The following is a 57435-nucleotide window of genomic DNA, read 5'->3' as shown; positions in this document are numbered from 1 at the left end:
CAAAGTCGTCTATTTAACCTTTGACGACGGACCTATACCGGTTGTTACAGACTTTGTTTTAAATACTTTAAAAAGTTTCAATTGCAAAGCTACTTTCTTCTGTATTGGTGACAATATAAACAAACATGCTCAAATTTTTGAACAAGTTAAAAGCGAAGGCCACGCGATAGGAAACCACACGTTTAACCACTTAAAGGGCTGGAAAACTGAGGATAATACTTATATTCAGAATTTCAAATCCTGCCAGCAACTCACCAAAACGCACTTGTTTCGTCCGCCTTACGGGAGAATAAAAAAGTCCCAGATCAAAGCACTGCGCAAAATTAACCCACAGCTTAATGTGATCATGTGGGATGTGCTGAGCGGAGACTTTGATGTGAACCTTTCTCCTGAAAAATGTTATGAAAACGTAATCAAAAACACGACAAACGGTTCTATAATCGTATTCCATGACAGCCTGAAAGCATTTGACAGACTAAAGTTCGCTTTGCCGGCCACCTTAAAATTTTTAACCGCTCAGGGTTATAAGTTCCATACGCTTTAATTTCACTGAGCTTTACGAAGTTCAGGCCAAAAGCGACAAAGGGGTAAAAAGACTTCTAAACAGCTATTTGAAGCTTAGCTGTTCTTATTGTTGTCCGTAAATGAACATTATCGTCCGTTTATGGACAGCCTTCAGCGAATTGAGTTCCAGGGAGAAGCATTCATTTTATTTAGAACATGTATAAATAATATAATGACCCTACATAGGTTAGCCTCAGCCTGTTTTTTTTTGTAAATTCGCTACAAATAATTTAAATTATATTACCTTTTAACACATATTATCAATGGCTTTTGATATAGAAATGATCAAAAAGGTGTATGCAAACTTTGGTCCCCGAGTTGAGGCGGCCCGTAAATTAGTAGGCAGACCTTTAACACTCTCAGAAAAAATCTTATATACTCACCTTTGGGATGAAAAAACAAATACTTCTTACGTAAGGGGTACTGATTATGTAGATTTTGCTCCTGACCGTGTAGCTATGCAGGATGCAACTGCCCAAATGGCATTATTGCAATTTATGCAAGCTGGCAGACCGAAAGTTGCTGTGCCTTCAACGGTACACTGTGATCACTTGATTACTGCAAAATTAGGTGCAGAGCAGGATCTTCCTGCTGCAAATACAGAAAGTAAAGAAGTATTTGATTTCCTTGCTTCGGTATCCAACAAATATGGTATTGGTTTCTGGAAACCAGGTGCAGGTATCATTCACCAGGTTGTATTGGAAAACTATGCATTTCCAGGTGGAATGATGATCGGAACAGATTCACACACTGTGAATGCTGGCGGTTTAGGTATGGTTGCAATTGGTGTTGGTGGTGCTGATGCTTGTGATGTAATGGCAGGCTTACCATGGGAGCTTAAATTCCCTAAATTAATTGGTGTAAAGTTAACCGGTAAATTAAGCGGCTGGTCTTCACCTAAAGATGTAATCTTAAAAGTGGCTGGTATCCTGACTGTAAAAGGTGGTACTGGTGCTATTGTTGAATATTTTGGCGAAGGTGCAACGAATATGAGCTGTACTGGTAAAGGTACCATTTGTAATATGGGTGCTGAAATCGGTGCAACAACTTCAACTTTCGGTTATGATGAGAGCATGGAACGTTATTTACGTGCGACCAACAGAGCTGATGTTGCTGATGCTGCCAATGCTGTTAAAGAACACTTAACTGGTGATGCTGAAGTTTATGCAGATCCTGCTAAATATTTTGACCAGGTAATTGAAATTGACTTATCTACACTTGAGCCTTATCTGAACGGGCCGTTTACTCCGGATTTAGCAACTCCTATTTCAAAAATGAAAGAGGTGGCTTTAGCTAACGGATGGCCGATGAAAATCGACGTAGGTCTGATCGGGTCTTGCACAAACTCTTCGTACGAAGATATTTCAAGAGCGGTAAGTGTAGCGAGACAAGTGGCGGAAAAAGGCTTAACAGCTAAATCTGAATATTGTATCAACCCTGGATCTGAGCAAATCCGTTTCACGATACAACGTGATGGATTTATGGATGTATTCAAACAAATAGGTGCAAAGGTATTTACAAATGCTTGTGGACCTTGTATTGGAATGTGGGACAGAGTAGGTTCGGAGAAACAAGAGAAAAACACAATCGTTCACTCTTTCAACCGTAACTTCGCTAAACGTGCGGATGGTAACCCGAATACTTTTGCTTTTGTTGGTTCTCCGGAATTGGTAACTGCTTTAGCTATTGCTGGTGACTTAAGCTTTAACCCATTGACAGATACTTTAACCAATGCAAATGGTGAGCAGGTAAAACTGGATGAGCCTACAGGATTTGAATTGCCTCCAAGAGGTTTTGCTGTTGATGACGCAGGTTATCAGGAACCAGCAGCTGATGGAAGTGGTGTTCAGATCTTAGTTTCTCCAACTTCTCACAGGTTGCAATTGCTTGATCCTTTTACTCCATGGGAAGGTACTGACCTTACAGGTTTAAGATTACTGATCAAAGCAAAAGGAAAATGTACAACTGACCATATTTCTATGGCTGGTCCATGGTTAAAATTCCGTGGTCACCTGGACAATATCTCTAATAACATGCTGATCGGTGCAGTGAATTATTTCAATGATAAAACTGACACGGTTAAAAACTTGTTAACTGGTGAATATGGTCCTGTTCCTGCAACACAACGTGCTTATAAAGCAGATCATATCGGAACTATCGTAGTTGGTGATGAAAACTACGGTGAAGGTTCTTCACGTGAGCATGCGGCCATGGAGCCTCGTCACCTTGGTGTTCGTGCTGTATTGGTTAAATCTTTTGCACGTATCCATGAAACTAACTTGAAAAAACAAGGAATGTTAGGTTTAACATTCGCGAACAAGGAAGATTATGATAAGATCCGTGAGGATGATGTAATTGATATCGTTGGTTTAACAACTTTCACTCCTGATGTACCTTTAACCATTGTGTTAAACCATGCAGATGGTACGAAAGAAGACTTCAAAGTTAACCATAGTTATAATGCACAGCAGATTGACTGGTTCAAAGCTGGTGGCGCATTGAATATTATCCGTAAGCAGGTAGCTCAATAATATATAGCTTCATAAAAAACTCCCGTCTAAAGGCGGGAGTTTTTTTATGCCTTTATTTTTTCAGGAATTCCTGCCACCAGTATCCTGATGATTTGATAGTCCTTTGCTGCGTTTTAAAATCATTATGGACTAAACCGAACCTGGCGTTAAAACCCTCTGCCCATTCAAAGTTATCGAGTAATGTCCAGGCCATATAGCCAGTAATGTTGATCCCTTCTTTTTTGGCTCTCAGTACAGCCAGCAGGTATAGCCTGAAGTATTCTATACGGTCAGCATCCTCTATTGCTCCTGCTGCAAGTTTATCATTAAAAGCAGCCCCATTTTCTGTAATGACCAGGTTTTTAACCGAAGGATAGGATGCAAACTGTCTAATGATATTATAGAAACTATCACCATTAATTTCCCAGCCCATAGCGGTATGCGGTTTCTTCCTGTTTTTAGCTTTCACCTCCCACGCTTGTACAACCGGTATAAACGCATTGTATTTAATCGTCAGCGGAAAATAGTTTTGTAATCCAATAAAATCGAAATCAAATGTGAGGCGTTCGGTATGCCGCCAGGTAGAATGTGAGATTGCAAATTTTTCCATGACTTCCCAATCTTGTCCTGGATACCCCATTCCCAATGCGGGCTCTATAAATAACCGGTTCATCAGGCAATCTACTCTGGAGGCTGCCAGAATATCGGCATCACTCTGAGTATAAGGAATAATCTCTGAACAGGAATACGTGGTTCCGATATTGGCACCAGATACTTCTGCACGTAAAATGCGCCCCCCGTCTGCCTGTGCAATTGCGGTATGGTGTACGGCAGAGAAAAAGTTAGTCAGCCCCGTTTTTCCTGGTGCATGTACCCCGAGCATATAACCCAGAGAAGTAAAGCCAAAAGGTTCATTCAGTACAATCCAGTTTTTCACTTTATCCCCATAAGTTCTTGCACAAAGTGTGACAAAAGCATTAAAGGCCGTATTAATGCTAAATGCTGTCCATCCGCCTTCTTCTTCTAAAGCTTCGGGCAGATCCCAGTGGTAAAGTGTGATGTATGGAGTAATTCCTTGTTCCAGGCATTCATCTATTACATTATGGTAGAACCTGATCCCCTCTTCATTAACAATTCCTTTCCCAAATGGAAGCACCCTTGGCCAGGAAATAGAAAACCGGAAGACTGAAAATCCAAGCAATTTAACCAATGCAATATCTTCGTTATAGCGGTGATAAAAATCACAAGCCATTGCCGGACTATGTCCTTTTTTGATTTTACCTGATCTTTTAGAAAAGGTATCCCATATAGATGGCCCTTTCCCATACATGTCTGCAGCGCCTTCAATTTGTAAAGCGGCAGTAGCCACGCCCCACGAAAAATCCTCACCGAAATCGGATGCTTTAATCATATCTGAATTCTATAACAGGCAATATGAGAATTTGATGTTAACTTCATGTTATATTTACAGTAAAGTTATCAGCTGATTAATTTACCGCCCCGGTTTTTAAGCCTCTGCCTCGTCAGGATTAAAACTCAACCCTATTTCTTTCAAGAGTAAAGCAGCGTTAAATGTTTTACAAGCGCCTTCTTTTAATTTGTAATCAAAATTCATTTCCCCTGCTGCCAGCTGAATATCAAAATGATAGTTTCTAACCAGGCCAGCATACTTTTCAATCATTTCGGATAACTGCAGATCATGTGTAGCAAATAGTGTTGGTGTTTTTTTGAGGATCATCTGCTGAATAAAAACTTTAGATCCCAGGTATTTGTCCTTACTGTTTGTTCCTCTCAGCATCTCATCGATCAGGACTAATGGATGAGCTAATGAAGTTACTCCTTCCAGAATCATTTTCAGTCTGTTCAATTCGGCTTTAAAAGTTGAGGTCTGGTCATTCAATGAATCTTTAATCCGCATATAGGTCAAAATTTCAAAGATGGATACTTTCATGTATTTAGCACACACAGGAGCTCCCGAAAATGCCAATACCATATTGATACCAGCCGTGCGCAGAAACGTACTCTTACCTGCCATATTTGATCCTGTTACGATATCAACCGTTGGCTGGCTGTCAAAACTATAAGTGTTAACTACCCGCTTACTTTCCGCAATGAGCGGATGTCCCAGTTCCCTGGCTTCGAAATGAAAAGTGTCTGAGATTACCGGAAAAGTAAGCTCTGGTTCGTTATAATTAAAAGTAGCAAAGGAAATCAATTCTTCAAACTGACTGATGGTATATAATCCCCTGATCAATTGATCTGAAGAGTTAACAAACCATTTACCGAGCTGGATGGCACATCTGAAATCCCATAACAGGAATACATTAAAAATAGTACCGACAACCATATTTAACCGCACATCAAATGAATTGATAATGCCTGATAGTTTTTTGATTTGCACACTCAGTGGTACAGCTACCTTAAGCTCAGTAAAGAAACCTTTAATATATTTACTTTCCCATTTGAGTTCTTCTGTCCATTTCACAGTTCCTGAGATTGCGTTGAGTAAACTTGCACTACCACTAAACCCAGAATGAACCTGGTTAATCTTTTTACTGAAGTAAAAACATAAAACAACGTTAACAAAGGCGTAAAATCCTAATGCTTCCCAAAAAAAGCCTCCGTATAAAGAACCGAGAATAATTAATCCGGCAGATATAAAAGGCACTATCATTGTATATAGCCTCAGCAATGGACTATGTGTGAATTTCAACTGATCTGGCATTTGGTGTTCCAGTTTATAGCTGATGATTTCCAGCTGTTCTGGTTTATGATTTTGAAGTCCTGCTCTGAAGTGGAAAGTCTGATCTATATGTCTGGTTAATTCAATGATTGCTTCCTGGCGTTCCATAATAAGTTCCGGTATTGCAGGATTATTCAAACTATCCGCAAGCAGTTTCATCCCATTCACCGTGTTTGACCTATTGATAAATGCATATAATGAAGAATGTCCGTAAATATCCAGATCTGAAGCATAAGGATGATATTCGTCTTCAAAATGCTTGCCTTCTTTATACTTATTTTTACCTGTCAGAATGAGATCGACTTCATTCTGAAATACAAAAAGCATTTTCTCTGCATAATTCAGCTCTTGCTCTTTAGCGGTCTGGCGCTTCACAATCGCCATAAAACACAATACAGGAATACACATCAGGATACCAATCAACCAATGATAGCCGAAATAGATCGTAATGCTTACTAAAAGTATTTCAATAATAAACAGGCCTAATCTGGATAACGATATGTTATTGAGCGTTTTATTGATTACTTTAATTTGTTCTTCTTGAGTTGTAACGTTATTTTGATAGTCCTTTAAAATACTATCTTTAGATTTTACCATATCTTTGAGTCCTGTTTTTATTAGAAGCGCTTAACTTTCAGCACCTCGTGGTTTCTTAATTCAACCGCTTCTAATATAGGGATTACTACATTAGCACATTAATTTTGAATGAAAATAACTTTACTCGTTGTCGGAAAAACAGAGGATAAATATCTGATCGAGGGTATTGAAAAATACCTTAACCGGTTAAAACATTATATTGGTTTCAGCCTGGTTGTGATTCCTGATGTGAAGAACACCAAGAATTTAACAGAAGCGCAGCAGAAAGGCAAAGAAGCCGAGTTGATCCTGAAACAAATCAGCAATCTGGATACTGTTATTTTAATGGATGAAAAAGGAAAAAAATATACATCCGTTCAATTTTCAAATTATCTGAACAAACAAATGATTGGAAGTGTTCAACATATGATATTTGTGATTGGTGGCCCCTATGGTTTTGACGAAAGCGTATATAAAAGAGCAAATGGAAGTATCTCTTTATCAGACATGACATTTTCACACCAAATGGTCCGTTTATTTTTTGTTGAACAGTTATACAGAGCATTTAGTATCTTAAAGGGCGAGCCTTACCACCATGAATAGCAATTCATATTTATTCTGAAAAGGCTTTATGGAATATTTCATTTTCTGCATCATCATCATAAGCTATTTAAACTAAGAAAGGAATTTTATGCAACCAGGAGATTTTAAAAGAAAATACAAATTCAGAAGCAGAGGCAATGGTAACCGGTGGGGATTTACAATTGCCATCATCATCTCTATACTTGCATTTCTGCTGATCGTATATTACTTATAAGTGATTTTTAGCATGCAACAAGAAATTTTGCACGTAAAAAAACCGGATGTTAAACATCCGGTTTTTTTATAGTGTGGAATTCTTAAACTCCTTTTTTACTTGTCATGCTAGCTTTTTTAGCTGGCTGAGATGTTTTAACCGGAGCTTTAGCATTTGAAGGTTTAGGCGTAGCCTTAACTTTCTTATCATCTGCAGCTTTAACCGCCTCAGCACCTTCAGCAGCTCCCGGAGCAGCTTCAGTGAACAAAGGAAGATCCTTCAATAAGTGGTACCAGGTAACGATTTTCTTCATGTCTGAAGTATAAACTTTTTCCTGATCGTGTGTAGGTGCAACCTCAACGAATAATGCTCTTAAAACAGCAGCATCCGCTTTAGCGTCAGCAACTTCACCTTTCAATGCAGCAATATTTGCTAAAACGTCAACTAGTTTCAAATCCTCATCTTCACCGTAGATAGTAATATCCTCTAATGAAGCTAGTTTAGTAGAAGAAATACTAGTTACGATTTTAACTTTCTGAGCATCTAAGCCTTCCAGTACATAACCTGCTTTATTTTGTCCAACAAGTTTAAATAAACCTGGTCTGCCAGATACGGCTACAATTCCTCTTAAATTCATATCTTAATCTTCTATCACTTCTATACCTAAAATCTTATCTCCTTGTTTGAGATCATCAACAATGTCAACATTTTCAACCACTTTGCCAAAGCAAGTATGGTTTCTATCTAAATGTGCAGTGTTTGATCTGCTGTGACAAATGAAGAATTGTGAACCACCAGTGTTTCTACCAGCATGTGCCATAGATAATACACCGCGTTCGTGATGTTGATTTCCACCATCAAGTTCACAGTCAATTTTGTAACCAGGGCCACCAGTTCCAGCTAAATGAGCTGTAGCTGCATCTTTGGAATTCGGACATCCTGCTTGTACTACGAAATCAGGAATTACACGGTGAAAAGTGATTCCATCATAAAACCCTTCGTTTGCTAATTTTTTAAAGTTCGCAACTGTGTTAGGGGCATCTGTGTCATAAAACTCGACAGTCATGTCGCCTTTTTCTGTTTTTATTATTGCTTTGCTCATATTCTTTTTTGTAATGGTCAAATTTAGTAAATTGAAACGACTAGATAAACTAAAGGTTCAAAAACCTATCCAACCTATAAATGTATATATAATGATTCATTTTAACGTTTAATAGTCGTAAAAATTTTAAATCAGCTATCTAAAGTTTAGATTAGTACCTGGCCTGCTAACTTATGATTTTAAAAAAGAGTTTCCTTCTGTTGCTATTGCTGACTTTAACCTTGGCAATGAAAGCTTCATCGATCCTGATTAACATGGATGAAGATCAGAAAAACCACCTCAAAGCTTATGGTATTGCCTACTGGAGTATTAAACAGCAGGCAGATGTAAGTTGGTTATTGAATTACAGGGGTGGCAGTTTTCTGATTAAATATAATAAACTGATAGAAGATGAGTGTAAAACCAGGGGAGTTTCTTACCAGGTCATCGCCGATGGCAAGGTTACAGCTATATTGAACGAAATCAGTGACCCTGCTGTGAATATGGAAATGGTTAAACTGGAAAAGGCACCAAAAATTGCCGTCTACTCTCCCAAAAGCAAATTGCCCTGGGACGATGCCGTAACGATGGTACTCACCTATGCAGAGATTCCGTACGACGTTGTGTATGATGACGAAGTATTAAAAGATAAGTTAACCGGTTATGACTGGTTACACTTACACCACGAAGATTTTACCGGACAGTATGGCCGCTTCTGGAGTGCCTTTCAGAATGCAACCTGGTACAAAGAAGACGTTAAAAACCAGGAAGCAACAGCTAAAAGAAATGGGTTCAGTAAAGTCTCTCTGATGAAACTCGCGGTAGCAAAGAAGATGACTGAATTTTGTGCAGGCGGAGGTTTTCTTTTTGCCATGTGCTCTGCTACGGATAGTTTTGATATTGCGCTGTCGGCAGAGGGCGTAGATATTTGTGCCAGTATGTTTGACGGGGATGCAGAAGACCCAAATGCACAGTCTAAGCTGGATTTCAATAAGACACTGGCCTTTAAAGATTTCAGACTGGATCCAAATCCTGCAAACTATGAGTTTTCTGATATTGATGTCACACAGACCAGAAGCCTGAATCAGCAAAATGATTACTTCACTTTATTTGAATTTTCAGCAAAGTCAGATCTGGTGCCGACTATGCTGACACAGGATCATGACCGTGTAATTAAAGGGTTTATGGGGCAGACTACAGCTTTCAGGAAGAGTCTGATTAAACCAAATATCACTGTTCTGGGAGAAAATAAAGGGGCAGCAGAAGTACGTTACCTGCATGGTGATATTGGAAAAGGTCAGTTTACTTTTTACGGAGGACATGACCCTGAAGATTATCAGCATGCTGTGGGTGATCCACCCACAGACTTAAATCTGCATCCTAATTCACCAGGATATCGTTTGATATTAAATAATGTCCTGTTTCCTGCAGCAAAGAAAAAGCATCAGAAAACCTGATCATTAATCGTAAAAGTTCCAGCTCAACCCTATTTTAAGTAACCGGTCTGACATCGGATACCTGTTTACAGTATAGTATCCTTTAGACTGGAGTCCCTGGTTAAGATATTCGTATTTAACAAAGATATTAGCCTTTCTTAAACTCGCTCTTATCCAAAGATCAATGATCGGATAGGTATCAAATTTAACTGGTTTATAGGCCACGGCGGCGTCAGGAGCCGATTGACGGATATAAAACTGGCTCACCGATGGGGAGTAAGAATAATTTACATATTTTGTGTTATACCTCACATCAACTCCAAACTCCGTATTCAGAACTTTGAATACCTTCGCTTTCATATATATACTATTGAAAGTATAAAAATCGGGTGTTGGCATGATATCAGGTTTACTTGTTTTCTGATAAACAACATAACTATCCAGGTTGAATCTTCCGAAAGTGAATTTCTTTCCGACAGTTACTTTCAATACACTAATGCTTCCTGCTTCTTGCGCTGGCAGAATAGTCAATGAATCAACAGTTGTATTTTTCTGTACAAAATACAGATAGTTATTAATCATATAGTATTCTGCACCTGCATCCAATCCAAGCTTATCATTCACATATTTAAAAGACAGATTAACTGTTTTCGTTCTGTTAAATGGACTCGCCAGTATCACAATATTGGGTGAAGCAAGGGGATTAGTAGTCTTTAGCTCAGCAAGTTTAGGATCTACAGTTGCATTGGTCCAGCCGAAATGGTTTCCATAATGGGTATCATAAATTTCTTCTGGTGATTTATTCTGAATATATCCACCTAAAACTATCCTGCCCAGATTATTGCTAACCAGCACATTACTTTTAGCTTCATACATAAAGTCGCCGGCTTGTCTGCCCTGAAAGATTTGTTGTACATCAAAGTTCAGATCTATCCGGTTGCTGAATCTATAACCTGCAGAACCCAAAAGCGTCACATTCTGGAATGTTTTAGCATAATTAGAAAAATACTTATTGTCAACTGTAATCGTCTGTGAAGTGACAACTCCGGCGGCATCTGTAAAATTATAGGTATTCGTTTGCGGGAGAACACCTACTATTTGCGAATACTTGTAAAAATCATGGCGGATACCAGCGTCCAGTTTTAACTCATTCTTGATGACAGATTTGGATTTTCCACGCAGAAAGAAACTGTAGATAAATTCATTTTGTATATGCTGCACAGAGGTACTGTCATTGGTATAGGAAAGATCGCGCATTCCTGAGGGCAAAACAGTATGGTCATCTGCAGTCTTCTTCTGGAAAGCATAAGAATCCTTATCATATTTGATCGTATAAGTAATCTTATTGGTTGGAAGTACTTTTTTAGAGATCTCCTGGTCTAAGCTATCGATACGGCCAACAAAATAGGTTTGCCTCAGAAAGAAAGTGTTCTTTCTGTAGATTTGCCTGGAATCCGGCAGTCTTACTGATTGTGACATCCGGTCTATCGACAGGTTATTGTCTCCAAAAATATTGGTATTGGTAATTGAGCCGTTTTCATAAGCTTTCAATGTATTAAAGATAGCATTGGCATAAAGTGCATATCTTTTATTTGGCGAAGTATACCAGCTAAAAAATGTACCATTCAGCACATCTCCCCTTTGCCTCTGATAAGTACCATTTGCTCCTATCCGGTTATAACTGGCTCCGATATTAAAATTTTTCTTAATATTCTGAGAATGTGTTACCCTGAAAATCTGCTCTGCATCACCACTATATTGTCCTGCATAATAAAGATTACTAAAAGGTGTACGTGCCTGATAATATTTAATATCATCATTACCCAGCGCATACCAGTCCAGCGAGTGAAATCCCGGATCAAAACCAATCGTTTTTGAAGGTACAAACAAAAGATCTCTGGCGGCAAGACCAATATTACCTGTGTTGATTGTTGGTCTTCTGGGCTGAACAATCGGGCTAAAATTCTGCATCCCTCTTAAACTTGTATCCAAGGCAAGCGTCTGAATACTGTCTTTAGTTAGTCCAAGCGTAGTATAACGAATAAAGCGCGAGGTAAAAATAACAGAGTCTTTACTATTTTCCAGCTTACTTCTTAAGGAATCTAATTCTTTATTTTGATTCACTGAAGTCTTAAGGTCCTGAGCAAAAGATTGCTTTGCCCCAAACAAGACACAGCTTAAAAGAAATAAAACAATGGTTTTATACATTATAAAGAAAGAATTAGCTGGCTTAATATTTTCGTCATTTTAGGTTCAGCTGCGCGTGCTGTTTCCAGTATTTCTTCCAAACTTACCGGAACTAAAACATCACCAAAACCTTCATCAGTCAGTACGGAAATTGCAAAAACCGGAATGCTCATATGGTTGGCAACAATAACTTCAGGAACAGTACTCATCCCTACTGCATCACCACCTATAATGCGCAAATATTTATATTCTGCTTTCGTTTCCAGGTTTGGTCCCGTTACAGAAACATAAACGCCCTGGTGGCACGTAATCTTTTCTGCGGCTGCAATTTCCATTGCACGTTTAATAAAATCTTTTTGATAAGGCTGACTCATGTCAGGAAACCTTGGCCCCATATCATTATCATTTCTGCCACGTAACGGACTTTCAGGTTGTAAATTGATATGATCATTGATAATCATCAAATCACCTTTTTTAAAGTCAGCATTCAGTGAACCAGCTGCATTAGAGATAAACAAATGCTGAATTCCAAGGGCCTTCATCACTCTGATTGGAAAAGTAATCTGCTGCATGGAATAGCCTTCATAATAATGTAACCGGCCTTGCATAGCAACTACCTTTTTACCATTAAGATTTCCGAAGATCAGCTTTCCAGAGTGGAATTCTAAAGTAGAAATAGGGAAATTAGGGATATTAGAATACATCAGACTGAATTCTACATCGATCTCATTCACCAGACCACCTAATCCGGTACCTAATATTATTCCGATTTCCGGCTGGAAATTATTGCATTTTAACTTGATGTACTCAACGGTCTCGTGTAGTGTCTGAAACATATTTTAGGATCTTTTGGTCAAATGTTTTTTTGTGGGCCGCCTCAATATTTATATGAATAGGCAAATAAAATACAGGCAAATTTAATAGTAATTCTTTGATTGTAACATCAAATAAACGTTGCGCATCCTTTTCTGTTGTGATAATAATTTTTTCTTTCGCAGAATCCTGATGAAATGCCTCTGCCAATTTACGCAAATTCCCTAAACTGAATGCGTGATGGTCCGGGTAATCATGATGTTCAATGGCAGAAGAAAAATCCGACAGATAATCAAATAATGGTTTTGGATTGGCAATGCCAGTCAGTAAAAAAATCTTTTTATCCCGGAGAGATTCTACATTCAATACTGTAGTGGTGAACAGACCTCTCAGGCTTTTATAGTTTATAGAAGAAAAGAAAAGCTGAGCAGCTGCTACTTTATCAAAGTTCTTCGCACACTTCTTTTTCTGCTGATCAGTGATCTTGAGAGGTGATTTGGTAACTAGTAAAATATCTGCCCGTTTGTATCCCCGGAAAGGTTCTCTCATATTCCCTGCTGGTAATAAGAATTGCGTGCTCAATAACTTCTGAAATTCGAAAAGCAGAATACTGAACCCAGGATTCAAGCTCCTGTGCTGAAAGGCATCATCCAGTATAATTACGTCGTGTGCATCCTTCAATTGCGTTATTCCTTTTACTCTATCTTCACATACTGCTACGGTTACTTGTGGAAATTTATGATAAAACTGTAAAGGTTCATCTCCTATTGACTTTGCAGTGGCAGTCTGATCTGCATATAAAAATCCTTTCGTTTCCCGTCCATACCCTCTGCTTAAAATGGCAATTTTATAATCGCTAAGCAAGTGTACCAGATATTCAGTGACCGGACTTTTTCCAGAACCACCTACAACCAGGTTTCCTACACAGATGACAGGAATATCGAATCGTGCAGATTTGAAAAGCCCCCAATCATAGAGCTTATTTCTAAAAATAACCACGACGCCATAAAGAACAGAAAAAGGAAGTAATAATAACCGGACGTATTTTATCATGCTATAAATTCAGAAGCGGCCTGAATGAGTCTGCTAAATTGAACCGCCTTTCAAAAATAAGAATTATTTTCTCCGCGCCAGGGTCTGTTAGCAGAATATCATATAGTAGAATGGATTGACAGGCAATAAAATAAAAAACTATCTTTGTGCAAACAACAATATTATATCATGCTCAAAGGATTTTTTAACGTACCAACACCTGAGAACGAACCTATTTTAGGTTACGCACCAGGAAGTAAAGAACGTGAATTATTGAAAGCTGCTTTAGCTGAAGCACGTTCAAAAAAAGGTGACATCCCAATGTATATCGGGGGCAAAGCAGTCCACACTGATAAAAAAGGAACAGTTACTCCACCGCACGATCACCAACACGTTTTAGCACAATATAGCATAGGCGACAAAACTCATGTACAACAGGCAATTGATGCGGCATTAGCTGCAAAGCCTCAATGGGAAAACTTGCCATGGGAACAACGTGCAGCTATATTTTTAAAGATCGCTGAGTTAATTTCAGGCCCGTATCGTTATAAATTAAATGCAGCAACAATGCTTGGTCAATCAAAAAATGCTTACCAGGCAGAAATTGATGCAGCTTGTGAGCTGATAGATTTCTTACGTTTCAACGTAAGTTATATGGCTGACATTTATAAACAACAACCTCCGGTTTCACCAAAGGGTGTTTGGAACAGAGTTGAACAACGTCCTTTAGAAGGGTTCGTTTTCGCTTTAACTCCTTTCAACTTTACTGCTATTGCGGCAAACCTGCCAACATCAGCAGCATTAATGGGTAACGTTGTTGTTTGGAAACCTGCCGATACTCAGGTTTATGCAGCTAACTTATTGATGGAAATTTTCAGAGAAGCAGGTTTACCTGATGGGGTAATCAACTTAGTTTATGTGGATGGTCCTGAAGCTGGAGAAGTAATCTTCAACAGTCCTGATTTTGCTGGTATTCACTTTACAGGATCTACTGCTGTATTCCAGAACATCTGGAAAACTATCGGTACCAATATCCATAAATACAAAACATATCCTCGTATTGTAGGTGAAACAGGTGGTAAAGATTTTATCCTGGTTCACGGTTCTGCAGATGCTGAGGTTTCAAGTACAGCCATTATACGTGGTGCTTTTGAATACCAGGGACAGAAGTGTTCTGCTGCTTCAAGAACTTACATTGCGAAAAGTTTATGGCCAAAAATTAAAGAATTGATGCTGCGTGATCTTGCGACCTTTAAAATGGGTGGAACTGAAGATTTCAGCAACTTTATCAATGCAGTAATTGACGATCGTTCTTTCACTAAACTGGCAAAATATATTGATCAGGCAAAAACTGATAAAGGTGTAGAAATCATTGCTGGTGGAAACTACGATAAATCTAAAGGTTACTTTATTGAGCCAACAGTTTTAGTGGTTGATGATCCTAAATATACAACCATGAGCGAAGAGTTATTCGGCCCTGTATTGACAGTATATGTATATGATGATGCAGATTTCGATCAGGTACTAACGTTAATTGATACGACTTCAGGATATGCTTTAACTGGTGCTGTAATTGCTCAGGACCGTTATGCTATTGATAAAGCGTCTTATGCTTTGCGTAATGCAGCGGGTAATTTCTATATCAATGATAAATGTACTGGTGCTGTAGTTGGTCAGCAGCCATTTGGCGGTGCCAGAGGTTCAGGTACAAACGATAAAGCGGGTTCAATGATTAACTTATTACGTTGGGCTTCTCCACGTACAATCAAAGAAACATTCGATCCACCAAAGGATTACCGTTACCCATTCATGGGCTAATCAAAATATAAAAAAAGCCGGTTAATAAAGTGCCCCCCAATAAGTATCTAACTTTTTGGGGGGTACTTCATTAAAAGGCTTTTTTTATAACATTATAATTGCAGAAAATTATTTCTGATCAACAGGAGTTTTAGCTGGAGCTTCAACTTTAGGTGTAGTCAGACCATCTATCTTAAATACCGCAGAAATATGATCATTAGATTCTGTAGTTACGCCAAGATCTTTGATTAATCCGGTTTCCAAACTGTAAACCCATCCATGGATACCTAATTTCTTTCCATTTCCCCATCTGTTTTGAACAATAGATGTCTTGGTCAGGTTAAATACACCTTCTATAACATTCAGCTCTACTAATCTGTCTGTACGTTTTTTATCATCTGATATTCTATCCAGTTCATGATAATGTAAACGATAAGTATCTTTTATATTTCTTAACCAGTTATCAATAATTCCGAATTGCTTGTTGCTTAATGCTGCTGCAACACCACCACATCCGTAGTGTCCGCAAACAATAACATGCTCAACTTCTAACACGTTTACAGCATAATCCAGTACACTTAACATGTTCATATCCGTATGTACTACTACATTTGCAATGTTACGGTGAACAAAGATATCACCAGGATTGGTATTGGTGATCTGGTTAGCAGGCACCCTGCTATCTGAACAGCCGATCCATAAAATTGGCGGCTTCTGTCCAGCAGATAAACGGTCAAAGAAAGCAGGATCTTCAGCTAAAGTTTTCGCTACCCAGTCCTTATTACCTTGTAATAGTCCTTCGTAAGTTATATCGTGATTGTGGGATTCTAATTTTGCACACATAATATTTATATTTTATGAATATCTTCAATAATTTTGTCAGTTATCTTTGGTACTATATAATGCTCTTTTATCTCAACTAAGGTAACTATAATCCCCTTTGTATAAGCATTATGTTTGAAATTGTAAATGGTTTCCAGTACATCCGGATGGATATATCTGGAGTTGCTTCCATCAATAATAACATTGGTTTCCTGAGGGATTTTTGTCAATACAACCTGTATGGCTGCCTTGTTCAGAAATGAAACTTCCTCAGACAGTTTAATTCTCAGATTTTTCTTGTTTCCTTCTTCATGGATCTTGTAAAAGAATGGATTACGCATATTGGTCCGCAGTAAATAAAATACAGACAACAACATACCGATAGCCACACCTTTTAATAAGTCAGTTAATAAAACGGCAACAACTGTAATCACAAATGGAACGAATTGATCCCATCCTTTATGATACATATGCTTGAATAAACTGATTCTTGTCAGTTTATAACCAGTCACCAAAAGAATTGCTGCCAGACAGGCAAGCGGGACCATGTTGATCAGCCCTGGTATAAAAAGGAAAGACAATAGTAACCAGCAACCATGTAAAATGGCAGACATTTTTGTCTTTCCACCGGCATTTACGTTTGCAGAACTTCTCACAATTACAGAGGTCATAGGTAAACCGCCAAGCAAACCGCTTGTCATATTTCCCAGGCCCTGTGCAATCAGCTCTCTGTTGGTTGGTGAAACTCTTTTTACAGGATCAATCTTATCTACAGCCTCGATACTCAGCAACGTTTCTAAACTTGCCACAACAGCTATCGTTAAGGCAACAATCCAGACTTCCTTATTGGTAATGGCAGAAAAATCCGGCATTGTAAACAGGTTCGAGAATTCACCCCATCCGCTCACGACAGGGATATTAACCATCTGTTCAGCTTTTAACGCGAATTGCGTTTGCTGAAAAAACAGCGTTAACCCTATACCTAGTATAACAACCAGTAACGGAGCTGGTACAGCACTCAGCTTTTTGAATTTTGGCCAGAAAATCAGGATAGCAATGGAAAGCACAGTGATGATCATTGCAGCGGGATTGAGCATTTTTAGTGCTTGTCCTACAATATTAAACATCGGACCACTGCTTAAGCTTTCATCCAGAAAATCTTTATCTACACCTAATGCATGTGGCAGTTGCTTTAAAATCAGGATTAGTCCAATTGCGGCGAGCATCCCTTCAATTACACTTGAGGGAAAATAGTTACCAATTGTACCTGCTTTGATCATACCCAGCACAATCTGCATCAATCCTGCCAGCATCACTGCCAGTAAGAATGTCTGATAACTACCCAGGTGAGCAATAGCTCCCAATACAATTACCGTTAAACCAGCAGCAGGACCACTCACACTTAACTGTGATCCACTGACACTGGCTACAACTATTCCTCCAATAACGCCAGTGATCAAACCGGCGAATAATGGTGCGCCCGAAGCCAGGGCTATTCCCAAACACAACGGCAGGGCCACTAAAAACACGACTATACTAGCCGGGAAATCGCGCTTTAAATTCTTTTTTAAGATATATTTCTTCAATCCAGCCTTTGAGGAGATTGAGTTTCCATTCTGCATAACATTAATGCTAATTATTACTTATAATTATTTAACTACGCTTAATCCCGATGGGTTTAACCGTTTAATCAATAAAAAATCAGCAAAAGTTAGGCGGCGGAGTGGGTACCGATGGATGATAAGGATCTACATACCTTTTGAAGTGATCAATATAACAGTTCCTGATTCCAAAATCTACCAATAATGGCACATAGGTATAGGTGTTATGAAAATCAATTGGTTTATAGTCGATGAATTTGAGTAAAGACTTTCCTGAATCACAATCAGAACTATGTTCCTGCTCTAATTGCAGAATAACACTTTTGATCGTATTCTTATCCATATGACCGACAAATACTGGTGCAGCAGAAATAATCATCTTCACTGTGAAGATGCTTATGAAGGCTATAACAATATGTAATCGATACTTATAAAAGGACATCCTGTGTGTATTCAGCTTTTTTTACTTTCCAAATGTAATACCCAGGAGCACTTTTTATCAAAAAAATATGTAAAAAAAATGTAATTAAGTTTTCAGCAGCAATTTTGATTCTCAAAATTCCCAGATTACCTGTGGATTAATTTAGCATTAACTGTACTTTCGCAGTTCCTAAACCTGATCACAATACATACCTATGAAAAGATACCTGCTAACCCTGGTTTTATTTTATCCGCTGTTAGTCCTCAGTCAAAGTAATAATGCGCCTTCTTCTTATGATATCCATGATATTAAGATCACTGGTTATCTTCAGACGCAGTTTCAAAAAGCACAATCCCCAGGGATTTCGTCTTTTTCGGGCGGAGATTTTTCAGAAAACTCTGACAATCGTTTTATTATCCGCAGAGGTCGCCTTAAAATTGACCGGGTAGATAAATATTCCAGCATCGTCTTTCAAATCGATGCGACACAAAATGGCGTACAATTGATGGATGCCTTTATTCAACTTCACCAACCCGACAACAAGCGTTTTCAACTAACTGCTGGTCTTTTCAACAGGCCTTTTGGTTATTCGATTGTCTATTCTTCCGGCTACCGGGATTTTCCTGAGCGTGCCAGAGTCTTTCAAACCATTATGCCGCGTGAACGCGACATTGGCGCCATGTTGTCCTATCAACCTATTAAAGAACTTCGTTTTCTGAATATAGATGTTGCTGTGGTTAATGGAAGCGGACTTTTCGCAAGGGATTACGACTCTAAAAAAGATGTAATTGGTAATCTTTCCTTCAAGTTTGACAGTCTGGCCAATAAAAAGCTTCATATTGGTTTTGGCGGATCAATTTATAAAGGCTCAGTGCGCAATGCGACCGAGTCTTACTATACGGATAATGGCAATGGATTTACCAAAAACACAGATCCGTCTTACAAGGGCGCCAATTTGAAAAGAAATTATTATGGCGGAAATGTGCAGATCCAATATGATAATACCTTTGGAACAACCAGTCTGAAAGCTGAATACGTTGCCGGCATACAACCAGGAGTAGCTGCTTCAAGCGCAATTAGTGGTACATTGGCTAGTCAGAGTTTTTCTACCCAGCCCGCTACAGATCTTTACCTGCGTAATTTCTCAGGCTGTTATATTTGGTTTACACAGCAAATCTTAAAAAGTAAGTTTAGCGCATTGCTTGCTTATGATGTTTATGACCCGAACAGCAAGATCAACGAAGATCAGATTGGCCTGGATAACAATACGACTGCGGGTGATATTAAATTCAGTACCCTGGGTTACGGGATGACTTATTTATTCAGTTCACGTTTAAAACTTACAGTCTATAATGAGCGGGTGATCAACTCCCCTACGCAATTGACAAATTATAATAAGGATATCAGAGACGACGTCTTTACCACACGCTTACAATATCGCTGGTAATCCGGCCCCATTTAAAATCCATCTTGTTTCAACAGAAAATAAGTGATAAACAATTTTAATTTATAAATTTAAAAACGTTCCTATACATTTATAAAAACTGAGTTTAATTCCATGGATAATAAGATAAAGTTACTACAGGATAAAATAGAACAGGCACATGCAGGCGGCGGCCCGCAAAGAATAGATAGTCAGCATAAAAAAGGTAAACTAACCGCAAGAGAACGTATCCATTTTCTAATGGATGAGGGTTCTTTTGAAGAGATCGGGATGTTTGTTACCCATAGAAGTACAGACTTTGGTATGGAGACAGAAAAATATCCTGGTGATGGTGTAGTAACCGGTTATGGAGATATCAATGGCAGACTTGTTTATATTTTTTCCCAGGACTTTACCATTTTCGGCGGTTCACTTTCCGAAACTCACGCAGAAAAAATATGTAAGATTATGGAGATGGCCCTGAAAACAGGAGCTCCTTTAATCGGATTAAATGATAGTGGTGGCGCACGTATCCAGGAAGGCGTAGTATCCTTAGGTGGATATGCAGATATCTTTTACCGGAACGTACAAGCATCAGGGGTAATCCCGCAACTCTCCGCAATTATGGGCCCTTGTGCCGGCGGTGCAGTTTACTCTCCTGCAATCACTGATTTCACCCTGATGGTAGAAAACACTTCTTATATGTTTGTGACGGGCCCTAACGTGGTTAAAACCGTTACACATGAAGAAGTCAGCTCAGAAGAACTAGGCGGAGCAAGCACACACGCTACAAAATCGGGAGTTACTCATTTTTCTTGTGTAAATGAGCTTGACGCAATCAACCATATTAAACAATTACTGAGTTATATGCCACAAAATTGTGAGGAAACTCCTGCAATTTTAGCTTATAAACCAGATCAGGATGAATCCAGAGCACCCTTAAATAAAATTATCCCTGACAATGCAAACCAACCTTATGATGTAAGGGGCGTAATTGATCAGCTCAGTGATTCCGGGAGTTTCCTGGAAGTACATAAAGATTATGCAGAAAATATTGTAGTCGGTTTTGCCCGTCTTGCAGGCAGAAGCATTGGAATTGTGGCCAACCAGCCAGCTTATCTTGCAGGGGTATTAGATAGCAATGCCTCAGTCAAGGCAGCCCGCTTTGTCAGATTCTGTGACTGCTTTAACATTCCGCTATTGGTACTGGAAGACGTTCCCGGATTCCTCCCCGGTACAGACCAGGAGTGGAATGGCATTATCAAAAACGGTGCGAAATTGCTTTATGCATTCAGTGAAGCTACAGTGCCAAGAATTACTGTAATTATCAGAAAAGCATACGGGGGTGCCTATGATGTCATGAACTCCAAACACATAGGTGCAGACATGAACTATGCATGGCCAACGGCTGAGATTGCCGTAATGGGTGCAAAAGGTGCAGCAGAGATTATTTTTAAGAAGGAAATAACCAATGCAGCTGATCCGGCCGCGAAATTACTGGAAAAAGAAAAGCTATATGCCGAAATCTTCGCCAATCCATACCGGGCAGCAGAACGCGGCTTTATAGACGAAGTTATTGAACCTGCAGACACCAGGATCAAATTAATTAAGGCATTTAAAATGCTGGAAAATAAAGTAGTGAATAACCCACGTAAAAAACACGGAAATATTCCGTTATAATATAGAACTCTATTCAAATAAGTTAAAGTTGATCATAAATATATAAAGATGGCTAAAAAGAAAGACGAGAAGCAGAAACATGTATCTGTCGTAACTAAGAAATCACTCCAGTTTTTTGAAGAATATATTAATAACCCATCCCCTACGGGATTTGAATACCCAGGTCAGAAACTTTGGTTAGACTACCTGAAACCTTATATCGATGAAAGTTTTATCGATAACTACGGCACCGCAGTTGGTGTAATCAACCCAAAAGCAGAATATAGAGTGGTCATAGAAGCACATGCTGATGAAATTTCATGGTTTGTAAACTATATCACTAATGACGGGTTAATTTATGTGATCAGAAATGGTGGTTCAGATCATCAGATTGCCCCCTCTAAGCGCGTAAATATCCATACCGATAACGGATTAGTCAAAGCAGTATTCGGATGGCCTGCGATCCACACACGAGGTGCAGGAGAAAAAGAAGAAGCACCTGCTTTAAAGAACATTTTCCTGGATTGTGGTTGCACCACTAAAGAAGAAGTTGAAGCATTAGGTGTACATGTAGGTTGTGTAATTACTTATGAAGATGAATTCATGGTATTGAATGACCGTTACTATGTAGGCCGTGCTTTAGATAACCGTGCAGGTGGATTTATGATTGCAGAAGTAGCACGCTTACTGAAAGAAAACAAGCAGAAATTACCTTTCGCTTTATACATTGTAAACTCTGTACAGGAAGAAATAGGTTTAAGAGGTGCAGAAATGATTGCACACCGCATTAAACCTCATGTAGCTATCGTAACCGATGTTACCCATGATACTTCTACACCAATGATCAATAAAATAACTCAGGGAGATTTAGCCTGCGGTAAAGGGCCTGTTGTATCTTACGCACCAGCGGTACAAACAAACCTGAATAAATTACTGATTGAAACAGCGGAGAAAAATGACATTCCGTTCCAACGCCAGGCTTCATCACGTTCTACAGGAACTGACACTGATGCTTTCGCTTATTCAAATGGCGGTGTGCCTTCAGCACTAATTTCGCTGCCATTGCGTTATATGCATACTACTGTCGAAATGATCCATAAAGAAGATGTAGATAATGTGATCAGTCTGATCTACCATTCTTTATTGAACATAAAGAAAGACCACGATTTTAAATACAATAAATAAGATTTATCTTCACAGCCTATTCAGCGTGTTTGATTTTTCAGACACGCTTTTTTATGGCAGCCATGTATACAGGGCACCTTTTTGAACTAAAAAAATAAGAATCAATGAAACCTACGTTATTAATACTCGCAGCCGGTATGGCAAGTCGCTATGGCAGCATGAAACAAATTGATGGTTTTGGTCCGAACGGAGAGACCATAATTGACTATTCTATCTATGATGCTATCAAAGCTGGCTTTGGTAAAGTAGTGTTTATTATCAAAGAAGAATATGTAGAAAACTTCAAAGCTATCTTTGATGCCAAGCTTGAAGGTAAAATAGAAACGGATTACGTATTTCAGAATTTCGATCTTAAACAATATGGAATTGATATTGAAATAGAAAGAAGTAAACCATGGGGAACAGCGCATGCCGTTCTTGCAGCCAGACATGCTATAAAAGAGCCATTCTGTGTAATTAATGCAGATGATTTTTACGGACTGGACGCTTATGAAAAAATGGTTAAGTTTTTAACTACTGAAGTTACTGGCAGCAACTATTCCATGATTGGTTATGAGATCGGTAAAACTTTATCAGATTACGGATCAGTATCACGTGGTGTATGTAAAGTAAGCGCAGACGGTTACCTGGAAGAAATCATTGAACGTACAAAAGTACTTCGTGAGGGAGAGGCTATCGTTTACGAAGAAGACGAAAAACAATATCCTTTGTCATTAGATACCCGTGTATCTATGAACTTCTGGGGATTTACACCAGAAATGTTTAAAATATCTGAAGAACTTTTCAGAGACTTTGCACATGCGAACAAAGATAACCCTAAAGCAGAGTTTTTCATTCCATTGGTAGCCGACAGCTTATTGAGCTCAGAGACTGCAGATTTTAAAGTAGTTCCTACAGATAGCAAATGGTTTGGTGTAACTTATAAAGAAGACAAACCGATTGTACAGGCTTCTATCGACCAACTCGTTAAAGATGGCATTTACCCAGAAAATCTGTGGAAATAACACCTAAATATACTTTAGCTTAATAAAGCTATCAAAAGCCCTTAAATTAAGTTTTAAGGGCTTTTATTTTGCGCCCATCTGATATGATTTGAACTGAGAAAAACATAAAGCATAAAAAAAGAGGATAACTTTTCAGTTACCCTCTTTTTTATATAATTACGATTCGATTATTTCTTATCGTCTTTTACTTCTTCGAAGTCAACATCAGTAACGTTGTCAGCAGCATCAGCTGTTTGACCGTTTGACTGAGCACCACCTTCAGCAGGTGCACCACCGTCCTGACCAGCTTTGTACATCTCTTCAGATGCCTCATTCCATGCTGCTTGTAATTCTTCCTGAGCTGCATCAATATCAGCAAAACTTCTTGCAGCGTGTGCTGCTTGTAATTTAGCTAAACCAGCTTCAATCGGAGCTTTTTTATCAGCAGAGATCTTATCACCGAATTCTTTCAATTGTTTCTCAGTAGAGAAAATTAAAGCATCAGCACTGTTGATTTTATCAGCTTCTTCTTTAGCGATTTTATCAGCATCAGCATTTTGCTCAGCTTCTTCTCTCATTCTTTTGATTTCTTCTTCAGTTAAACCTGATGAAGCCTCAATACGAATTTTTTGCTCTTTACCAGTAGCTTTATCTTTTGCACTTACGTGTAAGATACCATTCGCATCAATGTCAAAAGCAACTTCAACCTGAGGAACACCACGTGGAGATGGAGGTATACCGTCTAAGATAAAACGACCAATCGTACGGTTCTGAGCAGCCATTGGACGCTCACCTTGTAAGATGTGGATTTCTACCGAAGGCTGGTTATCTGCAGCTGTAGAGAAAGTTTCTGCTTTTTTAGAAGGAATAGTAGTATTCGCTTCAATTAATTTAGTCATTACACCACCCATAGTCTCAATACCTAATGAAAGAGGAGTTACGTCTAATAACAATACATCTTTAACCTCACCAGTTAAAACACCACCTTGAATTGCAGCACCGATAGCTACAACCTCATCAGGGTTTACACCTTTAGAAGGATCTTTACCGAAGAATGCTTTTACTGCTTCCTGAATAGCTGGAATACGAGTAGAACCACCAACTAAAATGATTTCATCGATATCAGAAGTTTTTAAACCAGCATTTTTTAATGCAGATTTACAAGGCTCGATAGTACGTTTGATCAAATCAGCAGCCAATTGCTCAAATTTAGCACGGCTTAAAGTTCTGACTAAGTGTTTTGGTCCGCTTGCATCAGCAGTGATATATGGTAAGTTAACTTCTGTAGAAGTAGTGCTTGAAAGCTCAATTTTAGCTTTTTCAGCAGCTTCTTTCAAACGTTGTAATGCCATTGGATCCTGATTAAGGTCCATACCATTTTCAGCTTTGAATTCAGCAGCTAACCAGTCAATGATAATGTGGTCAAAGTCATCACCACCTAAGTGCGTATCACCGTCAGTAGATTTTACTTCAAATACACCATCACCTAATTCTAATACCGAAACGTCATGAGTACCACCACCACAGTCAAACACAACAATTTTCATGTCTTTATGTGCTTTGTCCAAACCGTAAGCTAAAGCAGCTGCAGTTGGCTCGTTGATGATACGTTTAACTGTTAAACCAGCGATTTCACCAGCTTCTTTAGTAGCCTGACGTTGAGCATCGTTGAAATAAGCAGGAACAGTAATAACTGCTTCTGTTACTTCATGACCTAAAAAGTCTTCCGCAGTTTTTTTCATTTTTTGCAAGATCATTGCAGAAATTTCCTGTGGAGTGTATTTACGGTCATCAATTTCAACACGTGGAGTATTGTTGTCACCCTTAACAACTTTGTAAGGTACGCGACCAGTTTCTTTAGCAACCTCAGCAAAGCTGCTGCCCATGAAACGCTTGATTGAATAAATTGTTTTTGTTGGGTTAGTGATTGCCTGGCGTTTTGCAGAATCACCTACTTTACGTTCACCATTTTCTGCAAAAGCAACAATGGATGGCGTTGTACGTTTCCCCTCACTGTTGGCTATAACTACAGGTTCGTTACCTTCCATTACGGCTACGCAAGAGTTTGTTGTTCCTAAGTCTATACCAATAATTTTTGACATGCTATTTTATCTTTGTTTATGTTATGAATTCTTATTTCCTAATTCTATTTAACAAGCAATGTGCCAATTGGCATTTGTCAGTTAAACAGGCACTCCTTTTTAGATTTTGGTTAAAATGTAAATGAAAACCTTTTACAATTCTGACAGGTTGTCATAATTGACATTTTTCATGGCTGCAAAGGCATCAAAACTTGACTAATGTTTCAAGATGATGATACTCAATGCCAAAATATTCTTTTGTCCGTTTAATCTTCTCTAAAATCTCTTCTTTATCTATTGCTTGTTCTTTGGTTTTCACCCCCACAACTAGTACATTCTTCGGGGTATGTGCATCTGAAATAAATTCAAATACCTTCGTTTTGTATCCAAAATATTCCAGTATCAATGCCCTGATACCATCAGTCACCATTTCTGCCTGACGCTCTAAAAAGATACCATACTTCGTTAAAAAGTCCAGTTCATTTACTGCCTTTCCTTTTTCTATTTGTCTTCTGATCTGCTTATGACAGCAAGGTGCAACAACAATAAGTTCTGCATTCCCTTTGATGCCCTTATAAATTGCATCATCAGTAGCCGTATCGCAGGCATGTAAAGCAATTAACAGGTTGATCTCTTCAGCCGCATAATCTTCAATAGTACCCTGAACAAAATCCAGTCCTTTAAAGTTTGACTTCGAAGCTATTTTATTACACAGCTCCACCAGATCCTGACGATATTCCACACCAGTTACCTGCGCTTCTATCTTTAAAACATTAACCAGGTAATCATATAAAGCAAAAGTAAGGTAACCTTTACCTGATCCCATATCCACTACCTTTTTAAACTTGCTAGCAGGCAAAGTCCGGATCAGCGGATCCAATAAAGCTACATATTGATTAATCTGTTTATACTTATCCTGTGCATTCTTATATACTGTCCCGGTTGCATCAGTGATATTTAATTCCTGCAAGTAGTTTTTACCAGCAGGCTGAATCAATCTTTTCTTCTCTTTATCGTGAGTCAGTACAACCGGAGCTGCAGTCTTGAGGAGCCTTTCTCTAACAGTGATCACTCCTTTTTTATCATGTTCAACAATTACTTCTTTTTCTGTGCTAAAAAAAGTACAGATTCTAAAGTCATTGCTGATAAAATGACTAATTCTGGTCAGGCCATCCTCAATCGAAAAGTTTTTTACAATATCCCTTGTTTTATTCCGGTAAGTAAAAGAAAGCATTTCTACTTTTTTAATCTTTATCCGGCGTACATATACATTCTTTAGTTCCTTGTCATTGCCCTGGTAATTACCAAGGGAAATCTTTATAAATAAATTAGCAGGGATACTGTCTGCTAACTGCTTATGGAATTCCTGAAGGATAGATTGATTGGACATAAAATTATAGATTTAGAGTCTGTAAACAATTTCATTATTTAAACAGATTTATAATGATCACACACACGTACACATATATAAGAAAAGCCCTGTCCAACTAAGAACAGGGCTTTCTGTATTTCGATGAGGAAGAATATTATTCTCCTTTATCTTCTTTTGTTTCTTCAGCTGCAGGAGCTTCAACAACAGCTTCAGTGTCAGCTGCAGCTTCTGCTTTAGCAGGAGCATCAGTAGCATCAGCTTTCTTAGTAGTAGCTTTACTTCTACCACGACGTGTTGTTTTCTTCTCTTCAGTAGCAACTTCTTTACCGTAAACTTCGTTGTAATCAACAAGTTCGATGAATGCCATCTCAGCATTATCACCTAAACGATTGTTTAACTTGATAATTCTGGTGTAACCACCCGGACGGTTAGCAACTTTTGCAGCTATGTCACGGAACAATTCAGTAACTGAATCTTTGTCCTGTAAATAACTAAAAACTGTACGACGAGAGTGAGTAGTATCGTTTTTAGATTTAGTGATCAGAGGCTCAACATACATACGCAAAGCTTTTGCTTTTGCTAAAGTAGTAGAGATTCTTTTGTGTTTGATCAATGATGAGGCCATGTTAGCCAACATCGCTTTACGATGGGACTTAGTTCTGCCTAAGTGATTGTGTTTTTTACCGTGTCTCATTTTTTTTTTATTCAGTGTGCACCGTCTCTTCTGAATTAAAGAGGGAATTACACACTATTAACAATATTGTTATTTGTCTGTTGTTATTCTTCGTCCAGTTTGTATTTACCTAAATTCATACCGAATGATAAGCTTTTAGATTTTACTAATTCCTGGATTTCAGTTAATGATTTCTTACCGAAGTTTCTGAATTTTAACATATCAGCTACATCATAAGAAACTAAATCAGCTAATGTGCGGATATCCGCTGCTTTTAAGCAGTTTAATGCACGAACTGATAAATCAAGATCAACTAATTCAGTTTTAAGGATTTTACGCATATGTAAAATTTCCTCGTCAACTTCTTTAGTTTCTTCTTTAGCCTGAGACTCTAATACTAAGTTCTCATCAGAGAACAACATGAAATGCTGAATTAGAATTTTAGCTGCTTCTTTTAATGCTTCTTCAGGATGAATAGATCCATCAGTAGAAATATCTAAAATTAATTTTTCATAATCTGTCTTTTGCTCAACACGATAGTTTTCAATCGTGTATTTTACATTTTTCATTGGAGTAAAGATCGAATCGATCGCAATTACACCAACTACAGCATCATTAATTTTATTTTCTTCAGCTGGAACATAACCACGTCCTTTATTGATAGTTAATTCTACCTCTAAAGTAACTGATTTCTCCATGTTACAAATTACGAATTCCGGATTAAGGACTTCGAAGTTGTTAGAGAATTTAGTTATGTCTCCTGCTAGAAATTGATCCTGGCCATTAACTACAATAAAGACTTTTTCAGATTCACCTGAATCACCAGCTTTTTTAAAACGAACTTGTTTTAAATTAAGGATAATTTCAGTTAAATCTTCTACAACACCTTTCATTGTAGAAAATTCATGTGATACGCCAGAAAAACGAATACTTGTAATGGCATACCCCTCTAAAGAAGAAAGTAAAATTCTTCTTAAGGCATTACCAATTGTTACACCGAAACCGGGTTCTAAAGGACGAAATTCAAATATACCATCGAAATCCGTTGATTTCTGCATGATGACCTTATCGGGTTTCTGAAATGCTAAAATTGCCATTTATAATGTTTTTAGATCGTTATTAAAATTATGTAACGTAAAATAGTTAAAGCCTGTATAAAAGGCTTTAACTAAATTTATTACTTAGAGTACAACTCTATAATAAGGTTTTCTTTGATATTTTCTGGAATCTCGTCGCGATTTGGATAAGTTAAGAACTTACCACTTAATTCCGATGCATTCCAATCTAACCAATTAAACTTATTGATTACTCTTCCTGCTACTGAATTAGTGATGCTTTCAAGAGTTTTAGATTTCTCACGAACTGCAATAACGTCACCAGCTTTCAATTGATAAGAAGGGATATTTACTACTTCACCGTTCACTGTTACGTGTTTATGGCTAACTAACTGACGAGCAGCAGAACGAGTAGTTGCAATACCTAATCTATAAACTGTATTATCTAAACGAGCTTCTAATAATTGTAATAAGTTATCACCTGTAATGCCCTGACGGGAAGATGCTTTAGTAAACAAGTTACGGAACTGACGTTCTAACACACCATAAGTGTATTTAACTTTTTGTTTCTCCATTAACTGTACTGAATACTCAGATTGTTTACCTCTTCTTTTAGACGCACCGTGCTGTCCAGGAGGATAGTTTTTTCTATCTAATACTTTATCAGGACCAAAAATTGGTTCTCTGAATTTACGCGCGATTTTGGATTTTGGTCCTGTATATCTTGCCATTTCTTTTTGTTTTAAAGTATCATACAGCCTTAAACTGTAGACTCTTAGCTTTAAAAATTAATAAATTAAACTCTTCTCTTCTTAGGAGGACGACATCCATTGTGTGGAAGCGGTGTAATATCTTTGATTGAGGTAACTTCGATACCAGAGATTTGCAATGTTCTAATTGCAGACTCACGACCTGAACCTGGACCTTTAACAAATACTTCTACTTTACGCAGACCTAAATCAAAAGCTACTTTACCACAATCAGATGCAGCTTGTCCGGCAGCGTATGGAGTGTTCTTTTTAGAACCCTTGAAGCCCATTTTACCAGCTGAAGACCATGAAATAGTTTGACCGTTGTTATTTGTTAGGGTAACAATGATATTATTAAAAGTCGCATTGATATGTGCTTGACCAACTGGTTCAATAACAACAATACGCTTTTTGGTTACTTTTTTACTCTTAGCCATAATTATTATTCGTTACTAATTTTATTTAGTAGCTTTTTTCTTGTTAGCAACTGTTTTTCTCTTGCCTTTACGAGTACGAGAATTGTTCTTAGTACGTTGTCCACGTACCGGTAAACCTTTTCTGTGACGTAATCCGCGGTAACAACCAATATCCATTAAACGTTTAATGTTTAACTGAACTTCAGAACGTAAAGCACCTTCTACTTTAATTCCGTCGTTAATGATTGTACGTATCGCTGATAACTCTTCATCAGACCAGTCTTGTACTTTTTTGCTAAAATCGATACCTGCCTCAGTTAATATACGCTGAGCAGTTGATCTGCCTACACCAAAGATGTAAGTTAGTCCAATTTCGCCTCTTTTGTTTCTTGGTAAATCTATACCTGATATCCTTGCCATATTTGTACTAAATGTTTGATTAATTGACGACAGATTGAGTAACCTGTACATTCAATCTAATCATACCTCAATAATTTTTTCTTAACCTTGACGCTGCTTGTACTTAGGATTTTTCTTGTTGATTACGTAAAGTTTACCTTTACGACGAATAATCTTGCAATCAGCGCTGCGTTTTTTAATTGATGACCTAACTTTCATTTTATTTATATCTATAAGTAATCCTGCCCTTTGATAAATCGTAAGGCGACATCTCTAATTTTACTTTGTCCCCAGGTAATATCTTAATGTAGTGCATCCTCATTTTACCTGAGATATGAGCGATAATCTCGTGACCATTCTCCAGCTCAACGCGGAACATGGCATTTGATAATGCTTCTCTTATTACACCGTCTTGTTCAATCGAGGCTTGTTTAGCCATATAATATTGATTTTTACTTGATTAGCTGCTATTAAACAGGGTTGCAAAATTAAATAAAAATATTTAATTATTTACCTTTTTTCTTTTAAAACTTCTTCAATAAATGAAAAGGTCGATAAAACGTCTGCTTTGCCCTTTTTAACAGCAATTGTGTGCTCAAAATGTGCCGACGGTGAATCATCACGACTCGTAACAGTCCATCCATCAGACCAAAACTTTACATTAGCAGTACCGGCGTTAATCATTGGCTCTATGGCAATTACCATTCCTTCCTCTAATTTCATCCCTGTGCCCCGTTTACCATAGTTTGGTACTTCGGGCTTCTCATGCAATTTAACGCCAACACCGTGACCAACAAGCTCTCTCACTACACCAAAACCGTTCTCCTCCGCTAAAGACTGAACCGCGAATCCTACATCACCGATACGGGATCCAACAACAGCTTTATCAATGGCACGTTTTAAACATTCCTGAGTGATATCAACCAGCTTCTGACGTTCAGGGCTAATCTCTCCAATAGAGAAAGTATAAGCCGAGTCACCAAAGAAGTTGTTCTTAATAACACCACAATCGACAGAAATTAAATCGCCTTCCTGTATCACATAATCACCTGGAAATCCATGAACAACCTGCTCATTTGGAGAAATACAAAGTGAATATGGAAATCCGTTATAGTTTAGAAATGCAGGGATTGCTCCGTTATCTTGTATATAAGTCTCCGCGAGTTTATTTAACTGCATCGTTGTAACTCCTGGTGCAATGATCTTTGCGACTTCTGCAAGCGTCTTAGACACCAATAATGAGCTTTCCCTGATTAGCTCTACTTCTTCGGGAGACTTATAATAAACCTTAGACATTCAATATTAAATTACAGCATTGCTACTGCTTGTATTTGCAGCGGCTACACCTGTACGACCTGTTACTCTTCCTGTTTTCATTAATCCATCATAATGACGCATTAATAAATAACTTTCAATCTGTTGCAAAGTATCCAACACAACACCCACTAAAATAAGCAGTGATGTACCACCATAGAAATGCGCGAATTCAGATTTGATACCGAATTTTACCGCAATCGATGGAAGGATAGCGATAATTGCTAAGAATACTGACCCTGGAAAGGTGATCTTAGAAATTACATCATCTATATAAGATGAAGTTGACAAGCCTGGTTTGATACCAGGAATGAAACCGCCATTTTTCTTCATATCATCAGACATCTGTACCGGATTAACAGTAATCGCAGTATAGAAGAATGTGAAAGCAATGATTAAAAATGCAAACGTTAAGCTATAAGCCAGTGAAGTAGGATCACTAAACTGGATTAACCAGGTATTCTGCAATTTAGGAAAGAACTGAGTTACTGTGGTTGGAATAAACATCAATGCCTGAGCAAAGATGATTGGCATTACACCAGCAGCATTCACTTTCAATGGAATGTATTGTCTTACGCCACCGAATTGTCTGTTACCAACAATACGTTTTGCATATTGAACAGGAACCTTACGGACACCCTGAACAATAAGGATAGTAAACATTACTACAGCAAACAGTGCTACGATTTCCAGAACAAGCGCGATTAAGCCACCATCTCCAACAAATCTTGAACTGATCTCCTGTTGTAAAGCTATCGGAAGACGTGCGATAATACCAACCATAATGATTAGTGAAATACCATTTCCTATACCTTTATCAGTAATTTTTTCCCCTAACCACATAACAAACAAGGTACCGGCAGATAAAACAAATGTTGCAAGCACAAAGAATAAAGTGTGGTCAATCAGAATTGCTTCTGCAGGGACCTGAGTCTTTACATAACCAACAGCCTGAACAGCTGTAATAGCTACAGTTAAGTAACGGGTAATCTGATTTAGTTTATTTCTGCCACTCTCTCCTTCTTTTTGCATTTTCTGGAAAGAAGGAACAGCGATACCTAATAACTGAACTACAATTGATGCAGAAATATAAGGCATTACCCCAAGTGCAAGAACAGATACGCGGGAGAATGAACCTCCGGCAAACATATCAAGCAGACCAAGGATACCAGATTTCTGATTATCGCCTAAAGCTGTTGCATCCACACCTGGTAAAACCACGTGAGAAACGAACCTGTAGACCAAAAGAATTACGAGCGTAAATACGATACGCTCTTTTAATTCTTGAATTTTCCAAATATTACTTAAAGTAGTAAAGAGCTTCTTCATTAATTATAATTAATTACAATTTTTCTATTGAGCCTCCAACAGCTTCAATAGCTTTCTGTGCAGTTGCAGAAAAAGCATGTGCTTTAACTTCGATTTTAGATTTTACTTCACCACGACCTAAGATCTTGATAAGATCGTTTTTGTGTGCTAAACCATGATCTTGCAAAGTAGCGAAATCAATAGTAGTTAAGCTGAACCTTTCTGCTAAACCTTGTAACACGTCTAAGTTAACGCCTACATATTCAACACGGTTAATTGGTTTGAAACCAACCTTAGGTACACGACGTTGTAATGGCATTTGACCACCTTCAAAACCGATTTTAGTTTTGTGACCAGAACGTGATCCAGCACCTTTATGACCACGAGTGGAAGTACCACCACGACCAGAACCAGTACCACGACCTATTCTTTTACTATTTTTAGTAGAACCTGATGCAGGTTTTAAATTACTTAAGTTCATTTTGAAACTTATTGTGCTGCCCTTCGCTTTCACTAATCAGGGCAACGGTTAAACATATACAAAGGTTGCAAATTAGCAAAATTAAACTAATTTACAACCTCTGCGAATTATATACTTTCGATAGCTACTAAGTGATTCACTTTTCTTATCATTCCAATGATAGCAGCATTAGCTTCAACTTCTACAGAATGGTTTATTTTTCTTAAACCTAATGCCTGAATAGTTCTTTTTTGACGCTCGCTTCTGTCAATGATACTTTTTACCTGGGTTATTTTGATCTTAGCCATGTTCTTATCCGTTAAAAACTTTGTTTAAATCAACACCACGTTGCTGAGCGATGGTATAAGCATCACGCATTTTTGTTAAAGCATCTACTGTTGCTTTTACCACGTTGTGAGGATTTGATGAACCTTTTGATTTTGCTAATACGTTGTGTACACCAGCACTCTCTAATACAGCACGCATTGCACCACCCGCGATAACACCTGTACCTACTGCAGCTGGTTTGATTAATACAAAACCACCTGAGAATTTACCGATTTGTTCGTGAGGAACAGTACCGTTTAATAAAGGAACTTTTACTAAGTTCTTTTTAGCATCATCGATACCTTTAGCAATTGCTTCAGTTACCTCTTTTGCTTTACCTAAACCATAACCTACGATTCCGTTTTCATCTCCAACAACTACGATAGCTGAGAAACTGAAAGTACGTCCACCTTTGGTTACTTTGGCAACACGTTGTATACTAACTAAACGGTCTTTTAATTCGACCTCGCTAGTCTTAACTCTTTTTATATTGATAGTTGACATTCTTATCTATTTTCAGATTAAAATACTAAACCAGCTTCACGGGCACCTTCTGCCAACGATTTTACGCGACCATGGTATAAATAGCCATTTCTATCGAAAACAACTTCTTTAATGCCAGCTGCGATTGCTTTTTCAGCTACTAATTTACCTACAGCTACAGATTGCTCTGATTTGTTACCATTACTAGAAAAATCTTTAGATAATGATGATGCTGATACGATTGTGCTTCCAGTTACGTCGTTAATGATTTGAGCATAAATTCCTTTATTGCTTCTATAAACTGATAAACGTGGACGGCTTTCAGAACCGGTAAGTCTTTTTCTGATTCCTTTTTTTATACGATCTCTACGAGATAATTTTTTCCCTGCCATGATGATTATTTTTTAGAAGCTGATTTACCTGCTTTTCTTCTTAACACTTCGCCTACAAACTTGATACCTTTACCTTTATATGGCTCTGGTGCACGTAACGAGCGTATTTTCGCTGCTACTTGACCGATCAGTTGTTTGTCAATACTTTCCAAAATAATTTTAGGAGTCTGACCTTTTTCTGAAGTCGTAGTAACTTTAATCTCTTCCGGTAATTGGAATACATAATGGTGAGAGAAACCTAAAACAAGATCAAGTGTATTACCTGTGTTAGTTGCGCGGTAACCCACACCAACTAATTCCTGAGAGATTTTGTAACCTTCTGTTACACCAATAACCATATTGTTTAACAATGAACGGTATAAACCATGCAATGCTTTGTGTCTTTTTTGTTCAGTCGGGCGAGTTACAGTAACTACACCGTCTTCCTGAGAAACAGTGATGTCTACATCAACTGCTTGTTGTAATTCACCTTTTGGGCCTTTTACAGTTACTAAATTGTCTTTATCAACTGTAATTGTTACTCCAGCAGGTACATTAATTGGGGCTTTTCCTATTCTTGACATTTTGCTATCCTCCTTTAATTAATAAACGTGACACAAAACTTCGCCACCAATGTTTAGTCTGGCCGCTTCTTTATCTGTCATAACTCCTTTAGAAGTAGACAAGATAGCGATACCTAAACCGTTCAATACTCTTGGCATATTATCAACGCCTGCATACTGCCTTAAACCTGGCTTGCTGATACGCATCAATGTGCGGATAGCAGGGATTTTAGTTATAGGATTGTATTTCAAAGCGATTTTAATCGTTCCTTGAACTGTTGTGTCCTCAAACTTGTAGTTGGCAATGTAACCTTTGTCAAAAAGTACTTTAGTAATTTCCTTTTTAAGATTTGATGCAGGAATTTCTACAATTCTGTGATTTGCCTTAATGGCATTTCTTACTCTTGTAAGATAATCTGCTATTGGATCTGTATTCATCTTTGTTGATTTGTGATAGTGGTTTCCTTTCCGAACTATTCGGAGCGACCTTCCATCGGTTAATTTTTCTATTTAAACGTATAACGTTAGAAGTTAAACGCATGATGCGTAAAACTCTCTAACGTAAAACGATTTTACCAGCTTGCTTTGGTAACTCCAGGAATTTTTCCTGCTAATGCCATATCGCGGAATGTAACCCTTGATATACCGAAAGTACGCATGTAACCACGTGGACGGCCAGTTAATTTACAACGGTTGTGTAAACGTACTGGTGATGAGTTTTTTGGTAACTTATCTAATCCTTCGAAATCACCTGCAGCTTTTAATTCTGCACGTTTGTCAGCATACTTAGCTACCAATCTCTGGCGCTTAATTTCGCGAGCTTTTACACCTTCTTTTGCCATTATTGATCTGTATTAAGGGTTTGGTTTTTAAACGGTAATCCAAATTGCTTTAAAAGTTCCAATGCTTCAACATCAGTTGTTGCTGAAGTTACAAAGGTAATATCCATACCTAAAATCTTAGAGATTTTGTCGATGTTGATCTCAGGGAAGATGATTTGTTCAGTAATACCTAATGTGTAATTACCTTTTCCATCAAATCCTTTATCGTTGATACCTTTGAAATCACGGATACGTGGTAAAGCTACGGAAATTAAACGATCTAAAAACTCAAACATGTTATTGTCACGTAAAGTTACACGTACACCTACTGGCATACCTTTACGTAATTTAAAGTTTGAGATATCTTTTTTAGATTTCGCTCCAACTGCTTGCTGACCTGTGATTGTGCTCATTTCTAAAATAGAACTGTCCATAATCTTTTTGTCAGTTACAGAGAAACGACCAACACCTTGGTTGACAGCTATCTTCTCTAACTTAGGAACTTGCATTACGCTTTTGTAATTGAACTTCTCTTTAAGAGCAGCTACAATTTCCTCTTTGTATTTAGTCTTTAATCTTGGTATGTAAGTCATTATTTGATCTCCTCTCCTGATTTTTTAGATACCCTAACTAATTTCCCATCAGCATTAAGCTTTCTGCCAACACGCGTAGTTTTTCCTGATTTAGGATCAATTAACGCAACGTTAGAAATATGAAGAGCAGCCTCTTTTTTAATGATACCTCCGTTAGGATTAGCAGCATTTGGTTTTGTATGTTTAGACACAAGGTTAACACCTTCTATCAGTATCCTGCTTTTAGTAATTAATACTGAAAGCACTTTACCTTCCTGGCCTCTTGAATCACCAGCGATAACCTTTACTAAATCTCCTTTACGGATTTTAATTTTTGGTTGAACAGTTACTTTATTTTTCATTTTATAATACCTCCGGTGCTAATGATACAATCTTCATGAATTGTTTCTCACGCAGTTCTCTCGCTACCGGGCCAAAAATACGTGTTCCACGCGGCTCATCTTGTGCATTTAATAAGACTGCTGCATTATCGTCGAAACGGATGTAAGAACCATCTTTACGTCTGATCTCTTTCTTTGTTCTTACAACAACTGCTTTAGAAACGGTTCCTTTTTTAATGTTACCTGAAGGCAATGCACTTTTAACGGTAACAACGATTTTGTCACCAATAGAAGCGTATCTCTTTCCGGTTCCACCAAGTACACGGATAACCAATACTTGTTTTGCGCCGCTATTGTCGGCTACGTTTAATCTTGATTCCTGTTGTACCATGTTATTTAGCCCTCTCTAAAATTTCCACTAATCTCCAGTTCTTGTTTTTACTCAGCGGACGAGTCTCCATGATAAGTACTGTATCACCAATACCACAATCGTTTTTCTCGTCATGAGCCATAAATTTGGTAGTTTTCTTAACAAACTTACCATAGATCGGATGTTTCACTTTACGTTCTACCGCTACAACAACAGATTTATCCATTTTGTTGCTTACCACCAACCCGGTTCTTGTTTTTCTTAATTGTCTTTCCATTTCGACTCTAAAGTTATTTAGTTTCACTAGCTGACTCAGCATTACGCTTAGTCATTTCAGTATTTAATCGGGCGATGTCTTTTCTTACCTTAGTGATACGGGTAGGATTCTCTATAGCCGAAATTGTATGTGCAAATTTTAACTTAACTAAGTTTTCTTTTTCTTCTGCAATCCTGACTACTAGTTCTTCTTTTGAAAGCCCTGTGATTTCTGAGTTCTTCATTTTATTAATTTTTATGTTCTGGGTCTAGCGGTTATAAAAACAAGTTACTTACAACATTGACCCCAAAACTCTTTTTATGCTTCTACGTAATCTCTACGTACTACAAACTTTGTTTGGATAGGTAATTTTTGAGCAGCTAATCTCATTGCTTCTTTAGCAACTTCTAACGATACACCTTCAGCTTCAAAAATGATGCGTCCTGGTCTAACAACAGCTACCCAGTACTCTGGAGCACCTTTACCTTTACCCATACGTACTTCAGCTGGTTTCTTAGTAACCGGTTTGTCCGGGAAAATTCTAATCCACACTTGGCCTTCACGTTTCATGAAACGAGTTACCGCAATACGGGCTGCCTCTATCTGACGACTTGTAATCCAGGTCGCCTCTAAAGATTTAATCCCGAAAGACCCGAATGATAATTCAGCTCCACGTGTAGCTAAACCCTTCATTCTGCCCTTTTGCATCTTTCTGAACTTCGTTCTTTTTGGCTGTAACATTTTATCTTAATATTATCGTAAAACGATCTGTTAACTAATTATTTGCGAGGACCTCTGTTAGGAGTGTTTCCGCCTCTATTATCTCTACCTGGACCGCCTTGACCTGGACCACCCTGACCTGGACCTCTTCCACGACCACCTTTGTTGTCGTTTCTTCTGTCACCACCGCCACGGTTATCTCTGTCTCTGCCACCTGCACCAAAAGCACCTTCAGGTCTGCCACCTTTACCAGGAGCGTTACTTACTGCACCAATGTTTGGAGAAAGATCACGTTTACCATAAACTTCTCCTTTACAGATCCATACTTTAACACCAATCTTACCATAAGTAGTTAATGCTTCAGCTAATGCATAGTCAATATCAGCACGGAAAGTATGCAAAGGAATTCTTCCTTCTTTATACTGCTCGTTACGAGCCATCTCCGCTCCACCTAAACGACCTGAAGTCATTATTTTGATACCTTCAGCACCCATACGCATTGTTGATGCGATAGTTGACTTCATGGCTCTACGGAAAGAGATTCTTGCTTCTAATTGTTTTGCTACACCTTCTGCTACCAGTTGTGCATCAAGCTCAGGACGTTTGATCTCAAAAATGTTAATTTGAATTTCCTTTTTAGTCAATTTCTTTAACTCTTCTTTGATCTTATCAACCTCAGCTCCTGCTTTACCGATCACGATACCTGGACGGGCAGTGTGGATAGTTACAGTGATACGTTTTAACGTACGCTCGATAACTACTTTAGCTACTCCTCCTTTTGCGATACGCACAGAAAGATATTTTCTTATTTTTTCGTCCTCAACTAATTTGTCAGCATAGTTGTTGCCACCGAACCAGTTAGAATCCCAACCTCTGATGATTCCTAACCTGTTTCCTATTGGATGTGCTTTTTGTCCCATTTCTACTAATTAGTTTGAGTTTCAACGTTTTTACTATCTACTATCAAAGTTACATGGTTAGAACGCTTACGTATTCTGTAACCACGACCTTGAGGTGCTGGTCTCAGTCTTTTCAACTGACGGCCGCCACCAACCATTATCGTTTTCACGTATAATTGGTTTTCTTCAGGGCGAGAACCTTCATTTTTAGTTTCCCAGTTTTTGATGGCTGATAACAAAAGTTTTTCAACTCTTATTGCCGCTTCTTTATTGGTAAATTTTAAAATATGTAATGCTTTCTCAACACGCTCACCTCTGATAAGATCTACAACCAAACGCATCTTACGTGGTGAGGTTGGACAATTGTTTAATTTCGCTACTGCTTCCATCTCTTAATTATTTTTTCTTTTCAGAGTGACCCCTAAATGTTCTGGTTGGAGCAAACTCTCCCAGCTTGTGACCAACCATGTTTTCTGTTACGTATACCGGTATAAATTTATTACCGTTATGCACTGCAAATGTATGACCCACAAAATCTGGTGAGATCATTGATCTGCGTGACCAAGTTTTAATGACAGACTTTTTGCCTGAATCATTCATAGATACTACTTTCTTCTCTACGTTATGGTCAATATAAGGTCCTTTTTTAATCGAACGAGCCATTATTTCTTCCTTTTCTCTATGATGAAACGATTTGAGTATTTTTTAAGTTGACGGGTCTTGAAGCCTTTAGAATACATACCATTCCTTGATCTTGGCTGACCACCTGATGAACGACCTTCACCACCACCCATTGGGTGATCGACAGGGTTCATCGCAACCGGACGTGTTCTAGGACGACGTCCTAACCAACGTTTACGACCTGCTTTACCTAATACTTCATTTGCGTGATCTGAATTTGAAACAGATCCGATAGTTGCTAAACAAGTAGTCAAGATTAATCTTGTCTCACCTGATGGCATTTTCAATGTAGCATATTTACCATCACGCGCAGCTAATTGTGCATAAGCACCAGCACTACGAGCCAATTGAGCACCACGACCTGGATGAATCTCCACGTTGTGTACAATTGATCCCAAAGGGATATTTGATAATTTTAAAGCGTTTCCAACTTCTGGAGTCGCTGTATCACCTGATAATACTTTTTGCCCAACTTGTAAGCCTTCTGGTGAAATAATGTAACGCTTCTCACCATCAGCATAATGTAATAATGCGATACGTGCAGTACGGTTTGGATCGTATTCAACAGTAGCAACTGTTGCAGGAATATCAAACTTATCACGTTTAAAATCAATTAAACGGTAAGATTTTTTGTGACCACCACCCATGTAGCGCATAGTCATCTTTCCTGTATTGTTACGTCCTCCCGATTTCTTAGAAGAAACAACCAATGATTTTTCGGGCTTGGTTGCTGTAATCTCCGAAAAACTGGCCCCAACTCTAAAGCGGGTACCCGGAGTGACTGGTTTAAATTTTCTTAAGCCCATAGTTATAAAATATTCAATTCTTATTAAATGTTCGCGTAATAATCAATTGTTTCACCTGCTGCCAGAGTAACAATCGCTTTTTTGTATTTCGGGCTACGACCCGTAACTAAACCACCTTTTGTATTTCTTGATTTTAACTTTCCGTTTACAATCATAGTATTGATTGCAAGGATGTTAACACCATACATTTTTTCGATAGCTTGTTTAATTTGCAATTTGTTTGCTTTGTGTTCAACCTGGAAAGTAAAGCGGCTGGACTTTTCTGTAAGTGCAGATGCTTTTTCGGTTAGTATTGGTTTTTTTAAAAATTCCATATTACTTGGCAAATGCCTCCTCCAATGTTTTAACAGTGTTTGCAGTTAATAAAAGTTTACCACAGTTTAATACATCATATGTATTGATCTGATCTACAGTAATTACTTTTACTTTCTGAATGTTTCTGCTTGATAAATAAATATTGTTATCCTGAACAGGTAAAACCAACAAAGTTTTCTCACCAGTTAAGCTTAACGCATTAACTAAAGCGATGTAATTTTTAGTTTTGATTGAATCAAAAGTAAAATCTTCTAAAACAAGGATGTTTGAATCCTGAGCTTTGTATGACAACGCAGATTTACGTGCCAGTGATTTTAATTTTTTGTTCAGTTTAAAACTGTAATCACGTGGTTGAGGACCGAATACACGACCACCACCATTAAACAATGGAGATTTGATACTACCCGCACGAGCACCACCAGTTCCTTTTTGTTTATACAATTTACGTGTTGAACCAGCGATTTCATTACGTTGTTTAGACTTGTGAGTACCCTGACGTTGATTAGCCAAATACTGTTTAACATCTAAATAAATTGCATGATCGCTAGGTGTTACACCAAATACCGACTCAGGAAGTTGCACCTTGGCACCTGTCTCTTTTCCTGAAATGTTTACTACATTTAATTCCATCTGCTTACTTGTCTAAGATTACGTAAGAACCTTTAGCTCCTGGAATGGAACCACTAACTACAACAAGATTTTGATCTGCATAAACTTTCAAAACCTGTAAGTTCTGAACCTTCACTCTATCTCCACCCATTCTACCTGCCATACGCATACCTTTAAATACACGTGCTGGATACGAAGCCGCACCCAATGAACCTGGCGCACGCATTCTGTTATGCTGACCGTGAGTTTGTCCACCCACACCCGCAAATCCATGGCGTTTCACAACACCTTGAAAACCTTTACCTTTTGAAGTACCAACTACATCAACAAAATCGCCTTCAGCAAAAATGTTAACCGTAACAGTATCGCCTAAATTCAACGATTCCTCAAACGGTTCAAATTCTACCAACTTACGTTTTGGAGTTGTGCTTGCTTTCGCAAAGTGGCCTTTTAAAGGCTTGGTGGTGTTCTTTTCTTTAGCTTCATCGAAGCCTAACTGAACTGAAACGTAACCGTCTTTCTCTGCGGTCTTAACCTGTGTAACTACACAAGGCCCAGCTTCGATCACCGTACATGGAATGTTTCTTCCATCGGCGTCGAAAATGCTGGTCATTCCTACTTTTTTTCCAATAATACCTGACATTTTCTTTTTTAAATTTAACACCCATCGAAGCAGTAGGGCTTCGTTCAAGGTGGATACACATCCCTATTAAGGGAGGGCAAAAATAAGAAATAAATCTTAATGATCAAATAGTTAGCGAATTTATTTTGTAAATAAATGCTATTATTTTTGGAGAGATCGGATAAAACGCAGTTAAGCCATTAATTATCCTACCAGCTTGTTACTCAAACTGATCAGAATTACGCACAATACAAACGCGCCAATCAGCACATACAAATAATCGCGCTCAATCAGAAAGCCAAAAATCGAAAAAACGACGCGTGTAACCGGCGTAAAAATCAGGAGTAAAGTTCCGAATTGTATAATAGCCCTTCCATCTAAAGCACTTAAGCCCTGAAAGATAGCCAGAATTGAAGAATATTTTGTTTTCGAAGGATTAAAAACACTGTAATCAATGATTTCACGGCTATATCCACTCAAATAAATCACTCCGCCAATAAAAACGACCAGCATCGAAGCGATCACCCCTACCCTGAGTAAAGTACCCAGAATGACTTGTATATCTTTATCCGCGAAATAATGTTTACCCATTTGCTTCATTACAGTTTTCCCGCTAATCCGTTATAAATCATTTGCAGCGCCAGGAAAGTGACCACCACTGCAAATATAACTTTAAGTTTATCAGTATTGGTCTTCACTAATAATTTAGAGCCCACTGTGGCCCCCGTTAACACGCCTAAAGTAACCGGCATCGCTATTCCAGGATCAATCTGACCCCGGTGCAAATAAACGATTGCACTCGCAGCAGCAGTTACCCCCATCATGAAATTACTGGTCGTTGTAGACACTTTAAATGGTAAACGCATGATATTATCCATTGCCACCACTTTTAAAGCTCCTGAGCCAATCCCAAGCAGTCCGGAAATAATTCCGGCCACAAACATCATCACAAAGCCCCCTACTACATTATGTACGCCGTATTTAACCGTACCACCGGCCGTAGGATAACTTCCATTTAACTTAAAGAAATTGGCTAGCATGCCTGTTGTTCTGTCATCCGAATGATCTACCTTTTTGCGCACCATCATTGCTGCAGAAAAAAGAAGGATACAACCGAAGATCACCGCAATATAACTTGGATTGATATAAACTGTGATTACCGCCCCTATTACCGCACTGATTGTCGTTGCAATTTCCAGGAACATCCCAATCCGGATATTGGTGATCCCTTCTTTGACATAAGCTGCTGCCGAACCGGAAGAAGTAGCAATAACCGAAACGATGGAAGCCCCGATTGCATAGTGGATATCAACACCTAAAACCAGTGTTAATAAGGGAATTATGATGACCCCACCGCCCAATCCCGTTAAAGAGCCAACCAGTCCTGCTAAAAAAGCACCAGCCAAAACAATAATTGTAAATAGTAATACCGACATTGAGACAAATATACTATCTACAATCAAAACACAATAAAATTAAAATCTCATTGTTAAATTATAAATAATCTATTCCAAATGAACAAATTCCTATTCCCGCTCCTTACCCTTGTGATGATTAACCTATCATTTATGCAAACCAATGCACAGGTAAAACTACCTGTTGATAGTGCAAAAGCAGACCCAAGCCTAAGAGGTCAGTATGAATTGATGCTTGCAAAATCAAAAACAGTCAGTACTTATAAATTGATCAACCCCTACAGACTTTCTTCTTTTTATAAAAGCGTAACCGATTCTATCCGGAAAGAACGCAATACTTATAAAACAGCCAATGCGAAAGTAGCAGAACAGGCTAAAACTATCACTGAACTGAATAACCAGATTAAAGGAAATGAGAACTCTCTGGCCACTTCAAATTCAAAAGTGAATGAGATTAACTTTTTAGGGATTTCTTTTGCTAAAGGGACTTATAATACGATTGTATGGACACTGATTATTGTATTGGCATTAGGTTTTGCTTTTGTCACCATCAGATCTGCTAAAAACACACATGAAGCCAAATACAGAACCGGCTTATATGAAGAAATTTCACAAGAATATCAGGCTTATAAAGTGAAAGCCAATGAAAAAGAAAAGAAATTAGCCAGAGAATTACAAGACGAACGTAATAAACTGGATGAATACAGAGGTCGCGGTCTTTAATATCCGGATCTTCTGTACTACAAAAAATGCCGCTGAAACCAGCGGCATTTTTATTAAATTGAAATTTATAACACTTAAAATCTTGCAATTATATCCATTGCAGCCGTATACTGATCCTTTTTAACTCCATTATCATAAGGGGTTATCCCATCTTTATAAGCATGTTCATATCTGATTTCAGGACGAATCATAATCAAACTGTTAAAGTGGTGTACAAAGCCTATCGTGTGATCTGAATATTGAGTTGCATAACCTGTTCTGTTTCCTTGTGGATCGCTCAAATAACCATTACGGACAGACAGGTAATCTTTAGCAGAAAATTTAACCTGGAAATAGTTCACTGCACCTACTGCTTTTGAAGTTCCGGGTATTAAACTTCCTGCACCAACTCCAGTATAAAAATCTTGCGGAGGTCCATCTATCACAGTACCGCCAACCAGCGCATCCTTTTGCCACATATAATAAACTTCGGTCATCATATGCACCGTTCCATTAAAGCGATGCCCCCAGGTAGCAACCAACATCTGCAGGTTATCATGGTTATTTTTATACTTACCTGATCCCAGCGAGTTAATTCCTCCAAAAAGAGAGTTGTTATTATCAGCAGATACCCAACGCGCCATCAGCAAACCGTTTAAACTGGCAGAGTTACTCCAGGGAGCCATATCATTACCAGCATGTGCACCAGCTACTAACTGCCAGTGCGCACCTAATTTGAAAGTAGCTTGTACCCCCGTAAAAGTATAGGGATCGACCGTGAACATCAATGAGTGTGAGTATAAATAATTATCGGGTGCCCATTGTGCTTCAATATCAGCAGGAGAAATAAAACGACCAATCTTTAAGATCAGACCATCTGCAACTTTGGGAAAGTAAAGTAATCCGTAAATCTCAGCAGGGTCATAGCCATACTTATTGTTATGTTTCAGCAGCTGATCGCTGAAATAACCTTTACCTGTTGTATACCGGTAATCTGTTCCGAATATATTGGTAAATAGAAATCCGTAATCGAAGTGTTTTGTTTGTACCGTATTCGGTTGCCTTTCCATCTTGATGATGGCCTGATCCAATCCGGCCCCATTAGGCACAATATCATAAGATTCAGGCGCATTCGAATGTTTCGATGAACTTATATTCCCCCCAAAATCAAGCCAGCCGTATATCTTGAAACGTCCCTTCAGGCCCAGTAACTTTTGTAAAGGATAATTTGGTGCTTCAGAATTTACACCGACTAAAGGAGCTCCATCCCACTCCGAACTTGGAAAAGGAGGTGAGTCAATAGGTGAAGGCAGTGAACGGACCACTGTATCTTTTTTCACTTTTAAAGTGTCTTGTTGTGCGTATCCGTTTAACGCAATAGCTGTCATCGCGATGATTGCCAGTAGTAGTTTTTTCATTATGAATATGGTGTGTTAATTTTAATATTTACCACCTCTTCCAAGCGAATGCCACAAATACAACCAAAGCCACAAACCACTCATAAACAACAAATTAAATCAACAAAAACCGCTATATACACTATTTTAACCAAAAAATACCATTCCAAAATGGAAAGGTATTTTTTCATAATGAAACATGAATCCAAGAGGTAAAATTAACCCTGATTTTTTCCACAAGTTCAACAGCAGGAAAAACCTGCTTACAAAGAAAAAGGCCTCCGGAAATTCCGGAGGCCTTTTTCTTTGTAAGCTAAAAAAGCATTAAACTTTGATTTCTACTTCAACACCGCTAGGTAATTCAAGTTTCATCAACGCATCAACAGTTTTAGAGTTAGAGCTATAAATATCTAACAAACGTTTGTATGCACATAATTGAAACTGCTCACGTGCTTTTTTGTTCACGTGTGGTGAACGTAAAACAGTGAAGATTTTCTTTTCTGTTGGCAATGGAATTGGTCCACTAACAACTGCACCCGTAGGTTTTACAGTCTTAACGATTTTCTCAGCAGATTTATCTACTAAGTTGTAATCGTAAGATTTTAATTTAATTCTGATTCTTTGGCTCATCTTATTTTTATTTAAAGCCGCCTGTTAGAGCTATTAATAACAGGCAGCTGATTTAACTTTATTAATCAGCAGATTTGATTCTGCCTTTTGATTTAGCAATTACTTCTTCCATTACGTTTCTTGGAGCTGGTTCGTAGTGATCGAACTCCATAGTAGACGTTGCACGACCTGAAGTGATTGTACGTAACTGAGTTACATAACCAAACATTTCAGAAAGTGGTACAGTTGCTTTAATTACCTGAGAACCATTACGTGTATCCATACCTAATAATTGACCACGACGACGGTTCATGTCACCGATAACATCACCCATGTTTTCTTCAGGGGTTAAGATTTCGATTTTCATGATTGGCTCCATCAATACCGGGCTACATTTAGGTAATGCTTCACGATATGCCATTTTAGCAGCAAGTTCGAAAGATAAAGCATCTGAATCGACTGCGTGGAATGAACCATCAATTAAACGAACTTTCATATCCGGAAGTGGGTATCCAGCTAAAACTCCGTTAGACATTGAAGCAGCAAATCCTTTCTCAACTGAAGGAATAAATTCACGAGGAATAGAACCACCAGTAATTTCGTTTACAAATTGTAAACCACCTTTTTCAAAGTCAGCATCGATTGGCGAAATAACGATTTGAATGTCCGCGAATTTACCACGACCACCAGATTGTTTTTTATACGTCTCACGGTGTTGAACAGTACCAGTGATTGCTTCTTTGTAAGAAACCTGTGGCGCTCCCTGGTTAACCTCTACTTTAAACTCACGTTTTAAGCGGTCAATCAGGATATCTAAGTGAAGCTCACCCATACCAGAGATAATTGTCTGACCAGAATCCTCATCAGTTTGTACTCTGAACGTAGGATCTTCTTCAGCTAATTTAGAAAGTCCGATACCTAATTTATCAACATCAGCCTGAGTTTTAGGCTCAATAGCTAATCCGATAACCGGCTCAGGGAAATTCATTGACTCCAGAATGATTGGGTTTTTCTCATCACAAAGTGTATCACCTGTTTTGATATCTTTAAAGCCTACAACCGCAGCAATATCACCAGCTCCAACATTTGGAATAGGGTTTTGCTTGTTTGCATGCATTTGGAAGATACGGGAGATACGCTCTTTGTTCTCAGACCGTGCATTATATACGTATGAACCAGCCTCTAAGTTACCCGAGTAAACACGGATAAAACATAAACGACCTACGAAAGGATCTGTTGCAATTTTAAATGCTAAAGCTGCAAAAGGCTCTGCCTCACTTGGTTTACGTAAAACTTCTTCACCTGTATTTGGGTTAGTTCCAATTACACCTTCCTGATCCATTGGTGAAGGCAATAATTCCATCACGTAATCAAGCATGGTCTGAACACCTTTGTTTTTGAAAGATGAACCACAAACCATAGGTACAATTTTAGCATCCAATACTGCCTGGCGTAATGCATCTAAAACTTCACGTTCAGTGATAGTTTCAGGAGCTTCGAAGAATTTCTCCATCAAAGACTCATCATACTCAGCAACAGATTCTAATAATTTTTCTCTCCATTCAGCAACTTCATCCAGCATATCTTCTGGAATTGGCACTTCAGTAAAGGTCATCCCTTTATCATGCTCATTCCAAACGATACCACGGTTGTTGATCAAATCAACAACACCTTTAAAGCCTTCTTCAGCACCGATAGGTAATTGTAAAGGAACTGCATTACTGCCTAACATGCTTTTAACCTGTCCAACAACTTTCAGGAAATCTGCACCGTTACGGTCCATCTTATTTACGAAGCCGATACGGGCAACGTTGTAGTTGTTAGCCAAACGCCAGTTAGTTTCAGATTGAGGCTCAACACCATCAACCGCAGAAAATAAGAATACCAATCCATCCAATACACGAAGTGAACGGTTTACCTCAACGGTAAAATCCACGTGACCCGGTGTATCAATGATGTTAATATGGTAATCTTGTCCTCTATATTTCCAACCAACAGTAGTAGCAGCAGAAGTAATAGTGATACCACGTTCCTGTTCCTGTGCCATCCAGTCCATTGTTGCAGCACCTTCGTGCACTTCACCAATTTTGTGACTAACACCAGCATAATAAAGGATACGCTCTGTAGTAGTGGTTTTACCAGCATCAATGTGCGCAGCAATACCAATGTTTCTTGTGAATTTTAAATCTCTTGACATCTTATGTTTTCAGTAATTAAAAACGGAAATGTGAGAACGCTTTGTTGGCTTCAGCCATTTTATGCGTATCTTCTTTCTTCTTAACAGCAGCACCTTCACCTTTAGCAGCTGAAACGATTTCTCCTGCTAATTTTTCTTTCATGGTTTTTTCACCACGTCTGCGTGCATAAGAAATTAACCATTTCATGCCTAAAGCAATTTTACGGTCCGGACGAACTTCAGTAGGAACCTGGAAGTTAGCACCACCAACACGGCGTGACTTAACCTCTACTGCAGGCATTACATTTGTTAAAGCACGTTTCCACACTTCTAATCCATTTTCACCAGCTTTTTTCTCAGCTAATTCTACTGCATCATAAAAAATAGAGTAAGCGATAGATTTTTTTCCATCGTACATCATATTATTTACAAATCTCGTCACCTGAACATCGTTAAATTTCGGATCAGGAAGGATAATTCTCTTTTTTGGTTTTGACTTTCTCATTTTCTGTTCCTCCTAATTATTTCTTTTTACCTTTTGTTGGTGCGGCAGCTACTTGACCTGGTTTAGGACGTTTAGTACCGTATTTTGAACGACGTTGGTTACGACCAGCAACTCCTGAAGTATCTAAAGCTCCACGGATGATGTGATAACGTACACCTGGTAAATCTTTAACACGACCACCACGGATCAATACAATGGAGTGCTCTTGTAAGTTGTGACCTTCTCCAGGAATATAAGCGTTAACTTCTTTTCCATTGGTCAAACGTACACGTGCAACTTTACGCATTGCTGAGTTTGGTTTTTTAGGGGTAGTGGTATATACACGTGTACATACACCTCTTCGCTGTGGACAGCTGTCCAACGCAGGAGACTTACTCTTGAACTCCAGTGCTACTCTACCTTTTCTAACTAATTGTTGAATGGTTGGCATTGTTTTTTGTTTTTTTCTATATTGTTATTAAAAACTTTACCCCTCAATAAGGGACTGCAAAGGTAAGACAATACAATTTATAAATCAAGGGGTTAACTATAATTTAATCCTTTTCAAACATAAAAAAACGAAAACACAGACTTACAGGGTATTTACGGGTTACAGAATGTGTACTTTACCCGCAGGGGAAGGAAAAATTCTTTGCGCTGAGGCAAAGCTTTTAATGAAAAGTATCCAGGTAAAGTTTCTCCACCTTTTTACGCGCCCACTCCGTCTTCCTTAAAAAAGTCAGACTCGACTTCAAGCTTGGATCATTGTTAAAACAAGCAATTTTTATCATTGCCCCCATTTCAGGCCATCCATAATGCCACACCAGTTGTTTAAGAATAAACTCCAATGTTTTCCCATGTAATGGGTTGTTAACCTGTTTCTCTTCTGCCATAAAATTTCTTTCGATGGCCAAAGATAAAAAACTTGTCGCATATACTACTCCGTCACTGCAAAATGAGAGGAAAGATACACAACACATTCAATCTCCCTTCCCTCCCGTTTATTCTATATAATTCCTTAGGTTTGCAGGAACAGCTTAACTATTCCATTAATAAAACAATCATATGAACTTCAACTTAGGTGATTTCGTACGTTTCGTAGACGAAAATATAGAAGGGTATATCACCCGCATCATTGACAAAGACACCATAGGTGTAACAGACTCCAATGATTTTGAAATTCCGGTTCAAGCCTCTAAAGTAACTTTAGTACATGGCGAAATTCCAGAAGAGAATACCGTAGTCACTAACCGTCAGGCGGCAGTTGTTCCAGTTGCAGAATTTATCAAAGAGGGTGTTTATCTGGGCTTGATTACTGATCAGCATAGTGCAGCAGTTGCACACTTTAACCTGGTCAATGAAACTTCTTTCCAATTATTAGCCACTTTAACCACAGAAAAAGGTGGAAATTTCAAAGGTGAATTTGCAGCCGTAATCCCAGCACACAGTGCTAAAAAGATCTTTTCTGCCAACCTTGGTGACATCCAGTTATGGCCAAAATTTAATATCGAAGTTTTGTTCTCCACTGGCGCTAACGTAGAACCACCTGCCCCTTTAATCTACCACGAAAGTATCAAAGGGAAAGACCTTTCTGTAGCCAAAGTAGAAATCGCATTACTGAAACAAAAAGGCTGGTTAATCAGACTTGACGAACCAGAACCATTAATCGATGCACAAAAATTAAAAGAGAGCTTTTTTAAAGCCCGCTAAATAAGGCTTTCCAACCTTGCTAAGGAACATGAATGAGAGAATTTAGATTTACACACACTTTAAATACGAGCAGCCGATGGACTTATAACTTACTGGTCAAATGGGGAATGCCCGAAGACCTGGCAGCATTTGTCAATCTTTTCCTGCTGATGTTTGCACTGCTTATCATTGTCTATATCTTTCACCATACCGTGAGAAGGATATTAAGGATCATTCTGATACGGGCCAGCAAACGTTCTAAATTTAAATTCTTTCATCATCTACTCAATAACAGGTTTCCCCATTTCTTAGCACAATGCGCACCGCTGATTCTGGTCAATGCACTCATCCCGATCCTGTTTCTGGATTTCCCGGATATGATCAAACCCATGAATGCCATTACCGATGTATACATGGTATTTATTGTAATCTGGATAGCGATGACACTGATCAAAGCCAGTGGTGATGACCTCCGCACAAAATCAACATTCCGCGAAAAACCTATAGATAGCTATATCCAGGTTGTGCGGATGATTCTGTACCTGATTGGTGCGGTAGTCATTTTCTCTCACCTCACCGGACAATCCCCTATTGCCTTTTTTACCGCAATGGGTGCGATATCAGCTGTCTTGCTATTGATGTTTAAGGATACCATTATGGGCTTTGTAGCCAGTATTCAGGTTACTGCTAACGACACTGTCAGGATTGGTGACTGGATCACCATGACTAAGTACGGTGCAGATGGAGACGTTGTTGCGATTAACCTGACCACTGTAAAAGTGCAGAACTTTGATAAAACAATCACCACCATCCCTACCTATTCCCTGATCTCAGATTCCTTTCAGAACTGGCGAGGAATGAGTGAAGCAGGAGGAAGAAGAATCAAAAGAGCAATCCTGATTAAACAAGGTACGATCAGGTTTATTACCCCTGCTGAAGTCGAAGAATTCAAAAAAATACAATCCCTGACCAGTTATATCGAACACCGTCAAAAAGACATTGATAAAAACAACGAACGCTTAGGAATCGACAAGTCTCTTTTAATCAACGGAAGAAATCTGACCAACGCCGGATTGTACCGGAAATATATTGATAATTATCTGAACAACCACTCTGGCACGCATAAGAAAATGACCATGATGGTCCGTCATCTTGCACCTACGCCGAATGGATTGCCAATAGAGCTTTACGCTTTTACCAGCACCACTAAATGGGCCGACTATGAATATATCATGGCCGATATTTTCGATCACCTGATAGCTGCCGCCCGTTACTTCGATCTTCAGATTTATGAGACTGAAGCTTCTGGCGATACCACCAGTATTAGTTTTAATGACCCCCTGACCGTCAACCGTCCGCCGGCCTCCCGTCAGGGAAATCTTTAGTCAATCAGCTGAAGCGCTGTGCCGTAATCGATCTTGCCATTTGGTGTTAAAGGAACTGATTCCACAAATTTCACTTTGACCATACTTGGGTGCACATTTAACTTTTCTTTGAGTATTTGTTTAACCTGTTCAGGGGCCAGCTCTTCATTTAAATGCAATACCAGGATAGATTTGTCTTCAATTCCCATGCAGACAAAAGTCTCTCCACCCAATGCATTTTTCAAAATCAGCTCTACCTCATCCAGGTTCATCCGGGTACCAAATAGCTTCACAATCCTTTTGATCCTTCCTATAATATAATAATAACCATCTTCATCTTTTCTACCTACATCGCCCGTTTGCAGGCGGTCAGACTGTTGAAATGTAGCCAGATCTTCCAGCTTCCGGGCATAGCCTCCAAAAATGTTAGGTCCAAGGTAAATCAGTTCACTGCTATCGGGATCAATCTCGAAACTTCCGTTTTTAATCGGTATCCCTATAGAAGTATTTTTAGTAAACAGATCTTCGGGTGGCAGATAAGCCATCCGTCCGGCAGCTTCAGTCTGCCCATACATGACAAAAAAATGCGTCTGCTGCCTTTTTCCATGCTCAGCGAGTACCTGAACCAAAGTATGGTTCAAAATCCCACCTGTTTGCGTCATATACCTTAACGAAGGATATTCTTTTTTGAAAAAGCCGATCCTGTTCAGCATCTCATAAACATAAGGGACACCCCCGATAGAGGTACACGCATAGTGATCAAAATCGGTCCAGAAATCCTTTTGTAAAATATCTCTGTCTGTACAAATCATTTTGCCGCCTGCAATACAATTGCTGGTAAAAATAGATAGCCCGTAAACAAAAATGATTGGCACATTTAAGGGGGTCACATCTGTTGACTGGATCGGAAGGAATTCCAAAATGGAATACGCATTCTGTACCAGGTTTTCATCCGATAGCTTTACAAACTTTGGAGAACCTGTAGTTCCTGAAGTGCTCAATAATAACTTGATATGTTCATGAACAGGGTAATCCGGCTCAGACAGGTTTTTAAACAATTGAATTCTGGAAGATGCTTCATAAATATCAAATCCATCAATATCTGTTCTGGAAGGATCATAAATATAGTAAGGCTGATAAGCCTCTTCCAATTCCAGCTTAAACTGAATATCCAGTTGCGGACTCAATAAAGTAACGGTAAAACGGCTCCGCAAGAAGTTTAAAAACACTTCTACCGAACCTATCCTATTATCTGTATATAAGAAAACCACAGCTTTCCGGTCATCAATCGTTATGGATTGATGAAATTCATTGATCCCATACGACGTATCGGTTAAGGCATCAACATAAACCAGGTTTTTATTATTTAAAATTAAATCGTAAAGTCTCATGCTGTTTTATATTTTAGTCAAAAGGAGCGGTTTGATTAGATTTCGACCCCATACTTTTGCAAGCCTGAGATCACATTGGTTACGCTGTTCATTTCCAGCAGGTCTTCTGTTTCAATCGCAATAGCGTAGGTGGACTCCAATTCTGAAATCAAGATCATATGTGACATGGAATCCCATTCAGGAACACTCTGATAGGCTAAATCGTCGGTGATCTGGTCTGAAGAGATTGCTAAGGCAGTAGCAAAAACCTCTTGTAATTTCGGTGACATGTTCATGTTGTTTTTGTTTTATTGGTTAGGATGAAGCGTTGACCGGATCATCTGTTATTAAACTTTTGTTTTCTTCCAGTCCCCTCTTCTAAAGATGACAATACAAGCAATGGCCAGTACCAGTTCGGAAGTGAGAATCGCAATAAAGACACCCTTTGTTCCCCAGTCCAGGCTAATTCCAAGGAACCAGGCTAGAGGAAGCTGAGTGACATAAAACATCAGGATATAGAGCATGGTTAACTGCTTTACATTCCCCGCAGCGTTCAGTGCTCTGGAAATTACCATCGTATAACCCAGCAAGACATAGGCAATAGACAGGTATTGAATGTACATCACTCCGTTTTGAAGGATACCCGGTACATTGGTAAAAATGCCGATCACATCCTTCGCAAAAAAAAGCCAGAATATGGCTACCAGGCTTAAAAAGCACATATTAAACCAACCTGCTCTCCAAACGGTCTGTTCTGCACGTTCAGGCTGATTGGCACCCATATTTTGCCCGGTTAAAACACCCGCTGCATTTCCGATACCCCAGGCCGGCATTGTAGCTACTGAAGCCACACGCTGTGCAATGATATAACCAGCAAAAGCATCGGCTCCAAAATGAGTAATGATTTTAGTCATGATCAGCCAGCTCGAAGAAGGGATCAAGTATTGAAAAGTACCCGCAAAACCTAAGCGCAAAATGCTTTTTATAATTCCTGGTACAAAAGCCAATTGACCTTTCCTGATCACAATAATAGTTTTTCCCTTAATCAGATACCAGAATTGATAAATCACACCAATCACCCGGGCAATTACCGTAGCTAATGCAACTCCAGTAAGTCCAAAAGCAGGAATAAAGCCCCAGCCAAAAATCAGAACCGGACAGAGTATAATATTAATCAGGTTAGAAACCCATAAATTCCGCATCGCCATGGCTGCATCTCCGGCACCCCTGAAAATTCCGTTTAACAGCATCCTTAAGATCAGTAAAAAGACACTGCCCAGCATCAGTTGAGAAAAGACATGCCCTTGTACAATCAAAGCATCCGCAGCACCAACTGCGCGTAAGACCTGGGTAGAGAACACACACAATAAAAGTGCAATCGTCCCCCCAATACTCACCCCAACATAAATGGCCTGCATGGCAGTCGAGCCTGCACTTTCGAATTTAGCTTCTCCTATACGCCTGGCAATAATCGTAGATGCAGCAATACTTAAACCCATGGCTACAGAATAAGCGACAGCAGTAATAGATTGTGTAATCCCAACGATCAGAATCGCACCTGCGCCGAGTTTGCTGACAAAGAAGATATTGACGAACACGAAAAGAGACTCCATAGTCAGTTCCAGCACCATGGGTACAGATAGCAGTACAATGGCCCGGTTAATTCCACCGGTAGTGAATTTCTTCTCCGTGCCTTGAATGGCCTGACGAAGCAAAAGCAGTACTGACCGCGTTTGCAAAATAAGTGTCTTCATTAATTCTCTTTTAAAGCTGCGATTTCAGCAGTTCTGAACAAGGTCAGTGGGTTGCTTAATTGCCCGTTTTTAAATGATCTTGCAAAACCGGTCGTTTCTTTATAGCCATTAAAAAGTCGCTGACTATTGATATTTAAACGCTTAAAGTGTGGTACAAATAAATTATACCTTTCAAATTTTGCATTCAGCTCCGGATGTGCCTCCTGATAAGCTTCAATCACGTTATAGACACATTTCCAGAATGATTTTTCGGGATAACCGACAGCGGTATGAAAGATATCTCCCAAGTACCTGAAATAAGCTTCAAATACGCCGATCAAAATCACCAGAGGTACATTTTCCGGGTTAGAAGAAAGGATCATATTCTCAGAGAAGTCTTTCGGTAACTTGGCCTGAGCTTCCTCATTCAGTAAGATATCACCTGCAAAATCTTTCAGCACAATACGGACAGGAACGTAGTTTTCCATAATCAGGATTACATTTTCCCCATGCGGATTTACACAAACAGCATGTTGGTAATAAATATGCAGCAACGGTTTCAGGTAGGCATTCAGATAGGTCATTAACCATTCTTCAGCAGGCAGACCTGACCTTTCAATGAGTTCCTGTACAAAGCTTTTTCCAGTATCATCTCTGTATAAAAGGGAAGCCATAGTCATCAATTTCTCTCCCGGCTTTAAGAATTTCCCTGGACTTTCTCTCCACAAGACTCCCAGGTATTCATTGTATTGAAATGGCGGATCTATAATTCCCGTATAGTTTGGATGTAAGTAACCAATCGTAGCTACTTCACCTAAAAGCACCAGACCCAGGTCTTGCAGATAAGTATCAGTCAATAAGATACTTTTAAGCCATGCTGTTAAACGTGGAGCAATAGCGAGTTGCTTTGGTGGCAAACCTCTTACTGTTCCGGTATTTAAGATAGAAATAGCCGTCTTTACATAATGTTTATCGGGATGGCTCAGGTTAAAAAAAGTACGGATACTTTGCTGAGGAGAATACAGGTCATCGCCAAATTCTAAGGGAACCAATAATTGACCAGCAATATCTGCAGCAAATAAAATCAGGAGTTTATTATTCCACTGCCATTCATGTATGGGCATGAACAGATAGTCTGCAGGCGTTAAACCTTTTCCTGATAAACAGGCCTTAAACGTGTTGATCTTCTCTTTCCCTAATTCATTTTCAAAGAATTCCTGCTCATTAATCTCTTCTACCGCTTTAAAAGCCGCGCGGCTTTTGTGTACCGCGATCCACATTAACCTGGTATTTTGTTTTGCTTCTGGTGCATAATTCAGGTAATCTTCCTGATTGAAGTCCAGTCTTCCTTTATTGACAATAATCCAGGGATGTCCCTCCATCTGATGCTCAATGGTCTGATAATCTGCCTCGGCCATTGTACCCACCGCCATCCGTCCTTTGGACTGAATAAAGGCGTCTGCGTATAAAGTATGCAGGATTTCTTCTATATAATGGGCAAGTGTAAAAGAGTTGAGCCCAAAAGTCTGTTGTACTTCGGTAAAGAAAGCTGGTACATCTGTTGCTGGTTTTGCGACTCCATTTTCATGCTTCCGGATCGAAGGCTTTAAAATATGCCAGTAATCCAGCAAACGCGGATAAGCTGAAAAGGTATAATAGATGTTTTCATGATCAGTAGTCAGCTTGAAATGAATTAGCCCGTCTGCTGCTTCACTGCTAATTTGTGGAAGCGCAACTTGCTCATGCATCAACTCTGTTAATGTTTTGGCAAAAAGGTCCGTATTCACTTTTTCCCATATCGTGAGGTGAAGAGGTGTTATGCTCTCCAGTAAATTTGTCGTTGTCATTTTTAAGATGTTTTAAGCTTAAGTGCTGAAACCAGTTCATTCCGGAAATCTTTGGCCGCCGGGAACTTTGCCCAGTACCATTCGCGGTAACAGAAATTCAGATTAGCTTTCTTGTCCGGTAGTTCGATAACCTTTTCGATTTTAAAGCCCACATGCGCTTTATTCATAATCGAGGCCATAGAATCTACTGAACCCTCCCCTACCATTTTCCCAACCTTTGGCTCTGCAAATACGAAGTCCAGTATCGATTGCGTAGATGGAGAGGCAAATTTTAATTTAGGATCAACGGGTGCAATAAACTGGTGTGTACCATAATCTGTTGGTAAAGCATCATAATATTTGCCTACTAAATCGCGGCACGCCCAATACACTTCAAAGTTGAAAGTAGGAACACCATTCGCTTCACCGATATAACTGTTCACTACATTTCCCGCAAG

Annotated in this window: 66 protein-coding genes (2 of these 66 cut by a window edge); 12 read left to right on the top strand and 54 right to left on the bottom strand. The window is 38.7% G+C overall.

Annotated features, from left to right (window positions below; genetic code table 11):
• Together ABIB30_RS07530 and ABIB30_RS07525 are read left to right on the top strand one after the other, a co-directional pair.
• On the top strand, nt 1-544 hold the 3' portion of the coding sequence (locus ABIB30_RS07530; RefSeq protein WP_354300678.1) for a polysaccharide deacetylase family protein. Its footprint begins 74 nt before the window's first position; 544 of the gene's 618 nt are visible here — the last part of the coding sequence; its start codon lies beyond the left edge, outside the window; its stop codon occupies nt 542-544.
• A gap of 283 nt (nt 545-827) precedes the next feature.
• On the top strand, nt 828-3095 hold the full coding sequence (locus tag ABIB30_RS07525) for an aconitate hydratase (protein ID WP_354300677.1): 2268 nt from the start codon (nt 828-830) through the stop codon (nt 3093-3095).
• Nucleotides 3096-3147: 52 nt separating this feature from the next.
• On the opposite strand, the gene ABIB30_RS07520 is transcribed toward ABIB30_RS07525, so the two are convergent.
• Together ABIB30_RS07520 and ABIB30_RS07515 are read right to left on the bottom strand one after the other, a co-directional pair.
• Nucleotides 3148-4485 (bottom strand): GH1 family beta-glucosidase, encoded by a 1338-nt coding sequence (locus ABIB30_RS07520; protein ID WP_354300675.1) that lies wholly within the window; start codon nt 4483-4485, stop codon nt 3148-3150.
• A 96-nt stretch (nt 4486-4581) separates the two neighbouring features.
• A complete protein-coding gene (locus tag ABIB30_RS07515) occupies nt 4582-6414 on the bottom strand; it encodes a MutS-related protein (RefSeq protein ID WP_354300673.1) in 1833 nt (610 codons plus the stop codon).
• 108 nt (nt 6415-6522) lie between these two features.
• Here ABIB30_RS07515 and rlmH point away from each other — a divergent pair, with 108 nt between their 5' ends.
• A complete protein-coding gene (gene rlmH, locus ABIB30_RS07510; RefSeq protein ID WP_068403434.1) occupies nt 6523-6996 on the top strand; it encodes a 23S rRNA (pseudouridine(1915)-N(3))-methyltransferase RlmH in 474 nt (157 codons plus the stop codon).
• A 296-nt stretch (nt 6997-7292) separates the two neighbouring features.
• On the opposite strand, the gene ABIB30_RS07505 is transcribed toward rlmH, so the two are convergent.
• Together ABIB30_RS07505 and ABIB30_RS07500 are read right to left on the bottom strand one after the other, a co-directional pair.
• The gene (locus tag ABIB30_RS07505) at nt 7293-7826 is read right to left on the bottom strand and encodes a DUF5606 family protein (RefSeq protein ID WP_354300671.1); all 534 of its coding nucleotides are present in this window, start codon (nt 7824-7826) and stop codon (nt 7293-7295) included.
• 3 nt (nt 7827-7829) lie between these two features.
• Nucleotides 7830-8291, bottom strand: coding sequence for a peptidylprolyl isomerase (locus ABIB30_RS07500; protein WP_068403438.1), 462 nt, complete (start codon nt 8289-8291; stop codon nt 7830-7832).
• Nucleotides 8292-8518: 227 nt separating this feature from the next.
• Here ABIB30_RS07500 and ABIB30_RS07495 point away from each other — a divergent pair, with 227 nt between their 5' ends.
• Complete coding sequence (locus tag ABIB30_RS07495; protein WP_354300669.1) at nt 8519-9727, top strand: asparagine synthetase B; 1209 nt, start codon at nt 8519-8521, stop codon at nt 9725-9727.
• 3 nt (nt 9728-9730) lie between these two features.
• On the opposite strand, the gene ABIB30_RS07490 is transcribed toward ABIB30_RS07495, so the two are convergent.
• The 3 genes from ABIB30_RS07490 to lpxK are packed head-to-tail and all read right to left on the bottom strand — an operon-like array spanning nt 9731 to nt 13759.
• The gene (locus tag ABIB30_RS07490) at nt 9731-11914 is read right to left on the bottom strand and encodes a putative porin (RefSeq protein ID WP_354300667.1); all 2184 of its coding nucleotides are present in this window, start codon (nt 11912-11914) and stop codon (nt 9731-9733) included.
• On the bottom strand, nt 11914-12729 hold the full coding sequence (locus ABIB30_RS07485) for a purine-nucleoside phosphorylase (RefSeq protein WP_354300666.1): 816 nt from the start codon (nt 12727-12729) through the stop codon (nt 11914-11916). Before ABIB30_RS07485 ends, ABIB30_RS07490 begins: the two co-directional genes overlap by 1 nt.
• Nucleotides 12701-13759, bottom strand: coding sequence for a tetraacyldisaccharide 4'-kinase (gene lpxK / locus ABIB30_RS07480; RefSeq protein ID WP_354300664.1), 1059 nt, complete (start codon nt 13757-13759; stop codon nt 12701-12703). The genes ABIB30_RS07485 and lpxK overlap by 29 nt, the downstream gene beginning before the upstream one ends.
• A 168-nt stretch (nt 13760-13927) precedes the next feature.
• Here lpxK and pruA point away from each other — a divergent pair, with 168 nt between their 5' ends.
• The gene (pruA, locus tag ABIB30_RS07475; protein ID WP_354300662.1) at nt 13928-15556 is read left to right on the top strand and encodes an L-glutamate gamma-semialdehyde dehydrogenase; all 1629 of its coding nucleotides are present in this window, start codon (nt 13928-13930) and stop codon (nt 15554-15556) included.
• A 108-nt stretch (nt 15557-15664) separates the two neighbouring features.
• On the opposite strand, the gene can is transcribed toward pruA, so the two are convergent.
• From can to ABIB30_RS07460, 3 genes are all read right to left on the bottom strand, one after another.
• Nucleotides 15665-16378 (bottom strand): carbonate dehydratase, encoded by a 714-nt coding sequence (can, locus tag ABIB30_RS07470; RefSeq protein ID WP_354300660.1) that lies wholly within the window; start codon nt 16376-16378, stop codon nt 15665-15667.
• A gap of 5 nt (nt 16379-16383) precedes the next feature.
• Nucleotides 16384-17979, bottom strand: a complete 1596-nt coding sequence (locus ABIB30_RS07465) for a SulP family inorganic anion transporter (protein WP_354300658.1) — start codon at nt 17977-17979, stop codon at nt 16384-16386.
• Between the two features lie 79 nt (nt 17980-18058).
• Entirely contained in the window at nt 18059-18337 is a 279-nt protein-coding gene (locus ABIB30_RS07460; protein ID WP_354300796.1) for a hypothetical protein, read from the bottom strand.
• Nucleotides 18338-18593: 256 nt separating this feature from the next.
• Here ABIB30_RS07460 and ABIB30_RS07455 point away from each other — a divergent pair, with 256 nt between their 5' ends.
• The 4 genes from ABIB30_RS07455 (at nt 18594) to ABIB30_RS07440 (ending at nt 23650) form a co-directional block, all read left to right on the top strand.
• Nucleotides 18594-19826 carry a porin gene (locus ABIB30_RS07455; RefSeq protein ID WP_354300656.1) on the top strand — a complete coding sequence of 411 codons (1233 nt, stop codon included), beginning with the start codon at nt 18594-18596 and terminating at the stop codon, nt 19824-19826.
• 111 nt (nt 19827-19937) lie between these two features.
• A complete protein-coding gene (locus tag ABIB30_RS07450) occupies nt 19938-21482 on the top strand; it encodes an acyl-CoA carboxylase subunit beta (RefSeq protein WP_354300654.1) in 1545 nt (514 codons plus the stop codon).
• Nucleotides 21483-21530: 48 nt separating this feature from the next.
• Nucleotides 21531-22646, top strand: a complete 1116-nt coding sequence (locus ABIB30_RS07445; protein ID WP_068403461.1) for a M42 family metallopeptidase — start codon at nt 21531-21533, stop codon at nt 22644-22646.
• Nucleotides 22647-22750: 104 nt separating this feature from the next.
• Entirely contained in the window at nt 22751-23650 is a 900-nt protein-coding gene (locus ABIB30_RS07440; RefSeq protein ID WP_354300652.1) for a nucleotidyltransferase family protein, read from the top strand.
• Nucleotides 23651-23817: 167 nt separating this feature from the next.
• Here the strand turns inward: ABIB30_RS07440 and dnaK are convergent, their stop codons facing one another.
• The 33 genes from dnaK to ABIB30_RS07275 all read right to left on the bottom strand — a co-directional run bounded on the left by dnaK (nt 23818) and on the right by ABIB30_RS07275 (nt 43648).
• Nucleotides 23818-25731, bottom strand: coding sequence for a molecular chaperone DnaK (gene dnaK / locus ABIB30_RS07435; RefSeq protein ID WP_354300650.1), 1914 nt, complete (start codon nt 25729-25731; stop codon nt 23818-23820).
• Nucleotides 25732-25915: 184 nt separating this feature from the next.
• Entirely contained in the window at nt 25916-27100 is a 1185-nt protein-coding gene (locus tag ABIB30_RS07430) for a class I SAM-dependent methyltransferase (protein WP_354300648.1), read from the bottom strand.
• 136 nt (nt 27101-27236) lie between these two features.
• Entirely contained in the window at nt 27237-27776 is a 540-nt protein-coding gene (rplQ, locus tag ABIB30_RS07425; RefSeq protein WP_111633995.1) for a 50S ribosomal protein L17, read from the bottom strand.
• Nucleotides 27777-27859: 83 nt separating this feature from the next.
• Nucleotides 27860-28852 carry a DNA-directed RNA polymerase subunit alpha gene (locus ABIB30_RS07420; RefSeq protein ID WP_068403471.1) on the bottom strand — a complete coding sequence of 331 codons (993 nt, stop codon included), beginning with the start codon at nt 28850-28852 and terminating at the stop codon, nt 27860-27862.
• An 80-nt stretch (nt 28853-28932) separates the two neighbouring features.
• Nucleotides 28933-29541, bottom strand: a complete 609-nt coding sequence (rpsD, locus tag ABIB30_RS07415; RefSeq protein ID WP_068403473.1) for a 30S ribosomal protein S4 — start codon at nt 29539-29541, stop codon at nt 28933-28935.
• 65 nt (nt 29542-29606) lie between these two features.
• Nucleotides 29607-29996 (bottom strand): 30S ribosomal protein S11, encoded by a 390-nt coding sequence (gene rpsK, locus ABIB30_RS07410; RefSeq protein WP_041878538.1) that lies wholly within the window; start codon nt 29994-29996, stop codon nt 29607-29609.
• Between the two features lie 21 nt (nt 29997-30017).
• Nucleotides 30018-30395: a 30S ribosomal protein S13 gene (gene rpsM, locus ABIB30_RS07405; RefSeq protein WP_068403475.1), complete on the bottom strand. Its 378-nt coding sequence runs from the start codon at nt 30393-30395 to the stop codon at nt 30018-30020.
• Nucleotides 30396-30476: 81 nt separating this feature from the next.
• Entirely contained in the window at nt 30477-30593 is a 117-nt protein-coding gene (rpmJ, locus tag ABIB30_RS07400) for a 50S ribosomal protein L36 (RefSeq protein WP_010599887.1), read from the bottom strand.
• A 1-nt stretch (nt 30594) separates the two neighbouring features.
• Complete coding sequence (gene infA, locus ABIB30_RS07395) at nt 30595-30813, bottom strand: translation initiation factor IF-1 (RefSeq protein WP_008244555.1); 219 nt, start codon at nt 30811-30813, stop codon at nt 30595-30597.
• Between the two features lie 71 nt (nt 30814-30884).
• The gene (map, locus tag ABIB30_RS07390) at nt 30885-31670 is read right to left on the bottom strand and encodes a type I methionyl aminopeptidase (protein ID WP_354300643.1); all 786 of its coding nucleotides are present in this window, start codon (nt 31668-31670) and stop codon (nt 30885-30887) included.
• Between the two features lie 6 nt (nt 31671-31676).
• Entirely contained in the window at nt 31677-33017 is a 1341-nt protein-coding gene (gene secY / locus ABIB30_RS07385; RefSeq protein WP_111633993.1) for a preprotein translocase subunit SecY, read from the bottom strand.
• Nucleotides 33018-33030: 13 nt separating this feature from the next.
• A complete protein-coding gene (gene rplO, locus ABIB30_RS07380) occupies nt 33031-33477 on the bottom strand; it encodes a 50S ribosomal protein L15 (protein ID WP_068407681.1) in 447 nt (148 codons plus the stop codon).
• A gap of 107 nt (nt 33478-33584) precedes the next feature.
• Entirely contained in the window at nt 33585-33764 is a 180-nt protein-coding gene (gene rpmD / locus ABIB30_RS07375) for a 50S ribosomal protein L30 (protein ID WP_068403481.1), read from the bottom strand.
• A gap of 4 nt (nt 33765-33768) precedes the next feature.
• A complete protein-coding gene (rpsE, locus tag ABIB30_RS07370) occupies nt 33769-34287 on the bottom strand; it encodes a 30S ribosomal protein S5 (RefSeq protein ID WP_068403483.1) in 519 nt (172 codons plus the stop codon).
• Nucleotides 34288-34304: 17 nt separating this feature from the next.
• Nucleotides 34305-34658 (bottom strand): 50S ribosomal protein L18, encoded by a 354-nt coding sequence (rplR, locus tag ABIB30_RS07365; protein ID WP_068403486.1) that lies wholly within the window; start codon nt 34656-34658, stop codon nt 34305-34307.
• Nucleotides 34659-34663: 5 nt separating this feature from the next.
• Nucleotides 34664-35221, bottom strand: a complete 558-nt coding sequence (gene rplF / locus ABIB30_RS07360) for a 50S ribosomal protein L6 (protein ID WP_354300639.1) — start codon at nt 35219-35221, stop codon at nt 34664-34666.
• Between the two features lie 18 nt (nt 35222-35239).
• Nucleotides 35240-35638, bottom strand: coding sequence for a 30S ribosomal protein S8 (gene rpsH, locus ABIB30_RS07355; protein ID WP_111633992.1), 399 nt, complete (start codon nt 35636-35638; stop codon nt 35240-35242).
• 134 nt (nt 35639-35772) lie between these two features.
• On the bottom strand, nt 35773-36042 hold the full coding sequence (gene rpsN, locus ABIB30_RS07350) for a 30S ribosomal protein S14 (RefSeq protein WP_041878530.1): 270 nt from the start codon (nt 36040-36042) through the stop codon (nt 35773-35775).
• Nucleotides 36042-36614 (bottom strand): 50S ribosomal protein L5, encoded by a 573-nt coding sequence (rplE, locus tag ABIB30_RS07345; protein ID WP_068403493.1) that lies wholly within the window; start codon nt 36612-36614, stop codon nt 36042-36044. Before rplE ends, rpsN begins: the two co-directional genes overlap by 1 nt.
• Nucleotides 36614-36955, bottom strand: coding sequence for a 50S ribosomal protein L24 (gene rplX, locus ABIB30_RS07340; RefSeq protein ID WP_068403495.1), 342 nt, complete (start codon nt 36953-36955; stop codon nt 36614-36616). The genes rplE and rplX overlap by 1 nt, the downstream gene beginning before the upstream one ends.
• 1 nt (nt 36956) lies before the next feature.
• Nucleotides 36957-37325, bottom strand: a complete 369-nt coding sequence (gene rplN, locus ABIB30_RS07335) for a 50S ribosomal protein L14 (RefSeq protein ID WP_041878524.1) — start codon at nt 37323-37325, stop codon at nt 36957-36959.
• Between the two features lies 1 nt (nt 37326).
• Nucleotides 37327-37581: a 30S ribosomal protein S17 gene (gene rpsQ, locus ABIB30_RS07330; protein ID WP_037442595.1), complete on the bottom strand. Its 255-nt coding sequence runs from the start codon at nt 37579-37581 to the stop codon at nt 37327-37329.
• Between the two features lie 13 nt (nt 37582-37594).
• On the bottom strand, nt 37595-37804 hold the full coding sequence (gene rpmC, locus ABIB30_RS07325) for a 50S ribosomal protein L29 (protein ID WP_068403496.1): 210 nt from the start codon (nt 37802-37804) through the stop codon (nt 37595-37597).
• A 74-nt stretch (nt 37805-37878) separates the two neighbouring features.
• The gene (gene rplP / locus ABIB30_RS07320) at nt 37879-38301 is read right to left on the bottom strand and encodes a 50S ribosomal protein L16 (protein WP_068403497.1); all 423 of its coding nucleotides are present in this window, start codon (nt 38299-38301) and stop codon (nt 37879-37881) included.
• 38 nt (nt 38302-38339) lie between these two features.
• Complete coding sequence (gene rpsC / locus ABIB30_RS07315; protein WP_041878513.1) at nt 38340-39200, bottom strand: 30S ribosomal protein S3; 861 nt, start codon at nt 39198-39200, stop codon at nt 38340-38342.
• A 5-nt stretch (nt 39201-39205) separates the two neighbouring features.
• On the bottom strand, nt 39206-39568 hold the full coding sequence (gene rplV / locus ABIB30_RS07310) for a 50S ribosomal protein L22 (protein WP_037442604.1): 363 nt from the start codon (nt 39566-39568) through the stop codon (nt 39206-39208).
• Between the two features lie 7 nt (nt 39569-39575).
• Nucleotides 39576-39842, bottom strand: coding sequence for a 30S ribosomal protein S19 (rpsS, locus tag ABIB30_RS07305; RefSeq protein WP_008244581.1), 267 nt, complete (start codon nt 39840-39842; stop codon nt 39576-39578).
• Nucleotides 39842-40666, bottom strand: a complete 825-nt coding sequence (rplB, locus tag ABIB30_RS07300; protein ID WP_068403499.1) for a 50S ribosomal protein L2 — start codon at nt 40664-40666, stop codon at nt 39842-39844. The genes rpsS and rplB overlap by 1 nt, the downstream gene beginning before the upstream one ends.
• Before the next feature lie 23 nt (nt 40667-40689).
• Entirely contained in the window at nt 40690-40980 is a 291-nt protein-coding gene (rplW, locus tag ABIB30_RS07295) for a 50S ribosomal protein L23 (protein ID WP_068403500.1), read from the bottom strand.
• Nucleotide 40981: 1 nt separating this feature from the next.
• Nucleotides 40982-41611 carry a 50S ribosomal protein L4 gene (gene rplD / locus ABIB30_RS07290; RefSeq protein ID WP_068403503.1) on the bottom strand — a complete coding sequence of 210 codons (630 nt, stop codon included), beginning with the start codon at nt 41609-41611 and terminating at the stop codon, nt 40982-40984.
• Nucleotides 41612-41615: 4 nt separating this feature from the next.
• On the bottom strand, nt 41616-42233 hold the full coding sequence (gene rplC / locus ABIB30_RS07285; protein WP_354300633.1) for a 50S ribosomal protein L3: 618 nt from the start codon (nt 42231-42233) through the stop codon (nt 41616-41618).
• Between the two features lie 183 nt (nt 42234-42416).
• Entirely contained in the window at nt 42417-42803 is a 387-nt protein-coding gene (locus ABIB30_RS07280) for a DUF1634 domain-containing protein (RefSeq protein WP_354300631.1), read from the bottom strand.
• Between the two features lie 8 nt (nt 42804-42811).
• Nucleotides 42812-43648 (bottom strand): sulfite exporter TauE/SafE family protein, encoded by an 837-nt coding sequence (locus ABIB30_RS07275; RefSeq protein ID WP_354300629.1) that lies wholly within the window; start codon nt 43646-43648, stop codon nt 42812-42814.
• Nucleotides 43649-43726: 78 nt separating this feature from the next.
• Between ABIB30_RS07275 and ABIB30_RS07270 the strand changes: the two genes are divergently transcribed.
• Nucleotides 43727-44350, top strand: a complete 624-nt coding sequence (locus ABIB30_RS07270) for a hypothetical protein (protein WP_183865933.1) — start codon at nt 43727-43729, stop codon at nt 44348-44350.
• A 74-nt stretch (nt 44351-44424) separates the two neighbouring features.
• Here the strand turns inward: ABIB30_RS07270 and ABIB30_RS07265 are convergent, their stop codons facing one another.
• From ABIB30_RS07265 to ABIB30_RS07240, 6 genes are all read right to left on the bottom strand, one after another.
• Nucleotides 44425-45747: an outer membrane beta-barrel protein gene (locus ABIB30_RS07265; RefSeq protein WP_354300627.1), complete on the bottom strand. Its 1323-nt coding sequence runs from the start codon at nt 45745-45747 to the stop codon at nt 44425-44427.
• 303 nt (nt 45748-46050) lie between these two features.
• Nucleotides 46051-46356, bottom strand: coding sequence for a 30S ribosomal protein S10 (gene rpsJ / locus ABIB30_RS07260; protein WP_008244591.1), 306 nt, complete (start codon nt 46354-46356; stop codon nt 46051-46053).
• A 61-nt stretch (nt 46357-46417) separates the two neighbouring features.
• Nucleotides 46418-48532, bottom strand: coding sequence for an elongation factor G (gene fusA, locus ABIB30_RS07255; protein ID WP_354300623.1), 2115 nt, complete (start codon nt 48530-48532; stop codon nt 46418-46420).
• A 16-nt stretch (nt 48533-48548) separates the two neighbouring features.
• Nucleotides 48549-49016, bottom strand: a complete 468-nt coding sequence (gene rpsG, locus ABIB30_RS07250; protein ID WP_041878496.1) for a 30S ribosomal protein S7 — start codon at nt 49014-49016, stop codon at nt 48549-48551.
• Between the two features lie 16 nt (nt 49017-49032).
• Nucleotides 49033-49446 (bottom strand): 30S ribosomal protein S12, encoded by a 414-nt coding sequence (gene rpsL / locus ABIB30_RS07245; RefSeq protein WP_008244597.1) that lies wholly within the window; start codon nt 49444-49446, stop codon nt 49033-49035.
• Nucleotides 49447-49666: 220 nt separating this feature from the next.
• Nucleotides 49667-49888, bottom strand: a complete 222-nt coding sequence (locus tag ABIB30_RS07240) for a VF530 family protein (protein WP_068403525.1) — start codon at nt 49886-49888, stop codon at nt 49667-49669.
• 172 nt (nt 49889-50060) lie between these two features.
• Between ABIB30_RS07240 and ABIB30_RS07235 the strand changes: the two genes are divergently transcribed.
• Together ABIB30_RS07235 and ABIB30_RS07230 are read left to right on the top strand one after the other, a co-directional pair.
• Nucleotides 50061-50705: a DUF8465 domain-containing protein gene (locus ABIB30_RS07235; protein WP_354300619.1), complete on the top strand. Its 645-nt coding sequence runs from the start codon at nt 50061-50063 to the stop codon at nt 50703-50705.
• Nucleotides 50706-50737: 32 nt separating this feature from the next.
• Nucleotides 50738-52069: a mechanosensitive ion channel family protein gene (locus ABIB30_RS07230; protein WP_354300617.1), complete on the top strand. Its 1332-nt coding sequence runs from the start codon at nt 50738-50740 to the stop codon at nt 52067-52069.
• On the opposite strand, the gene ABIB30_RS07225 is transcribed toward ABIB30_RS07230, so the two are convergent.
• The 5 genes in view from ABIB30_RS07225 to ABIB30_RS07205 are tightly spaced (at most 57 nt apart) and all read right to left on the bottom strand, a layout consistent with a single transcriptional unit that may run on beyond the window.
• Complete coding sequence (locus ABIB30_RS07225) at nt 52066-53439, bottom strand: AMP-binding protein (RefSeq protein ID WP_354300615.1); 1374 nt, start codon at nt 53437-53439, stop codon at nt 52066-52068. The two genes, ABIB30_RS07230 and ABIB30_RS07225, sit on opposite strands and share 4 nt — an antisense overlap.
• Before the next feature lie 35 nt (nt 53440-53474).
• Nucleotides 53475-53708, bottom strand: coding sequence for an acyl carrier protein (locus tag ABIB30_RS07220; RefSeq protein ID WP_354300613.1), 234 nt, complete (start codon nt 53706-53708; stop codon nt 53475-53477).
• Between the two features lie 57 nt (nt 53709-53765).
• Nucleotides 53766-55172 carry an MATE family efflux transporter gene (locus tag ABIB30_RS07215; protein WP_354300611.1) on the bottom strand — a complete coding sequence of 469 codons (1407 nt, stop codon included), beginning with the start codon at nt 55170-55172 and terminating at the stop codon, nt 53766-53768.
• Entirely contained in the window at nt 55172-56998 is a 1827-nt protein-coding gene (locus ABIB30_RS07210; protein WP_354300610.1) for an IucA/IucC family protein, read from the bottom strand. Before ABIB30_RS07210 ends, ABIB30_RS07215 begins: the two co-directional genes overlap by 1 nt.
• Before the next feature lie 2 nt (nt 56999-57000).
• Nucleotides 57001-57435 carry the 3' end of a GNAT family N-acetyltransferase gene (locus ABIB30_RS07205; RefSeq protein WP_354300608.1) on the bottom strand. 2028 nt of this gene lie beyond the right edge of the window, so 435 of the gene's 2463 nt are visible here — the last part of the coding sequence; its start codon lies off the right edge, out of view; the stop codon is at nt 57001-57003.

It is taken from the genome of Pedobacter sp. UYP1, assembly GCF_040547305.1.
GTDB lineage: Bacteria > Bacteroidota > Bacteroidia > Sphingobacteriales > Sphingobacteriaceae > Pedobacter.
The sequence above is the reverse complement of the archived record's forward strand: the minus strand, read 5'-3'. Positions and strand labels throughout refer to the sequence as shown.

Coding starts and splice junctions, on each gene's coding strand:
- ABIB30_RS07525 (WP_354300677.1), top strand. CDS start 828: ATGGCTTTTGATATAGAAATGATCAAAAAGGTGTATGCAAACTTTGGT.
- ABIB30_RS07520 (WP_354300675.1), bottom strand. CDS start 4,485: ATGATTAAAGCATCCGATTTCGGTGAGGATTTTTCGTGGGGCGTGGCT.
- ABIB30_RS07515 (WP_354300673.1), bottom strand. CDS start 6,414: ATGGTAAAATCTAAAGATAGTATTTTAAAGGACTATCAAAATAACGTT.
- rlmH (WP_068403434.1), top strand. CDS start 6,523: ATGAAAATAACTTTACTCGTTGTCGGAAAAACAGAGGATAAATATCTG.
- ABIB30_RS07505 (WP_354300671.1), bottom strand. CDS start 7,826: ATGAATTTAAGAGGAATTGTAGCCGTATCTGGCAGACCAGGTTTATTT.
- ABIB30_RS07500 (WP_068403438.1), bottom strand. CDS start 8,291: ATGAGCAAAGCAATAATAAAAACAGAAAAAGGCGACATGACTGTCGAG.
- ABIB30_RS07495 (WP_354300669.1), top strand. CDS start 8,519: ATGAAAGCTTCATCGATCCTGATTAACATGGATGAAGATCAGAAAAAC.
- ABIB30_RS07490 (WP_354300667.1), bottom strand. CDS start 11,914: ATGTATAAAACCATTGTTTTATTTCTTTTAAGCTGTGTCTTGTTTGGG.
- ABIB30_RS07485 (WP_354300666.1), bottom strand. CDS start 12,729: ATGTTTCAGACACTACACGAGACCGTTGAGTACATCAAGTTAAAATGC.
- lpxK (WP_354300664.1), bottom strand. CDS start 13,759: ATGATAAAATACGTCCGGTTATTATTACTTCCTTTTTCTGTTCTTTAT.
- pruA (WP_354300662.1), top strand. CDS start 13,928: ATGCTCAAAGGATTTTTTAACGTACCAACACCTGAGAACGAACCTATT.
- can (WP_354300660.1), bottom strand. CDS start 16,378: ATGTGTGCAAAATTAGAATCCCACAATCACGATATAACTTACGAAGGA.
- ABIB30_RS07465 (WP_354300658.1), bottom strand. CDS start 17,979: ATGCAGAATGGAAACTCAATCTCCTCAAAGGCTGGATTGAAGAAATAT.
- ABIB30_RS07460 (WP_354300796.1), bottom strand. CDS start 18,337: ATGATTATTTCTGCTGCACCAGTATTTGTCGGTCATATGGATAAGAAT.
- ABIB30_RS07455 (WP_354300656.1), top strand. CDS start 18,594: ATGAAAAGATACCTGCTAACCCTGGTTTTATTTTATCCGCTGTTAGTC.
- ABIB30_RS07450 (WP_354300654.1), top strand. CDS start 19,938: ATGGATAATAAGATAAAGTTACTACAGGATAAAATAGAACAGGCACAT.
- ABIB30_RS07445 (WP_068403461.1), top strand. CDS start 21,531: ATGGCTAAAAAGAAAGACGAGAAGCAGAAACATGTATCTGTCGTAACT.
- ABIB30_RS07440 (WP_354300652.1), top strand. CDS start 22,751: ATGAAACCTACGTTATTAATACTCGCAGCCGGTATGGCAAGTCGCTAT.
- dnaK (WP_354300650.1), bottom strand. CDS start 25,731: ATGTCAAAAATTATTGGTATAGACTTAGGAACAACAAACTCTTGCGTA.
- ABIB30_RS07430 (WP_354300648.1), bottom strand. CDS start 27,100: ATGTCCAATCAATCTATCCTTCAGGAATTCCATAAGCAGTTAGCAGAC.
- rplQ (WP_111633995.1), bottom strand. CDS start 27,776: ATGAGACACGGTAAAAAACACAATCACTTAGGCAGAACTAAGTCCCAT.
- ABIB30_RS07420 (WP_068403471.1), bottom strand. CDS start 28,852: ATGGCAATTTTAGCATTTCAGAAACCCGATAAGGTCATCATGCAGAAA.
- rpsD (WP_068403473.1), bottom strand. CDS start 29,541: ATGGCAAGATATACAGGACCAAAATCCAAAATCGCGCGTAAATTCAGA.
- rpsK (WP_041878538.1), bottom strand. CDS start 29,996: ATGGCTAAGAGTAAAAAAGTAACCAAAAAGCGTATTGTTGTTATTGAA.
- rpsM (WP_068403475.1), bottom strand. CDS start 30,395: ATGGCAAGGATATCAGGTATAGATTTACCAAGAAACAAAAGAGGCGAA.
- rpmJ (WP_010599887.1), bottom strand. CDS start 30,593: ATGAAAGTTAGGTCATCAATTAAAAAACGCAGCGCTGATTGCAAGATT.
- infA (WP_008244555.1), bottom strand. CDS start 30,813: ATGGCTAAACAAGCCTCGATTGAACAAGACGGTGTAATAAGAGAAGCA.
- map (WP_354300643.1), bottom strand. CDS start 31,670: ATGTCTAAGGTTTATTATAAGTCTCCCGAAGAAGTAGAGCTAATCAGG.
- secY (WP_111633993.1), bottom strand. CDS start 33,017: ATGAAGAAGCTCTTTACTACTTTAAGTAATATTTGGAAAATTCAAGAA.
- rplO (WP_068407681.1), bottom strand. CDS start 33,477: ATGAACTTAAGTAATTTAAAACCTGCATCAGGTTCTACTAAAAATAGT.
- rpmD (WP_068403481.1), bottom strand. CDS start 33,764: ATGGCTAAGATCAAAATAACCCAGGTAAAAAGTATCATTGACAGAAGC.
- rpsE (WP_068403483.1), bottom strand. CDS start 34,287: ATGTCAACTATCAATATAAAAAGAGTTAAGACTAGCGAGGTCGAATTA.
- rplR (WP_068403486.1), bottom strand. CDS start 34,658: ATGGCAGGGAAAAAATTATCTCGTAGAGATCGTATAAAAAAAGGAATC.
- rplF (WP_354300639.1), bottom strand. CDS start 35,221: ATGTCAAGAATAGGAAAAGCCCCAATTAATGTACCTGCTGGAGTAACA.
- rpsH (WP_111633992.1), bottom strand. CDS start 35,638: ATGAATACAGATCCAATAGCAGATTATCTTACAAGAGTAAGAAATGCC.
- rpsN (WP_041878530.1), bottom strand. CDS start 36,042: ATGGCAAAAGAAGGTGTAAAAGCTCGCGAAATTAAGCGCCAGAGATTG.
- rplE (WP_068403493.1), bottom strand. CDS start 36,614: ATGACTTACATACCAAGATTAAAGACTAAATACAAAGAGGAAATTGTA.
- rplX (WP_068403495.1), bottom strand. CDS start 36,955: ATGAAAAATAAAGTAACTGTTCAACCAAAAATTAAAATCCGTAAAGGA.
- rplN (WP_041878524.1), bottom strand. CDS start 37,325: ATGGTACAACAGGAATCAAGATTAAACGTAGCCGACAATAGCGGCGCA.
- rpsQ (WP_037442595.1), bottom strand. CDS start 37,581: ATGGAAAGACAATTAAGAAAAACAAGAACCGGGTTGGTGGTAAGCAAC.
- rpmC (WP_068403496.1), bottom strand. CDS start 37,804: ATGAAGAACTCAGAAATCACAGGGCTTTCAAAAGAAGAACTAGTAGTC.
- rplP (WP_068403497.1), bottom strand. CDS start 38,301: ATGTTACAGCCAAAAAGAACGAAGTTCAGAAAGATGCAAAAGGGCAGA.
- rpsC (WP_041878513.1), bottom strand. CDS start 39,200: ATGGGACAAAAAGCACATCCAATAGGAAACAGGTTAGGAATCATCAGA.
- rplV (WP_037442604.1), bottom strand. CDS start 39,568: ATGGAAGCAGTAGCGAAATTAAACAATTGTCCAACCTCACCACGTAAG.
- rpsS (WP_008244581.1), bottom strand. CDS start 39,842: ATGGCTCGTTCGATTAAAAAAGGACCTTATATTGACCATAACGTAGAG.
- rplB (WP_068403499.1), bottom strand. CDS start 40,666: ATGGGCTTAAGAAAATTTAAACCAGTCACTCCGGGTACCCGCTTTAGA.
- rplW (WP_068403500.1), bottom strand. CDS start 40,980: ATGGAATTTTTAAAAAAACCAATACTAACCGAAAAAGCATCTGCACTT.
- rplD (WP_068403503.1), bottom strand. CDS start 41,611: ATGGAATTAAATGTAGTAAACATTTCAGGAAAAGAGACAGGTGCCAAG.
- rplC (WP_354300633.1), bottom strand. CDS start 42,233: ATGTCAGGTATTATTGGAAAAAAAGTAGGAATGACCAGCATTTTCGAC.
- ABIB30_RS07280 (WP_354300631.1), bottom strand. CDS start 42,803: ATGGGTAAACATTATTTCGCGGATAAAGATATACAAGTCATTCTGGGT.
- ABIB30_RS07275 (WP_354300629.1), bottom strand. CDS start 43,648: ATGTCGGTATTACTATTTACAATTATTGTTTTGGCTGGTGCTTTTTTA.
- ABIB30_RS07270 (WP_183865933.1), top strand. CDS start 43,727: ATGAACAAATTCCTATTCCCGCTCCTTACCCTTGTGATGATTAACCTA.
- ABIB30_RS07265 (WP_354300627.1), bottom strand. CDS start 45,747: ATGAAAAAACTACTACTGGCAATCATCGCGATGACAGCTATTGCGTTA.
- rpsJ (WP_008244591.1), bottom strand. CDS start 46,356: ATGAGCCAAAGAATCAGAATTAAATTAAAATCTTACGATTACAACTTA.
- fusA (WP_354300623.1), bottom strand. CDS start 48,532: ATGTCAAGAGATTTAAAATTCACAAGAAACATTGGTATTGCTGCGCAC.
- rpsG (WP_041878496.1), bottom strand. CDS start 49,016: ATGAGAAAGTCAAAACCAAAAAAGAGAATTATCCTTCCTGATCCGAAA.
- rpsL (WP_008244597.1), bottom strand. CDS start 49,446: ATGCCAACCATTCAACAATTAGTTAGAAAAGGTAGAGTAGCACTGGAG.
- ABIB30_RS07240 (WP_068403525.1), bottom strand. CDS start 49,888: ATGGCAGAAGAGAAACAGGTTAACAACCCATTACATGGGAAAACATTG.
- ABIB30_RS07235 (WP_354300619.1), top strand. CDS start 50,061: ATGAACTTCAACTTAGGTGATTTCGTACGTTTCGTAGACGAAAATATA.
- ABIB30_RS07230 (WP_354300617.1), top strand. CDS start 50,738: ATGAGAGAATTTAGATTTACACACACTTTAAATACGAGCAGCCGATGG.
- ABIB30_RS07225 (WP_354300615.1), bottom strand. CDS start 53,439: ATGAGACTTTACGATTTAATTTTAAATAATAAAAACCTGGTTTATGTT.
- ABIB30_RS07220 (WP_354300613.1), bottom strand. CDS start 53,708: ATGTCACCGAAATTACAAGAGGTTTTTGCTACTGCCTTAGCAATCTCT.
- ABIB30_RS07215 (WP_354300611.1), bottom strand. CDS start 55,172: ATGAAGACACTTATTTTGCAAACGCGGTCAGTACTGCTTTTGCTTCGT.
- ABIB30_RS07210 (WP_354300610.1), bottom strand. CDS start 56,998: ATGACAACGACAAATTTACTGGAGAGCATAACACCTCTTCACCTCACG.